Source organism: Cloacibacterium rupense (assembly GCF_014645495.1).
GTDB lineage: Bacteria > Bacteroidota > Bacteroidia > Flavobacteriales > Weeksellaceae > Cloacibacterium > Cloacibacterium rupense.
The window spans coordinates 115,191-172,861 of sequence record NZ_BMLV01000002.1; the positions used below are offsets into that span (position 1 = coordinate 115,191).

The 57,671-nt window shown below is 33.2% G+C and carries 62 protein-coding genes and 1 riboswitch (1 of these 63 only partly in view); of the genes, 14 read left to right on the forward strand and 48 right to left on the reverse strand.

Features of this window, described 5'->3' with window-relative positions; all coding sequences use genetic code 11:
* The 4 genes from IEW40_RS04450 to guaB form a co-directional block, all read left to right on the forward strand.
* The coding region (locus IEW40_RS04450) for a T9SS type B sorting domain-containing protein (RefSeq protein ID WP_188616890.1) at window positions 1-872 on the forward strand (872 nt) is incomplete at its 5' end.
* 44 nt (window positions 873-916) lie between these two features.
* Complete coding sequence (locus IEW40_RS04455) at window positions 917-5,071, forward strand: FIDD domain-containing protein (protein WP_188616891.1); 4,155 nt, start codon at window positions 917-919, stop codon at window positions 5,069-5,071.
* Window positions 5,072-5,089: 18 nt separating this feature from the next.
* Window positions 5,090-7,648 (forward strand): T9SS type B sorting domain-containing protein, encoded by a 2,559-nt coding sequence (locus IEW40_RS04460; RefSeq protein WP_229663378.1) that lies wholly within the window; start codon window positions 5,090-5,092, stop codon window positions 7,646-7,648.
* Window positions 7,649-7,718: 70 nt separating this feature from the next.
* Window positions 7,719-9,179, forward strand: a complete 1,461-nt coding sequence (gene guaB / locus IEW40_RS04465) for an IMP dehydrogenase (protein WP_188616893.1) — start codon at window positions 7,719-7,721, stop codon at window positions 9,177-9,179.
* A 91-nt stretch (window positions 9,180-9,270) separates the two neighbouring features.
* On the opposite strand, the gene IEW40_RS04470 is transcribed toward guaB, so the two are convergent.
* The 10 genes from IEW40_RS04470 to IEW40_RS04515 all read right to left on the reverse strand — a co-directional run bounded on the left by IEW40_RS04470 (window position 9,271) and on the right by IEW40_RS04515 (window position 21,429).
* Entirely contained in the window at window positions 9,271-10,494 is a 1,224-nt protein-coding gene (locus tag IEW40_RS04470; RefSeq protein ID WP_188616894.1) for an OFA family MFS transporter, read from the reverse strand.
* 104 nt (window positions 10,495-10,598) lie between these two features.
* Window positions 10,599-11,699, reverse strand: coding sequence for a DUF4407 domain-containing protein (locus IEW40_RS04475; protein WP_229663379.1), 1,101 nt, complete (start codon window positions 11,697-11,699; stop codon window positions 10,599-10,601).
* A gap of 500 nt (window positions 11,700-12,199) precedes the next feature.
* On the reverse strand, window positions 12,200-13,804 hold the full coding sequence (locus IEW40_RS04480) for an autotransporter assembly complex protein TamA (protein ID WP_188616895.1): 1,605 nt from the start codon (window positions 13,802-13,804) through the stop codon (window positions 12,200-12,202).
* A gap of 222 nt (window positions 13,805-14,026) precedes the next feature.
* Window positions 14,027-14,815, reverse strand: a complete 789-nt coding sequence (locus tag IEW40_RS04485; protein WP_188616896.1) for an SDR family oxidoreductase — start codon at window positions 14,813-14,815, stop codon at window positions 14,027-14,029.
* A gap of 132 nt (window positions 14,816-14,947) precedes the next feature.
* Window positions 14,948-16,204, reverse strand: a complete 1,257-nt coding sequence (locus IEW40_RS04490; RefSeq protein ID WP_188616897.1) for a 3-phosphoshikimate 1-carboxyvinyltransferase — start codon at window positions 16,202-16,204, stop codon at window positions 14,948-14,950.
* A gap of 226 nt (window positions 16,205-16,430) precedes the next feature.
* A complete protein-coding gene (locus IEW40_RS04495) occupies window positions 16,431-17,375 on the reverse strand; it encodes an AAA family ATPase (protein ID WP_373283778.1) in 945 nt (314 codons plus the stop codon).
* A gap of 189 nt (window positions 17,376-17,564) precedes the next feature.
* A complete protein-coding gene (locus tag IEW40_RS04500) occupies window positions 17,565-18,743 on the reverse strand; it encodes a DUF4350 domain-containing protein (protein ID WP_188616899.1) in 1,179 nt (392 codons plus the stop codon).
* A gap of 4 nt (window positions 18,744-18,747) precedes the next feature.
* Window positions 18,748-19,500: a DUF4129 domain-containing protein gene (locus tag IEW40_RS04505; protein ID WP_188616900.1), complete on the reverse strand. Its 753-nt coding sequence runs from the start codon at window positions 19,498-19,500 to the stop codon at window positions 18,748-18,750.
* A gap of 25 nt (window positions 19,501-19,525) precedes the next feature.
* A complete protein-coding gene (locus tag IEW40_RS04510) occupies window positions 19,526-20,470 on the reverse strand; it encodes a hypothetical protein (RefSeq protein WP_229663380.1) in 945 nt (314 codons plus the stop codon).
* The gene (locus IEW40_RS04515) at window positions 20,467-21,429 is read right to left on the reverse strand and encodes a stage II sporulation protein M (RefSeq protein ID WP_188616901.1); all 963 of its coding nucleotides are present in this window, start codon (window positions 21,427-21,429) and stop codon (window positions 20,467-20,469) included. Before IEW40_RS04515 ends, IEW40_RS04510 begins: the two co-directional genes overlap by 4 nt.
* Window positions 21,430-21,454: 25 nt before the next feature.
* On the opposite strand from IEW40_RS04515, the gene IEW40_RS04520 reads away from it, so the two are divergent.
* Together IEW40_RS04520 and IEW40_RS04525 are read left to right on the forward strand one after the other, a co-directional pair.
* Complete coding sequence (locus IEW40_RS04520; protein WP_188616902.1) at window positions 21,455-22,207, forward strand: RDD family protein; 753 nt, start codon at window positions 21,455-21,457, stop codon at window positions 22,205-22,207.
* Between the two features lie 136 nt (window positions 22,208-22,343).
* Complete coding sequence (locus IEW40_RS04525; protein ID WP_188616903.1) at window positions 22,344-22,637, forward strand: GNAT family N-acetyltransferase; 294 nt, start codon at window positions 22,344-22,346, stop codon at window positions 22,635-22,637.
* Between the two features lie 30 nt (window positions 22,638-22,667).
* On the opposite strand, the gene IEW40_RS04530 is transcribed toward IEW40_RS04525, so the two are convergent.
* From IEW40_RS04530 to smpB, 3 genes are all read right to left on the reverse strand, one after another.
* The gene (locus tag IEW40_RS04530; RefSeq protein WP_188616904.1) at window positions 22,668-23,408 is read right to left on the reverse strand and encodes a YebC/PmpR family DNA-binding transcriptional regulator; all 741 of its coding nucleotides are present in this window, start codon (window positions 23,406-23,408) and stop codon (window positions 22,668-22,670) included.
* A 91-nt stretch (window positions 23,409-23,499) separates the two neighbouring features.
* Entirely contained in the window at window positions 23,500-24,906 is a 1,407-nt protein-coding gene (locus IEW40_RS04535) for an OmpA family protein (protein ID WP_188616905.1), read from the reverse strand.
* Between the two features lie 67 nt (window positions 24,907-24,973).
* A complete protein-coding gene (smpB, locus tag IEW40_RS04540) occupies window positions 24,974-25,432 on the reverse strand; it encodes an SsrA-binding protein (RefSeq protein WP_188616906.1) in 459 nt (152 codons plus the stop codon).
* Between the two features lie 175 nt (window positions 25,433-25,607).
* Here smpB and IEW40_RS04545 point away from each other — a divergent pair, with 175 nt between their 5' ends.
* The gene (locus tag IEW40_RS04545) at window positions 25,608-27,233 is read left to right on the forward strand and encodes an ABC-F family ATP-binding cassette domain-containing protein (RefSeq protein ID WP_188616907.1); all 1,626 of its coding nucleotides are present in this window, start codon (window positions 25,608-25,610) and stop codon (window positions 27,231-27,233) included.
* Window positions 27,234-27,306: 73 nt separating this feature from the next.
* Here IEW40_RS04545 and IEW40_RS04550 read toward each other — a convergent pair whose 3' ends face one another.
* Entirely contained in the window at window positions 27,307-27,741 is a 435-nt protein-coding gene (locus IEW40_RS04550; RefSeq protein WP_188616908.1) for a DUF6759 domain-containing protein, read from the reverse strand.
* Window positions 27,742-27,829: 88 nt separating this feature from the next.
* On the opposite strand from IEW40_RS04550, the gene recJ reads away from it, so the two are divergent.
* The 6 genes from recJ (at window position 27,830) to IEW40_RS04580 (ending at window position 34,816) form a co-directional block, all read left to right on the forward strand.
* The gene (gene recJ / locus IEW40_RS04555; protein ID WP_188616909.1) at window positions 27,830-29,539 is read left to right on the forward strand and encodes a single-stranded-DNA-specific exonuclease RecJ; all 1,710 of its coding nucleotides are present in this window, start codon (window positions 27,830-27,832) and stop codon (window positions 29,537-29,539) included.
* Between the two features lie 59 nt (window positions 29,540-29,598).
* Window positions 29,599-30,183 carry a nicotinate (nicotinamide) nucleotide adenylyltransferase gene (gene nadD, locus IEW40_RS04560; protein WP_188616910.1) on the forward strand — a complete coding sequence of 195 codons (585 nt, stop codon included), beginning with the start codon at window positions 29,599-29,601 and terminating at the stop codon, window positions 30,181-30,183.
* A 127-nt stretch (window positions 30,184-30,310) separates the two neighbouring features.
* A complete protein-coding gene (locus tag IEW40_RS04565; protein ID WP_188616911.1) occupies window positions 30,311-30,649 on the forward strand; it encodes a DUF3817 domain-containing protein in 339 nt (112 codons plus the stop codon).
* Window positions 30,650-31,002: 353 nt separating this feature from the next.
* Window positions 31,003-33,231: an outer membrane beta-barrel family protein gene (locus tag IEW40_RS04570; RefSeq protein WP_188616912.1), complete on the forward strand. Its 2,229-nt coding sequence runs from the start codon at window positions 31,003-31,005 to the stop codon at window positions 33,229-33,231.
* Between the two features lie 16 nt (window positions 33,232-33,247).
* A complete protein-coding gene (locus tag IEW40_RS04575; RefSeq protein ID WP_188616913.1) occupies window positions 33,248-34,315 on the forward strand; it encodes a serine hydrolase domain-containing protein in 1,068 nt (355 codons plus the stop codon).
* A gap of 69 nt (window positions 34,316-34,384) precedes the next feature.
* Window positions 34,385-34,816 (forward strand): GNAT family N-acetyltransferase, encoded by a 432-nt coding sequence (locus IEW40_RS04580; protein ID WP_188616914.1) that lies wholly within the window; start codon window positions 34,385-34,387, stop codon window positions 34,814-34,816.
* 39 nt (window positions 34,817-34,855) lie between these two features.
* On the opposite strand, the gene ctlX is transcribed toward IEW40_RS04580, so the two are convergent.
* The 7 genes from ctlX to eno form a co-directional block, all read right to left on the reverse strand.
* The gene (gene ctlX, locus IEW40_RS04585; protein ID WP_188616915.1) at window positions 34,856-35,776 is read right to left on the reverse strand and encodes a citrulline utilization hydrolase CtlX; all 921 of its coding nucleotides are present in this window, start codon (window positions 35,774-35,776) and stop codon (window positions 34,856-34,858) included.
* A gap of 177 nt (window positions 35,777-35,953) precedes the next feature.
* Complete coding sequence (locus tag IEW40_RS04590) at window positions 35,954-37,147, reverse strand: homoserine dehydrogenase (RefSeq protein ID WP_188616916.1); 1,194 nt, start codon at window positions 37,145-37,147, stop codon at window positions 35,954-35,956.
* 208 nt (window positions 37,148-37,355) lie between these two features.
* Window positions 37,356-38,300, reverse strand: coding sequence for a homoserine O-acetyltransferase family protein (locus tag IEW40_RS04595; protein WP_188616917.1), 945 nt, complete (start codon window positions 38,298-38,300; stop codon window positions 37,356-37,358).
* A 115-nt stretch (window positions 38,301-38,415) separates the two neighbouring features.
* Window positions 38,416-39,711 carry an O-acetylhomoserine aminocarboxypropyltransferase/cysteine synthase family protein gene (locus IEW40_RS04600; RefSeq protein WP_188616918.1) on the reverse strand — a complete coding sequence of 432 codons (1,296 nt, stop codon included), beginning with the start codon at window positions 39,709-39,711 and terminating at the stop codon, window positions 38,416-38,418.
* 135 nt (window positions 39,712-39,846) lie between these two features.
* Window positions 39,847-39,957, reverse strand: a riboswitch (SAM riboswitch).
* A 232-nt stretch (window positions 39,958-40,189) separates the two neighbouring features.
* On the reverse strand, window positions 40,190-41,104 hold the full coding sequence (locus tag IEW40_RS04605) for a dimethylarginine dimethylaminohydrolase family protein (protein ID WP_188616919.1): 915 nt from the start codon (window positions 41,102-41,104) through the stop codon (window positions 40,190-40,192).
* Window positions 41,105-41,276: 172 nt separating this feature from the next.
* Entirely contained in the window at window positions 41,277-42,563 is a 1,287-nt protein-coding gene (locus IEW40_RS04610; RefSeq protein ID WP_188616920.1) for a citrate synthase, read from the reverse strand.
* Between the two features lie 211 nt (window positions 42,564-42,774).
* Window positions 42,775-44,067: a phosphopyruvate hydratase gene (eno, locus tag IEW40_RS04615; RefSeq protein ID WP_188616921.1), complete on the reverse strand. Its 1,293-nt coding sequence runs from the start codon at window positions 44,065-44,067 to the stop codon at window positions 42,775-42,777.
* Window positions 44,068-44,250: 183 nt separating this feature from the next.
* Between eno and IEW40_RS04620 the strand changes: the two genes are divergently transcribed.
* Window positions 44,251-44,691 (forward strand): hypothetical protein, encoded by a 441-nt coding sequence (locus tag IEW40_RS04620; RefSeq protein WP_188616922.1) that lies wholly within the window; start codon window positions 44,251-44,253, stop codon window positions 44,689-44,691.
* A 60-nt stretch (window positions 44,692-44,751) separates the two neighbouring features.
* Here IEW40_RS04620 and rplQ read toward each other — a convergent pair whose 3' ends face one another.
* The 27 genes from rplQ to rplD all read right to left on the reverse strand — a co-directional run.
* Window positions 44,752-45,270, reverse strand: a complete 519-nt coding sequence (rplQ, locus tag IEW40_RS04625; RefSeq protein WP_188616923.1) for a 50S ribosomal protein L17 — start codon at window positions 45,268-45,270, stop codon at window positions 44,752-44,754.
* An 11-nt stretch (window positions 45,271-45,281) separates the two neighbouring features.
* Window positions 45,282-46,277 (reverse strand): DNA-directed RNA polymerase subunit alpha, encoded by a 996-nt coding sequence (locus IEW40_RS04630; RefSeq protein WP_188616924.1) that lies wholly within the window; start codon window positions 46,275-46,277, stop codon window positions 45,282-45,284.
* Window positions 46,278-46,308: 31 nt separating this feature from the next.
* Complete coding sequence (gene rpsD, locus IEW40_RS04635) at window positions 46,309-46,917, reverse strand: 30S ribosomal protein S4 (RefSeq protein ID WP_188616925.1); 609 nt, start codon at window positions 46,915-46,917, stop codon at window positions 46,309-46,311.
* 18 nt (window positions 46,918-46,935) lie between these two features.
* Complete coding sequence (gene rpsK / locus IEW40_RS04640) at window positions 46,936-47,325, reverse strand: 30S ribosomal protein S11 (protein WP_188616926.1); 390 nt, start codon at window positions 47,323-47,325, stop codon at window positions 46,936-46,938.
* Window positions 47,326-47,341: 16 nt separating this feature from the next.
* On the reverse strand, window positions 47,342-47,719 hold the full coding sequence (gene rpsM, locus IEW40_RS04645; RefSeq protein WP_188616927.1) for a 30S ribosomal protein S13: 378 nt from the start codon (window positions 47,717-47,719) through the stop codon (window positions 47,342-47,344).
* A 9-nt stretch (window positions 47,720-47,728) separates the two neighbouring features.
* Window positions 47,729-47,845, reverse strand: a complete 117-nt coding sequence (ykgO, locus tag IEW40_RS04650; protein WP_004917354.1) for a type B 50S ribosomal protein L36 — start codon at window positions 47,843-47,845, stop codon at window positions 47,729-47,731.
* Between the two features lie 11 nt (window positions 47,846-47,856).
* Window positions 47,857-48,072 carry a translation initiation factor IF-1 gene (gene infA / locus IEW40_RS04655; protein WP_004917349.1) on the reverse strand — a complete coding sequence of 72 codons (216 nt, stop codon included), beginning with the start codon at window positions 48,070-48,072 and terminating at the stop codon, window positions 47,857-47,859.
* A 9-nt stretch (window positions 48,073-48,081) separates the two neighbouring features.
* Entirely contained in the window at window positions 48,082-49,461 is a 1,380-nt protein-coding gene (gene secY / locus IEW40_RS04660) for a preprotein translocase subunit SecY (protein ID WP_188616928.1), read from the reverse strand.
* Between the two features lie 9 nt (window positions 49,462-49,470).
* Entirely contained in the window at window positions 49,471-49,917 is a 447-nt protein-coding gene (rplO, locus tag IEW40_RS04665) for a 50S ribosomal protein L15 (RefSeq protein ID WP_188616929.1), read from the reverse strand.
* A 15-nt stretch (window positions 49,918-49,932) separates the two neighbouring features.
* Window positions 49,933-50,112 (reverse strand): 50S ribosomal protein L30, encoded by a 180-nt coding sequence (rpmD, locus tag IEW40_RS04670; protein WP_188616930.1) that lies wholly within the window; start codon window positions 50,110-50,112, stop codon window positions 49,933-49,935.
* Window positions 50,113-50,123: 11 nt separating this feature from the next.
* Window positions 50,124-50,645 carry a 30S ribosomal protein S5 gene (gene rpsE / locus IEW40_RS04675; RefSeq protein WP_188616931.1) on the reverse strand — a complete coding sequence of 174 codons (522 nt, stop codon included), beginning with the start codon at window positions 50,643-50,645 and terminating at the stop codon, window positions 50,124-50,126.
* A 13-nt stretch (window positions 50,646-50,658) separates the two neighbouring features.
* Entirely contained in the window at window positions 50,659-51,012 is a 354-nt protein-coding gene (rplR, locus tag IEW40_RS04680) for a 50S ribosomal protein L18 (protein ID WP_188616932.1), read from the reverse strand.
* A gap of 11 nt (window positions 51,013-51,023) precedes the next feature.
* Window positions 51,024-51,569: a 50S ribosomal protein L6 gene (gene rplF / locus IEW40_RS04685; protein ID WP_188616933.1), complete on the reverse strand. Its 546-nt coding sequence runs from the start codon at window positions 51,567-51,569 to the stop codon at window positions 51,024-51,026.
* Window positions 51,570-51,588: 19 nt separating this feature from the next.
* The gene (rpsH, locus tag IEW40_RS04690) at window positions 51,589-51,987 is read right to left on the reverse strand and encodes a 30S ribosomal protein S8 (RefSeq protein ID WP_188616934.1); all 399 of its coding nucleotides are present in this window, start codon (window positions 51,985-51,987) and stop codon (window positions 51,589-51,591) included.
* Window positions 51,988-52,095: 108 nt separating this feature from the next.
* On the reverse strand, window positions 52,096-52,365 hold the full coding sequence (rpsN, locus tag IEW40_RS04695; RefSeq protein ID WP_069800908.1) for a 30S ribosomal protein S14: 270 nt from the start codon (window positions 52,363-52,365) through the stop codon (window positions 52,096-52,098).
* A gap of 3 nt (window positions 52,366-52,368) precedes the next feature.
* Entirely contained in the window at window positions 52,369-52,920 is a 552-nt protein-coding gene (rplE, locus tag IEW40_RS04700; RefSeq protein ID WP_188616935.1) for a 50S ribosomal protein L5, read from the reverse strand.
* A gap of 2 nt (window positions 52,921-52,922) precedes the next feature.
* The gene (gene rplX / locus IEW40_RS04705) at window positions 52,923-53,243 is read right to left on the reverse strand and encodes a 50S ribosomal protein L24 (RefSeq protein WP_188616936.1); all 321 of its coding nucleotides are present in this window, start codon (window positions 53,241-53,243) and stop codon (window positions 52,923-52,925) included.
* 20 nt (window positions 53,244-53,263) lie between these two features.
* A complete protein-coding gene (gene rplN / locus IEW40_RS04710) occupies window positions 53,264-53,632 on the reverse strand; it encodes a 50S ribosomal protein L14 (protein WP_069800901.1) in 369 nt (122 codons plus the stop codon).
* Complete coding sequence (gene rpsQ / locus IEW40_RS04715) at window positions 53,632-53,889, reverse strand: 30S ribosomal protein S17 (protein WP_104793860.1); 258 nt, start codon at window positions 53,887-53,889, stop codon at window positions 53,632-53,634. The genes rplN and rpsQ overlap by 1 nt, the downstream gene beginning before the upstream one ends.
* Before the next feature lie 9 nt (window positions 53,890-53,898).
* Window positions 53,899-54,084, reverse strand: coding sequence for a 50S ribosomal protein L29 (rpmC, locus tag IEW40_RS04720; protein WP_188616937.1), 186 nt, complete (start codon window positions 54,082-54,084; stop codon window positions 53,899-53,901).
* A 10-nt stretch (window positions 54,085-54,094) separates the two neighbouring features.
* Entirely contained in the window at window positions 54,095-54,520 is a 426-nt protein-coding gene (rplP, locus tag IEW40_RS04725) for a 50S ribosomal protein L16 (RefSeq protein WP_188616938.1), read from the reverse strand.
* A 96-nt stretch (window positions 54,521-54,616) separates the two neighbouring features.
* Complete coding sequence (rpsC, locus tag IEW40_RS04730; protein ID WP_069800893.1) at window positions 54,617-55,312, reverse strand: 30S ribosomal protein S3; 696 nt, start codon at window positions 55,310-55,312, stop codon at window positions 54,617-54,619.
* Window positions 55,313-55,320: 8 nt separating this feature from the next.
* Entirely contained in the window at window positions 55,321-55,725 is a 405-nt protein-coding gene (gene rplV, locus IEW40_RS04735) for a 50S ribosomal protein L22 (protein ID WP_188616939.1), read from the reverse strand.
* A 2-nt stretch (window positions 55,726-55,727) separates the two neighbouring features.
* A complete protein-coding gene (gene rpsS / locus IEW40_RS04740) occupies window positions 55,728-56,006 on the reverse strand; it encodes a 30S ribosomal protein S19 (RefSeq protein ID WP_069800889.1) in 279 nt (92 codons plus the stop codon).
* Window positions 56,007-56,008: 2 nt separating this feature from the next.
* Complete coding sequence (gene rplB, locus IEW40_RS04745) at window positions 56,009-56,830, reverse strand: 50S ribosomal protein L2 (RefSeq protein ID WP_188616940.1); 822 nt, start codon at window positions 56,828-56,830, stop codon at window positions 56,009-56,011.
* Between the two features lie 22 nt (window positions 56,831-56,852).
* Window positions 56,853-57,143: a 50S ribosomal protein L23 gene (gene rplW / locus IEW40_RS04750; protein ID WP_069800885.1), complete on the reverse strand. Its 291-nt coding sequence runs from the start codon at window positions 57,141-57,143 to the stop codon at window positions 56,853-56,855.
* 3 nt (window positions 57,144-57,146) lie between these two features.
* On the reverse strand, window positions 57,147-57,671 hold the 3' portion of the coding sequence (rplD, locus tag IEW40_RS04755) for a 50S ribosomal protein L4 (protein ID WP_188616941.1). It continues 105 nt past the right edge of the window; only the last 525 of its 630 coding nucleotides appear in the window; the start codon falls outside the window, past its right edge; its stop codon occupies window positions 57,147-57,149.

Consider the following 57,671-nt stretch of genomic DNA (forward strand, 5'->3'; position numbering starts at 1 on the left):
TTGATTCGTTTTTTACCACTGATGCTTCGGTAATCATTAAATATTTCAACTCTGAAAGTGATGCTAAAAATAACAGAAATCCTATCAACAGTTCATTAACGGTGACCAATTCTGGAACTTATTTCTTAAGATTTGAGAAAACTAATTCTTGCGCCAATTGGGCTCAATTAACAATAAATGTAAAAATACCGAAAGCTTCATCTACTTTAAAAGATGTTCAAATTTGTAAAGATGCTACCACAATTTTAGATGCTGGAACTGGCTTCAGCGCTTATCTTTGGAGCAATGGTGACACTACGCAAACCACGTCTTTAGGCATCGGAAATCATTATGTAGATTTAACATTCAATGGTTGTACATACAGACAATTGGTTAATGTAACTGCGGCGGAAACTCCCAAAATTGATAATATAGAAGTTACCGGAACTACAGCTAACATTACCGTTTCAGGAGGTTCAGCTCCATACCAATATTCTTTGGATGGCATTAATTTTCAAAACTCTAATATTTTTAAAAATATTCCTAGAGGAACTCATACAGTCTACGTAAAAGACAAAAATGGCTGTGAATTATTAGAAACAAAATTTCTAATCATTAACCTTATCAATGCCATTACTCCGAATGGTGATGGCAAAAATGATTTCTTAGATTACTCTGATTTAAAAATTAAAGACCAAGTTTCAATTAAAATTTTTGACAGACAAGGTTCTCTAGTTTACCAATCAAACGGAAAAAACTACATTTGGGATGGAAAAGTATTCGGAAGAACAGCTACATCTGGCACCTATTGGTACATCATCAGTTGGACAGAACCATTGACCCAAACACCGGTTTCTTTTACTGGCTGGATTTTAGTAAAGAATAGAAATTAATTTTTTCTAAATTTTATATTACATTTGTAATAATTAAACAACAAATGAAAAAATTACTACTCGGCTTTTTATTAATTTTCATTAATTCTTTTTTATACAGTCAATTTGATACAGAACATTGGTTTGCGCCTTTTGCCAATCAAAACAATCAAAGTACTGAACAATATTTATATTTATCAACAAATACAAGCAGTCCATTTAATGTTGACATATATAATAACAATCAATTATTACAAAAAGTACAAATTAGTAAAGGAAATCCTGCTGTAATTCCAATTGACAGTGGCCTAATGTCCACATATCCAAATGATGATACTTTTTTAAACAAAGTAACTAAGAAAGGGCTACATTTGGTAGGCGAAAAAAAATTCTTTGCACATTATAGATTTTCTCTACCTAATCATGCAGAAATCATTACCTCTAAAGGAAAAGCAGGAGCTGGGAATCGTTTTTATGTAGTAACTCCCAAAAATCAAGTGCAAAACAATATTACCAATTCTACCTTTGGTATTATTGCCACAGAAAACCAAACAAACATAAAAATTTCCGGTTATGATCCTAATATTGTATTTTTCGGATTAGCTAGCACCCCAAGTGAAATTAATGTTACCTTAAATAAAGGCGAATCTTATATTGTAAGCCTAAAAAGTTCTGATGCTATTAAAAATAAAGATGGATTCTCAGGCACATATATTGAATCTGATAAGTCTATTAGCATAACAAATGGCAACATTAATGGAATGTACTCTCCCACTACTCCGAATAACAACTCTGATGCATTAATAGATCAAGCCATTCCGATTGATAGACTAGGCAAAGAATTTATTGTAATGAGTGGGTTTGGAAGCATATCTCCTAACAACAATATGATGGAAGAAGTTATAGTTCTGGCAACAGAGGATAACACAAATATTTACCTTAATGGCAGCTCAACTCCTTTTAATGCTGTTCCTCTAAAAAAAGGAGAATATGAAATAATTAATGATACCCCATCAGAAGGAGTTCACTATCAACAAAAAAATGGAGATGCTTACACAATGTACGTTAAGACAAATAACAACGCTTATGTATATCAATTATTAGCAGGTGTCCCTAACAGCTATGCAACAGGAGGCTACAATATTGTACCTCCTCTAATTTGTTTGCTTCCTAATAAAATAGAAGAATTTTCTCTAATTGATGAAATTGGATACAATAAATTTAATGTAAAAATGAACATCATTGCAGAAAAAGGAGCTAAAGTTTCTATGAATGGAACTCCAATTTCTTCTTCATTCGGTCCTTATACAGTAGATGGTACTAATCTTTGGGAAACCTACAGTGTTCCAAATGTCTCAGGTAATATTACTATTTCCGCTGATAAAGCAATTACAGCTGGTATTGCAGCAGGTAATGGAGCCGTAGGATATGGTGGTTATTTTGCAGGCTTTAATTCTAACCCTATCATTTCTAAAGGTGGAGATTGTGACAAAGGAAATATTACACTAGAAGTCGATGATACTTATGATTCATATCAATGGTATTTTAATGGAACTCCTTATACTGGAAGCGGCGCAAACACCTATATAATTTCACCTACTGAAAGTGGTGACTACTATGTTAAAATTGTGAAAACAAATTGTGGTACTCAAGATTCGCCTATATATAGCTACCAAAGATGTCCTTTTAAAACAACAAATTCCATTGAGATTAGTAATTGTAATCCGACTTTCATTACACCAATTCCAAAATTTTCCACTTTTACACAAAATGTAAACGTTTCATCTGTTAAAATCTGGACACAGCCATCCAACGGAACAGTTACCATAAATAATTTAACAGGTGAAATCACCTACACATTAACCAATTTTTCGGCAACAATAGATTCTTTTACTTATTACTTTTCAGGAACAGACCCTAAATTTCCAGACACAGAATATGTAACTGTAAATATAAAGATCAATCACCTCAAAACAATTACTGGTGAAGCTTTTGCCTGTATTAAACCTGATAAAACGGGTGACTTCGACCTTACACAAGCCAAAGTTTCTAATGATACAAACATTACTAATGTAGAATATTATGAAAATTATGACCCTACAACAAAGACCTTCTCTAATCTAATTTCAAATTTTAACAGTTATAATTCTATTCCCAAAACCATTTATGCGAAAGTAACCAATAGTTACGGATGTACTGATGTAGCAGAGATTAATCTTAAATTTTATCCAATACCAAATATAGACACTTTAAAATTTGATTCTATACTTTGTGACTCTGATTTTGATGGATTATATGAACCAGATTTTGATGAAATTTCTAAAACCATTGTAAGCAATTCTGCAGATTTTGACATTTACTTTTTTGACAATGCAGGGCTTAATTTCCCGGCGCTTCCTAAAGATTGGACTTATACTACTCTCACTAGAGTCTATGTATTAGTAGCCTCTAGAAACGGATGCACCAATGCTACAGGTTTTATTGATTTTAAAATCGGGAATAAAATTTCTATAAATCCTTATACAACTCAAGTTTGTGACGGCGATTTCAGCAATTCTGAAACCTTAAATCTAGCCAGTTATTTGCCTCAATTAACCTCGGAAACGGGTTATACTTATCAATTCTACGCCACTCAAAACGATGCTAATTTAGAACAAAATCCTATCCCTGATTCTCAAAATATTTCTGCTAACGCTACTTTCTTTGTCAGAATAAAAAAATCTGGAATTTGTGACAATATTGCTTCACTTACACTCAATTTCGGTCAGCCTTCCACATCTACTACTCTTCCTGCTGCAGTTACAGTCTGTGAAGGAAGCACTACCACTCTAGATGCAGGAACTGGTTTCACTTCTTACCTTTGGAGCAATGGCGCAACTACTCAAACCATTACGGTTGGTAAAGGTGATTATTCTGTGGTTTTAACTTCTAATAACACTTGTACTTATACCCAAAAAGTGAGCGTTGTAGAATCACCAAAAGCAATTGTAGATATTTCTAAATTTAATACGATTATTTGTGATGACAATCTAGATGGAACTATCGAAATTAATCTCAATAATGTAACCTCTGCCATTCTTATCAACCCTGGGATTTATCGTGTAAAATACTATTTAAACGCTACAGATGCTAATGCAGGCAATGCTAATTTCCTAAATTCTGATTGGTCTTTTTCTGCAGATACTACTATTTTTGCAAGAGTGGAATCTGATTTTTGTCCAGCTCAGATTTATCCTTTAGATTTTAAATTCGGAAATAAAGTTACCCTACTTGCAAGTTCTATTTCTCAAGAAGTTTGTGATGATAATTTAGATGGAACAAAAGCTGTAAACCTTAAAGATTCTGATTCGTTTTTTACCACTGATGCTTCGGTAATCATTAAATATTTCAACTCTGAAAGTGATGCTAAAAATAACAGAAATCCTATCAACAGTTCATTAACGGTGACCAATTCTGGAACTTATTTCTTAAGATTTGAGAAAGCTAATTCTTGCGCCAATTGGGCTCAATTAACAATAAATGTAAAAATACCGAAAGCTTCATCTACTTTAAAAGATGTTCAAATTTGTAAAAATGCCAATACTCTTTTAGATGCTGGAACTGGCTTCAGCGCTTATCTTTGGAGCAATGGAGACACCACGCAAACCACGTCTTTAGGCATCGGAAATCATTATGTAGATTTAACATTCAATGGTTGTACATACAGACAATTGGTTAATGTAACTGCGGCGGAAGACCCACTCATAGAAAGTATAACGGTAAACGAAAATACCATTACTATTAATGTAACTGGGGGAACTCTACCATACTCTTATTCTATAGATGGAATTAATTATCAATCATCTAATGTATTTACAAATCTTAGAAGAGGCTTACAAACTGCTTATGTGAAAGGAGCTGAACTTTGTACTCCTGTTGAGAAACAATTCTTAGTCCTTAATTTGATTAATGCAATCACCCCAAATGGAGATGGTATAAATGACGTTTTAGATTACTCGGATCTTAGAATTAAAAAAGATGTAAAAATTCTAGTTTTTGATCGTTATGGTAGCCAAATTTATTCTAGCCAAAACACCAATTCTTTTGTCTGGAACGGAAAATCTTCATACAATAGAGCAATCGCTACAGGTACATATTGGTATGTTTTAGAATGGATTGAGCCAGACACAAACATTAAAATGAACTACAAAGGTTGGATTCTTGTAAAAAATAGAAATTAATTTTTTTATATTTACAAGATGATTGTTAGAAAAATAATAATAATTTTTATCTTTTCCCTTTCAATAATTACAGTTAGGGCGCAATTAGATTTAGAGCATTGGTTTCCTCCTTTTTTCCAAAGCGTGAGTGGCACTGCTATTTCTGAAATTAAAATTTATCTCTCTACTGATAAAATTAAACCTTTCAAAATAAACATTTACAATCATAATGTTATAGTAGATACTGTAATTCTTAGTAATTCTAAACCTATAGAATATACTCTGAAAGATGACACCATGATTAGAACCAACCTAGAGAGAAAAACCATGACAAGACTAGGAATGGGATTTTATATCGCAGGTGAACAAAGTTTTTATGCTAGTCTTAGAATGCAAGATACCTATTCCGAAATCATTGCTTCTAAAGGCAAATCTGCTCTGGGAAAAGAATTTTACGTTGTAAATGATCAAGTCATTCTATATGAAGACCCTACTCTACCTCTCTCTTCACAGAATGCCGTTAAAATGAATTACCAAGCTTCTATTTTAGCAACTAAAGATAACACCCATATCAAAATATTCAATTACAATAAAAATTTAGTTTTTGCAGACGGAAGTACTGATGATATTTTAAGTATAACTCTTAATAGAGGAGAGTCCTATATTTTAGCAGCTTTAAAAATAGACAATAAGAGCCCTAACAGGCCTCACCCTGTATTGGATGACAATGATCCAAATCTTATAGGAGCTAAAATTGTTTCAGATGAGCCTATTGTAGTAAACAATGGAAATTTTTTAAGTCAAGACTTAGGAGAAGCAGCAGGAAATATCAATCTAGATCAATCTGTACCAACAACAAAACTTGGCAAAGAATATTTTGTTGTCAATGGAATGACGGTAGCAGAATCTGCAATGGAAAAAGTAATTATAGTTGCTACTAAGGACAATACAAAAGTCTATTTTAATGATGAAACAAACTCAACAGTTTCACTTAACGAAGGACAATATTTCATAGGTCCTTATCCCAACAAATTTAAAATTGGCAACGAACAAACGTTCGTAAATACTGAACCTAAACAAATTCCCACAAAAGGAATGTACATTAGAGCTTCTAACCCAATATATTTATATCAAATGATTGGCGGTTTTAATGACATGCCAAGAGGACCTGCACTACCTAAAATAGAGAGAACAAGTGGTATGACTTTCTCTTATCCTTTAGATATTGATTATTTACCTCATGAAAAACCAAATCTCATACAAGTTCCATTCATCAATAAAATCGGAAAATTCACAAATGATGTAAAACTCACAATAAAAAGCCCCGAAAATGCAAAAATATACCTTAATGGTTCTTTGCTTGGTAGTGGCTCGCCAATGATTGGCAAACCTGGGTGGAAATACCATACATACCCCTATCTGTCATCTAACCCAGAAATTCAATCTGATAAAAGTTTAAATATAGATGCTGTAGGAGGAACAGCTTACACAGGTTTCGCTAGCAGCTATACAGGATTTTCTCATGACCCTTATATTGCTAAAAACGGAACATGCATTCAAGAATCTGTAATCCTAAATGTTAGCAACAAAGATTTCGAAATTATTCAATGGCAATTGAATGGGGCTGATATACTTGGTGCTAATTCTCAGACCTACATTCCCACTACCCCAGGGAACTACAGATGTAAACTAACATACGCTTACGGCGATTTTAATTATTATACTAATGAAATATTCATAGACAACTGTCCATATCAAATTACCGAAAAAAACCTCGAAAACATTTGCGCTAATAAACAGTTTATTATCTCGCCTCAGTTTAGTCCTCCTTATGCTAAATATGATATTATTAAGACTGAAATCCTTACTCCTCCCTATCTTGGGAGTGCCCAACTTAACGACATTGATATAATTGTAAAAATAGACAAAGACTTCTCTGGCGAAAATAGAATTATATATAAAATAACTTCTAGCAATGGTTTTTACGAAATAGTAAATGCTAAATTCAGAATATATAGTCTCCCAAATCCTATTATAGTGTCCCCAATTGACCCAATAGGAATAGATAACAACAAATACATTTATAATCTAAATGATGCACTTGTTCTAACTAATAACCATGCAGTGACATACAAGTTTTTTAATTCAGAAAATGATGCTTTAAATAACTTAAACGAAATTAAAAAGCCGAATACTTATATTACAATCCAAAAACATCTATACGTGAAAGCAATTAATGCCAATAATTGTTTTTCAGTTTTCGAACTCAAACTTAATCAACCAGGTTTACCACCAACATCAGAGCCAGATTCTACAGTATTCCCTAACACATTTACTCCTAATGATGATGGCTATAATGATGTATGGAGCTTTGAACTTCTTGAAGATTATACCAATCTACAAGTCATTATTTTTGATAAACAAGGAAGCAAAGTTTACGAATATTCTAAGGGAAAACCATTCTATTGGGACGGAAGAAACTTTTCTGGAGCCAAACTTCCCACTGGTGTATATTGGGTCATCTTAAAAGGAATTAATCCTGATAAAAATGAAATTCTAAATAAATCTCAATGGCTTTACCTTAAAAATAGAAATTAATTTATTATTAAATTTTATCTAAAATTTTCATTATTAAAAATAATACTTTAATTTTGCAAAGAAAGTAAAGATGAGTATTCACAGTAAAATTGTAGAAACTGCCATCACTTTCGATGACGTTCTTCTTATCCCTTCTTATTCAGAAGTTTTACCTAATCAGGTTTCTCTTAAATCTAGAATTTCAAATAAAATCACGCTTAATGTACCGATCGTTTCTGCTGCTATGGACACAGTAACGGAAGCTGAATTGGCGATTGCATTAGCAAGAGTAGGTGGTCTTGGTTTCATTCATAAAAATATGCCAATCTCTGAACAAGCGGCACAAGTAAACCGTGTAAAACGTTCAGAAAACGGAATGATTTCAGACCCTGTAACCCTTACCAAAGACCATACTTTAGCAGAAGCTAAAGAATTAATGGCAAGATTTAAAATCTCTGGTCTTCCCGTTGTAGATGCTGAAAATAAATTAATTGGCATCATCACCAATCGTGATGTAAAATATCAGGAAAACCTGAACGCCAAAGTAGAAGAATTGATGACCAAAGAAAATCTCATCACTTCTGATAAATCTACCACGCTAGAACAAGCAAAAGAAATTCTTCTAAAAAATAGAATAGAAAAATTGCCAATCGTAGATGCAGAAAATCATTTGGTTGGTTTAATTACGATTAAAGATATAGACAATCAATTAGAATATCCTTATGCTAACAAAGACCAAAACGGAAGGTTAATTGTAGGTGCAGGTGTTGGCGTTGGTGAAGACACTATAGAACGTGTAACTGCTTTAGTAGAAGCTGGTGTAGATATTATCGCCGTAGATTCTGCTCACGGTCATTCAAAAGGGGTTTTAGATAAAATTTCAGAAATTAGAAATGCATTTCCAGAACTAGATATCGTAGGTGGAAACATTGTAACTGCAGATGCTGCCGAAGCATTGATAAAAGCAGGCGCAAATGTCTTGAAAGTAGGCGTTGGCCCCGGTTCTATCTGTACTACCAGAGTAGTAGCAGGAGTTGGCGTTCCTCAGTTATCTGCCATTTATAATGTTTACGAAAAAGCCAAAGAATACAACGTAGCGGTAATTGCAGATGGTGGTATCAAATTATCTGGAGACATTGTAAAAGCAATAGCTTCTGGTGCTGGCGCTGTAATGCTAGGTTCTCTTTTGGCAGGAACAGAAGAAGCTCCAGGTGACGAAATTATCTTTCAAGGTAGAAAATTCAAATCTTATCAAGGAATGGGAAGTTTAGCTGCAATGAAACGTGGCGGAAAAGAACGTTATTTTCAGTCTGAAGCTAAAAAATTTGTACCTGAAGGAATTGAAGGTAGAGTTCCTCATAAAGGAAAATTAGAAGATGTAATATTCCAATTAACTGGTGGTATAAGAGCGGGTATGGGATACTGTGGAACTAAAGACATAGAAACCTTACAAAAAGAAGGGAAAATGGTGATGATTACAGGTTCTGGACTTAAAGAATCTCATCCTCACGATGTAATTATTACTCAAGAAGCGCCTAATTATTCTTTGTAAAATACTTCTTTAAAAATATGAAACCTCAAAGTTTTGCTTTGAGGTTTTTTATTAATTTCTTGAATATCAATTTTTCAAATTATCTCCTTTATTAAACTACCTTCTTATCATTCTTCACAAAAAAAGTAAGCAAAATTCCAATTAAAATTAAAACCAAAGCCACCATGAAAGAATTGGTTCCAGCTTCAGCACCAAAATGGTCTTTCATATACGCTGTAATTTGTGGCCCTAAAATCCCTCCAACACCCCAAGCTGTTAACGCTACGCCGTACATTGTTGCCATTAATTTTGCGCCATAAGATTCTTTAACCAAAGAAGGAATCACCCCGAAAGCGCCACCATAGTTTAATAAAACAATACAAACGCCTACTGAAAATATCATCGGATTTTTTGTAAAAATTAATCCTGCAAAAACCAAAGCTTCTACTATTAATAGAATTCTAAATGTATTAATTCTTCCCAATTTATCTGATGCGCTTCCCCAAACAAATCTTCCCAACCCGTTGAATAATGCACTCAATGCAATGAGTGTAGCACCTTTATGCTCTAGAGTTAGTTGGTCTGTGAGTCCTCCTGCTTTTAATAAATCTTGTAAAAGAGGCGACTGAAAAGATATGAAAATCATTCCTGCAATTACTGCAAACGTGAACATTATCCAAATAAATATGAAATTTTTAGAAAATATTTCGGGTAAAGCATTTACTTTTTCATCTGTAACTTCTGCCGTTTTTTCCTGCACTGGCATCGACAAAAAATTTGCGAATAATGGTAAGAAAACCAACATGATTATTCCTATGGCTAAGAAAGTTTTGGGTAAACTATTTTCAAAATAATTCAAGAAAACAGGCGCTAATAATTTCGCCATTAGTAAAGCTCCTAAGCCAAAACCCATTACTACCATTCCTGTTACCAGACCTTGTTTATCTGGAAACCATTTAGAAGCTACTGCAACCGGTGTTACATATGCTAAACCTAATCCTATTCCGCCTACAATTCCGTATCCGAAATACAATAAAGGCAAACTCTCATTTTTTAAGGCAAAATAAGAAATAATGTAACCCAAAGAATACAAAACAGAACCAATAAGCGCTAATTTTCTAGAACCATATTTTGGTAAATTAATACCGCCCCAACTTGCCGTAATACCAAGCATAAAAATGGCGATACTAAAAGTCCAAGCTGTTTCAGAATTAGACCAACCGAAAGTTTCTGTTACCTTTCCTTGAAAAAAACTCCACGCATAAACCGTTCCTAGAAACAAATGTACCAAGGTTGCCATTACTGCGATAAACCATCTTTTCCCTGAATTTTGCATTGCTGTTTTATTTAAAATTAGACGCTGCAAAGCTACGATGATTTACATTTTCTATGAATTTTTAGAGCGTGAGTTATGGCAGGTTTTTAATAAAAAAAACGAACCTAAAGTTCGTTTTCTTTGTTATTTTTTTTCCCGAGGCTATTTTTAAAATCTTCAATCCTAAAATCTGTTGCAAAATTTCCTTTTTCTATCTTTTCTTTTGAGTACAATCTGTAATCGTTTTCTGTTTTATCAAGAAGGTAATCATAAGGTCCTACTGATGAAATTAGTTTTACCAAAACTGGAGAAATTTCTAGTGTAATAAACATCATCATAATGAAAAACGATGCCAATGCCATAATTTTATTGGTATCTCCTAACTCTGATAATGCTTGTAATCTGGCAGCAAAACCATCAAATTTATTCTCTGCTTTTTCAGAATTTTTTTGTTCGGTTTGTAGATTTTTATAAACTCCAGAAATTTGTTCGTCCAGATATTTCAATCTTGGCTGCATCTGTTTTTGGTAATCTTCTAAATCTTTTTTACGTTGTTCCTTCAGCTCTTGCTTTCTTTTAGCATTGCTCCCAAAACCTACTTTACCAGAAGTAAGACCTGTTTGTTTCCCTAGAATTTCTTTCTCTAATTCTACCGTTGCAGAATCTAAACTGGTTTGCTTTGCTGCAATTTGTTTTTGAATTTGAGATTTTTCTTCGGCAAAAGGCCCAGATTGTTGAAGAATTCTACCATTCATTGTTTTCTGTAGTTCTGTTTTATTTCTTTGGATAATGGTATTGAGTTGTTTATTTACTTCTTTCTCAAAGATTTTCAATTCCAAAGGTTTAGAAATCACAATTCCGAGGAAAGTTGCCAAAATTAAACGCGGAACTGCCATAAAAAATTGATTCCAAAAAGTTCCTGTTTTTTTAATGGAAGAAACAATATATCTGTCAAGATTAAAAATCATTAATCCCCAAAGAATTCCGAAACCTACGGCTGTAAACTCATTCTCAAAAACAGTGTACATTGCATAACTTGCCGAAAGCGTAGCAAAAACTGCGGTAAAAAGTACAATTCCTCCAATTCCTGCATACTTGTTCCATTCGCTGGGAGATTTTCTAAGGATATGAAGATTAGCTCCTGAACAAACCATCAAAAACTGCTGAAACCAGTTCATCTGATGTTGTTGAGCATTTTTATGCGGAGTATGATTTTTATTTTCCATAAAATATTTTGTTGATTGGTCGTATTATAACGTTACAATGTTACGAATAGTATTAGGTTTTACACAGTAAAATAATTGTAAAATGATTTTACAATTTTATTCTGTTGGTTTTCTGATGATTAAACATTTATTCATCTTTTAATTCTGTTTTACTTTATCAACAACCTTGCCAAAATTTAACATAATTTTAAGAAATGAATAATAACATGCTTTTATGGAGTGAAAATTTTAGTGTTTTTGACGCTCGCTTCGCTCGCGTCGATTATTTTCAAAGTGGGGAACGTAAAGAATTCCCCTTCTTTGAAGGGGTGGCAAAATTTTCTACGAAAATTTTGACGGGGTAGTCTAGAAAAGTGAAAAGAAAAACTGCCCGAAATCTTTAGCCCTGATTGAGTGGCCTGCTTGAGCACATCCCGATTTATCGGGATTGCGAGTAGCGAAAGCAGGACAGAACGTCAAAAAAAAACAAAACCGTCTTGCTTCTAAATTTAAAAAAATTTCTAGAACTTACTGATGATTCCCCAATGAATTTTGGTGTCTTGAAATTGAAAAGGATTGCCAAATTCTTGTCCGTTGGAAATCTGAAAAGTCATTAAACCAATCGGTAAAATAAAGTTGAAACCTAGCCCAAAACTGTACAATTTACTGGTGGTTTTTAGGGTAGAATTTCGCACGTTTGCCAGTTGTCCGAAAACATCAAAAAACGCTTGATTGCTCACCAAATAACGATATTCTACGCCACCAAAAGCATAAAAATCGGTAAAAAGTGACTGCTCATTAAAACCACGCAATGAGTTATACCCGCCAATTCTAAAAAGTTCGTTGGTGGTAATTTCTCCGTCTGAATCTAGCATTGCAGACTCTGCTTTTGCGTTGAAATAATGATTTCCTTTGAGATGAAAATTGCGCTCTGCGAACAAAAAATAACGATTTTGCTTGAAGGTTTTTTCTAAATTTTGGTAGTAAGAACTCAACAAATCTGCTTCGGCGATGATTTTGGTTTTGTAAATAAAAAGTGGCTCTTCCGAAGTTTCTGTAAATTCATAAAAAACACCAATTCCTTTTTTGCTAAAGTCTTGTCCAGAAGTATAAGTATCATCTAACACCGATGAAATCTCAAAATTTCCTCTTGCTCCAATTTTTTGCTTTGGTGAAAGATGATAATACAATGCTGGACGAAATTTCACATTAGCAAAAGTGGAATCTTGGCGGTAAATATTGAGATTGAGATTGGTACCGATGTTAGAACCAAAAAGATACGGAATATCGGTTTGCAAATCGAAGTTTTGTCCGCTCTGTTGGTTTCTTTGCCAGTACAACGAGATGCTTTCGAAACTATTGAAAACGTTTTTCAGATTAAGATTAATGCTTCCTGTAAAGCTAAATTTCTTCTTATCATTATTTCCGAAACCGATAATTCCATCAAAATTATTGGCTTTTTTCTTCTGAAATGTAAGATAAATCTGCGTAGAATCTTTGGTAAAAAGTGTTTGCGGAGTTTTTTCTAAAATCAAAAAAGGATGGTTTTCTAACCTTGAATTGATTTTGAGAATATTTTCGTCATCATATTTTTTGCCTACAAATTCTTTTTCTAAATTCTTGACGAAACGTTTCGGAACTTTGGTAAAACCTTGCAAAACAAAACCATTAATCTGCCTTTTATCTCCTTTAAAAACCGAGATTTCAACTTCTGGAACCTCATTTTCTAATCCTATAAATTTGGTTTTTACTCTGTTAAAAGCAAAACCTTCATTAGTGTATTTTTGATTGATTTTTTGTTTGAGAGAATCTAGATTTTTAGTGAATATTTCTGGTTTTGATTTTAAAAATTCTGCGGTTTCAGGCGAGAATTTTACTTTGGCTTCATTGAAATTTTTTCCTTTATCAAATACAATTTTGGTGATTTTCTCTACTTTTTCAACGTTTAAAATTTTAGTAAAATAGTAATTATTTTCCGCCAAAGAATCTAGAAATTTCACTGCAGAAAGTGAATCCTTTTTGATGATTTCTTTTTTGGTTTGAGCATCAATTAAGACGTATTGCTTCTGTTGGGATTTCAGAAAAAAAGGAAGAAAAAATAGAAATATGTATAGATTTTTTTTCACGCAAAGTCGCAAAGATGATTACGCAAAGAACGCAAATTTTTATTGAATTAGTATTTGGTAATTGCCACCAATGCACAAATAAACATTATAAAAATAAACTTTAACAGCTTTTTAAAATTAAACTCTCGCTGATTTAACAAATTTTGCAGATTGAAACTGTTAATAAATCAGCACAATAAGCGAGAAACCATCTATAAAATCATTCGTGTATTCGTGGCAACCTTAATCCATTTTATTATATTTCTTCATCAGATTTTCATAGACTTTCTGTGGAAGAATCCATTTCAAAGGAACGCCAATTTTTTGCCCGAACTTCCCGAAATAATAATGTGCTTTCCAAGATTTTTTTTCTAAAAGTTTTTCGATGTAAAGCGCTACTTCTAAAGGTTCTGTTCCTTCATCAACGTGAGCATTCATCACAGAATATACTTTTTCGTATATTTTTTTATACGGTTCAGAAATTTGAGTTTTCACTCTATTTTCCGCAATTTTGGTTTTAATATCGCCCAAATGCAAACTACAAACTTCAACATTCCATTGATAGACTTCGTATCGCATTGCTTCTGTCACTTTATCTAAAGCCGCTTTGGAAGCCGAATAAAATCCTCGAAACGGAAGTCCCATTTCACTACCAATACTCGAAATATTGATGATTTTTCCAGATTTTTGTTCACGCATTTTTGGCATTACTGTACTCATCATTTGCACAGCTCCTACTAAATTCAAGTTGAATAATTTCAGAATATCTTCTTTTGTAGAATCTTCAACAGCTCCAACCATTCCCATTCCTGCGTTGTTAATGAGAACATCTATTTTGCTTTCAGTTTCTAAAATTTTAGAAATCGCAGCTTGAACTTGTGCATTATCAGTAACATCGGTTGGAATGGTAGTAAAATATTGACTTTCAACATTTTTTCTGCTTAAGCCAAAAACTTTATGTCCTTTTTTACCGAAATATTCAGCGAGAGAAAAGCCAATTCCTGTGGAAGTTCCTGTTATTATTATTGTCATAAATTCTGTTCGTTTTTTATATCACAAAGTTCTCAAAGCACTTCACAAAGTTCACTAATTTAAGATTATTGAGGCGCTTTGCTTTTTTTAAAAACTCTGTGCCCTCCGTGTAAAAACTCCGTGAACTCTGTGCTAAAACCCCTCTGTAATTTCAAAAAAATCCTTCCAAAAATCTGGATAAGATTTTTCTACCACATCTTCGTTTTGTATGTCTAATTCTTTAACCAAACAAAAAGGCGCAAAACTCATCGCCATTCTGTGATCATTGTAAGTGGCAATAGAAATATCATTTTTCAGTTCAAAAAATTCTAAAGATTTAATAGAATTTTCGGTAATTTCAGTTTTGCAACCTATTTTTTCCAATTCGTTTTGTAGCGCAACCAATCTATCTGTTTCCTTCACTTTCAAAGTTCCTAAACCTGAAATTTCAAAAGGTAATTTCAGCGCGACACACGTTACACAAACGGTTTGCGCAATGTCTGGACAATCATTCATATCCAAAATAAATTTTTCTGGATATTTAAAACTTACATCAGGAACCAACGTAATGAGATGTTCCGCAGCGTCTGAAATGGTATTGACTCCGAAAAACTTCAAATATATATTCTTTAATGCTGAATCTCCTTGTAAAGAAAAAGCGTAGAAACTTTTTAGATGAATTCTCTTTTTCCCAATTGCTGCCAAAGAATAGAAATAAGACGCTGAACTCCAATCACTTTCTACGGTGTAATGCTTGATTTTAGACGAATGGAAATGCACATCTAATTGTTGGTTCAACAGAGATGAATCTGAACTTAAAATTTTAATTAAATTCCCTTCAAAACGAGTTTCAATGCCGATATCTTTTAAGATTTTCAGCGTCATTTTGATGTAAGAACGAGACGTAATTTCGCCTTGTAATTCTATCTCTAAACCGTTTTCTAGATTTGCGCCAATCAATAAAAGAGAAGTGATAAACTGCGAAGAAATATTGGCAGGAATTTTCACAAAATTCTTTTCAATTTTCTTTCCGAAAATTTCTAATGGCGGAAAACCTTCATTTTCGAGATAATTAATTTCTGCTCCTAACTCTCTCAAAGCATCAACTAAAGGTTTTATTGGCCTTTGTTTCATTCTTTCAGAACCTGTAAGAATGGTTTTTCTACCTTCTTGAATGGCATAAAAAGACGTTAAAAAACGCATTGCAGTTCCTGCGTGGTGAATGTCAACCGTTTCAGAATCTTCATTCAGTGCTTTTTGCAACAATTGAGTATCTTGGCTGTTTGATAGATTTTCTATTTTTAAATCTCCGAACAATTTACCCAAAATCAAAAGTCGGTTCGAAATACTTTTCGAGCCTGTGATGGCAACGGTTTTTCCGTCTAATAATTTTACTTTTTCTATCTTCATTTTTCGTTATCATTTATGAAAAAATAGCAGATGCAATCTTTTAAATCATATTTTATATTTTTTAAACCACAAAAGAGACAAAAGATTTGAATATGTCTGAGCCTTGCAAAAGTAAAAAAAGCGCAATACATTACTTTTTATTCTTTTGATAAACTTAATATCAATATTTTCTTTTGTTGCTTTTGCGGTTTAATATATTTTCAATAAAAACCACTTTTTTAATTTTCTATCTTGGGATTTCTATACTTTCTAAAATTTGTTTGATGATTTCATCAGCAGTCAAACCTTCCATTTCACGTTCTGGAGAAACCATTACTCTGTGTCTTAGAACGCTCACTGCAGCTTCTTTTATATCTTCTGGCGTTACAAAATCTCTGCCTCTAATCGCTGCAAAAGCTTTACTTGCGGTAAGAAGCGCCAAACTAGCTCTTGGCGAAGCTCCTAAATATAAAAACTGATTTTCTCTAGTATTCACCGTGATTTTCGCAATGTATTCTAATAAATGAGGTTCTACAATGATTTCTTTTACCAAATCTTGATAATTCTTCAACTGATGCCCTGAAATTACGGCTTGAATTTGAGAAATTTTATCATCTAATCTGTTTTCGTGGTGATTTTTCACGATTTCCATTTCTTGAGAAAGATTAGGATAATCTACATTAATTTTAAACAAAAATCTATCTAATTGCGCTTCTGGAAGTCTATACGTTCCTTCGTGTTCTATAGGATTTTGAGTAGCAACTACTAAAAATGGTTGTTCCATTTTGTAAAGCGTTCCGTCCATTGTAATTTGGCGTTCTTCCATCACTTCGAAAAGTGCGGCTTGCGTTTTTGCAGGAGAACGGTTAATCTCATCAATCAGAATAAAATTAGAAAAAATAGGCCCTTTTTTGAATTCAAATTCGGTGTTTTTAACATTAAAAACGGAAGTTCCCAAAATATCTGAAGGCATTAAATCTGGTGTAAATTGTATTCTGCTGAAACCTACAGAAATGGTTCTCGCCAATAATTTTGCAGTGATGGTTTTGGCAACACCAGGTACACCTTCTATAATCACGTGTCCGTTAGAAAGCAGTGCTACCAAAAGATGCTCAATCATAGATTCTTGTCCTACAATTACTTTGGCGATTTCAGATTTTACTTTGGCAAGACTTTCGCTCAATTCAGTCATATCAATTCTTGAGTGAAATTCTGGTGTACTCATCTGTTCTACAGATGGTTGCTCTACGTTTTGTAACTCCAAATTTTGGTTATCTAAGTTTTCCATTTTCTAAATATTATTTTTTCGCAATGTCGCAAAGGCTTTCGCATTGCAAGGTCAGTACTTTCTAAATTTCTAAAAATTAGTTTTATTACAAATTTATTTTAAAATTTCATTTAAAACTTTATTTAATTTAATCAAATCTTCATTAATAACATGTGCAGAAGGATTTAATGATTTTTTGATTAAAACTACTGCTTCTTTTATTTTTTCGGGAGATTTTCCTGTTTTTAAATGAAGTTTTTTCTCAAATTCTTCGTCTAAATTATGAGTATCTATCAAAAGCTCAGTTCTTACTCTGCTCAGAAAATAATGTGATTTTTTAGCCATCATATCGTGAAAATCACCTTCTTGCATATATAAATTCCCTATGCTTCTAATAAATTCTACCGATTTATTTTTAAGAGGCTCTATTATCGGAACGATTCTTTGTCTTCGTTTTGCATTAAATAAAATAAATATAAAAACTGAAAACAAAAAAATCAACCAAGCATTTCTAAGTGGCGGATTGGCCCAAATAAATCGAAGTGGAGATTGTGATGATTCTGTTTCTGATTCTTGAAACCAATACGTTTCTCGGTTGGGCAAATAAGAAAAAACACCTTGAATATACTTTTGATTTTCTTTTTTGAGAAGATAATAATTAGTCAGAATTAATGGTTCTGCGTGTAGATAAACATGACCTTTTCCGTAATTTACTTTTAAAAAATTGGCTGCAGATTCATAATCATTATCGTATTCTTTTTCGTAGTATTCCGTTCCTAAAATTTCAGAATTTTTAAAATCAAAATTGGTAAAAATCCCCCATGCCTGAACTTTATCCACAACAATACTATCTTCGGCAATCTTGTCATCAGTGAAATATAAGTAACTGGTTTCGTCATAATTGTAATCACTCAATTTGAAATTAAGCTTTTTTTCTAATTCATCTGGGAAATCTTCTGAGAGAATCATAACATCTGAACCTTTTTTTACTTCTTGTAGTATTTTTTCCCAAGAAACTTTATCTAGATTTTTTTCTATTAAAAGAATGTTGTGTGCCTTTTTCGGATGATTTTGATTGTAAAAACTATAAGGCGATTGATTAATCTTGATGAGTTTTTGGTTCAATAAATCTCTACCCTCTTCATTAAAAACGAACAAACCAAAAGGAGACTTTTCAGTAGTAGAAAAGTTTTTACTCCAATCTATCACCTCTTTTTTATTGAGTTGTACAATGGTCATTAAAATAACAACCACCAAGAGGATTATACCATATGTTTTATAGGTTTTGTTCATTTTTTTAGAAACCTTTCAAAAATTTGTTTTTTAGAATAAGATAATTTTCTTCGTTTATTTCAAATTCGCCATACCAAACGTGTTCAAAAATATAAACCAACTCTGCAAATAATTCTTTTTGGTTTTTAGATTTCAGTTCTTTTTGATAGTCATGATTGGTTTTTTCTGTATTCCAATCTATTAATTTTTTGTCTGATAATTTTTTCAAAACATATAAAAATTGATATCTAATGGCATACCTGAATTCCTTTTTGTTTTCAAATTGAAGAATTTTTTCAGGGAAATTTATTTCATGAATATCTTCAGTAATTTCTTCTGCATTGATGTTAATTTTCTTAGATTTTTTGCTAAAGAAAAAGTTTCCATCTTTTGAAATAAAATAGCTGATGATGATGTAAAGTAAAAAACCTACTAATAAAAAGGCTAAAATTTTCAAAAACATACCTGTATAGTCTAAAGTCTTAGTACCATCTACCTCACCAAAGACACTTCTCAACCATTCTTGAATTTTTGCCAAAAGTTTTTGCCAAAGAGAAATTCTTGGTTTTGTAGTATTATAATTGAATTCTTCTGTTTGGTATTTTTTTCTGAAATTTTCTTTGAATTTTTTAGGATACAATGCATTGTCTGTAGTATAACCAGACATAATCATAGAATCTATTTTTCGAGAGGAATTGGAATTAGATTTTATTTCTACCGTATCTACCGCTATTTCTTCTACATAGTTATCTTGAGCTTTAAAAAAATTAAAACTCAACAAAAAAATTAAAAATAAAAAACTATTAGACTGCACTGCTTCCTATGGTGTCAATTTCTAGCATATCTACACTTCTATGAAGGTCTGTTCTGCTGTCATAATACATCAATCCAGCATTGATGTAGATAATATTAGAAAGCAACAAACTCATTATTATAGATACTAAATAAACAATGAATAAAAGAATCATTAGAATAGGATTAGAACCATTTTCAGCTCCTTGGTCTATTGGTGCTGCAAAGGCTGTTCCTGCAATGATAGACATGGGAAGCATGGTAAATACGTAAGAAATGACATTCATAATTATATAAATGATAACAACTGACCCAAAATAATTCCAAAATTTAGAAAATTGAATTCTAAAACCTTCGCTTAAAGAATCAATAAAACCTTTGTTGGTGGTGAAGTAATCAAAAAAAGTAAAATTAGAAATATTGGCAAAAACAGGCAGTATAAACAAAAAAAGAAAAATACCTATTACAATAAACATTAGCGCTACAGATATCAAAGATGCAATAACAATTATAGGTAATAAAGTGATTAATGACCATAAGAAGAACTTAAAAAACTTACCTACATTTTTCTTAATATCACTCACCATTTCATCTGTTGTTATGTCTTTATTCCCTGTTTCTGCAAGCCTTTTTAGATAAAGTACAGGGAATGTATAATTCACTAATGAAAGCATCAAAATGATTAAAAACATTAATACACCTAAAACGATAAGCGAACCCATATTTTCTGTAAAATATTGCTCAAATAGATACGAACTGCTTCCTTGCATATTAGAATTGAATAGCATTGGGAAAACATCTTTGAAAGCAAAAACTATCACTACAACCAATAAAATGATAATTAAACCATTAATCATCAAATAGTTTTTGAAGTAATTTTTGCCATGTTCTTTGAAGAAGTTGAAGGTGTCACTTATTAATTCTCCGAACTGTCTTTTCTTGTAAATTTGCATCATGGTTTTAATTTTTTTTGTAAAATAAATGGATATATCAAATAATAATAACCAATAACGGAGAGTGTACCGAAAATGATAATTAAATTCAATAGTAAATTCATTGAAAGAGCATATCTCGTTACAAAAGCTTCTAAAATACCAGCAACAAACGTAAATGGTACTGTGCTAAGAAAAATTTTGAAACTATCTTTAAACCCTATTTTAAAAGAATTAATTCTAGAAAATGTTTTAGGAAAAAGCACCGAAGCACCAAGAATTAGACCTGCAGTAGCCTCTATCACCATACTGAAAATCTCAAAAACACCATGCACCCAAATTCCTCTAGCACTTTGCCCTAATTCTCCCTGCGTTTGAAAAAAATATTGAAAAGAACCCAGCATTACAGAGTTTTGGGCTAGAGCATATACTGTACCCAACCCTATAAAAACTCCATAAATATAAAGCTTTGCCCCTACATACAAATTATTGTAAATTATCGCAATGGCCGATCCCCAATTAGAACCACTTTCGTAAATTGCTATAGGATTACCTTTCTTGATATTCTCTAAAGTTACATTTACATATTCTTCACCAAGAATTAGTTTTACAAAATCCGCATCATAATGTGCAGAAATAACTCCTATTAAAGTAAATAACGTAAATAAGCCAAACGCATAAAACAAATATCTCTTATACTTATAAATTAATTCAGGAACTTCTCTTTTGTAAAAATAGATTAGTTTATTTTCCTCAACTCTTTTGGTTTTGTAAATTTTCTGGAAAATTAGTGTAGAAAGGTGATTAAGATATACCGTAGTTTTACTTTTAGGATAGTAAGTTTGTGCAAAAGATAAATCATTGATAAGATTAATGTATAGAGATGACAACTCGTCAGGATTTTTTTTCACTTTTCCTGAAATTACATGCTCTATTCCCAACCATTTTTCTTTATTTTGCTTAATAAAAGCTACCTCTCTCATAATCTATTGCTAAAATAAAAAAAAAATGGCTCAAATAGAAATTAATACTTCACAAAATGTAAATTTAACTTTCAATGTGGCAAGCATAGGAGAAAGAATCCTTGCTTTTTTTATTGATTTACTCATAAAAATAGCAGGAATGTTCGTCATCTTTTATTCCCTTTTCGAGATTTTCAATTTTGAAACTTACACCAGAGAATGGGATGACTTCTCTATGTACGCTGTATTTATCTTGATTTCATTACCTTTTGATTTCTATACTTTAGCAATGGAAAGTCTAATGGAAGGACAAACCTTAGGTAAAAAAATTCTTAAAATTAAAGTCGTAAAAGTAGATGGTTACCAAGCCAATTTCGGTGATTATCTCATTAGGTGGACTTTTAGAATAATAGACGTTTATATCAGTTCAGGCATGGTAGGCCTCATTACAATGATTGTCAACAAGCACAACCTTAGATTAGGAGACATAGCTTCCGGTACTGCCGTTATTTCTCTCAAAAACAACATCAATATTTCGCACACCATTTTAGAAAAAATCAGCACAGATTACGTGCCCACTTTCCCTCAAGTTATCGCTCTTTCTGATAATGACGTCAGAATCATCAAAGAAAATTTCATCAAAGCAAAAAACGGACAAGACCGCATTATCATAAGTAGACTTACCAATAAAATCCTAGAAACCTTAAAACTCAATAGAGACGACATACCTCTCACCGAAAGCAAATTCATAGACACCGTCATTAAAGATTATAATTTCTACACAGGCAAAGACTTTTAATTTTTTTGGGCAGCTTTTCCGTCCTCCGTTCCCGCTTTTTTGTAAATTAGCCTTAGCTAATTCCATCAAAATTTACAAAAAGAGCTCCACTCAGGCCGGGCTGCACCATTCAACCAATCACAAAAAACCTAAAAAAATGAATACAACCTTTGAAAATCACAAAAACGGAAACGGCGGTTTTATCTCCCTAAAAAACGAAACCGAAGAAATTGGCAGAGCTACTTATACCATTTCCCCCGAAAATAATTTATTAATCATTTCTTACGTAATGGTATATCCCAAATTTGGCGGACAAGGTTTCGGAAAAAAATTAGTAGAAGAATCTATACAATTTGCCAGAGAAAACAAGTGGCAAGTAAACCCGCATTGTTCTTACGCACGTTCTGTAATGACAAGAATGCAAGGCATAGAAGATGTTTTCACCAAATAAAAAAGTCGCAAAATTTGCGACTTTTTAGTTTTATAGAGAATCCATCAATTCATCTGTAATTTCCATATTGTGGTAAACGTTTTGCACATCATCATCCTCTTCGAAACGATCTAGCATCTTCATATTCGCTTTAAATTGATCTTCGTTTACTTCTTTTGTATTGTTGGCAATTCTTTGCAATTCTGCACTTTTAGCTTCAATTCCTAGCTCATCTAATTTATGAGACATAGAACCAAAATCTTCAAAAGCTGTAGTAATCATCACTTCTTCTTCATCACTATCTATTTCTTCTGCACCACCATCAATCATTTCCATCTCAAAATCATCCCAATCCATTTTGATTAAAGATTTATCAATAGTAAAAATTCCTTTTCTGTCAAAGATAAAAGCTAGTTCACCATTCTTACCAAGATTTCCATCAAATTTATTGAAAATAGCTCTTACATTAGCCACAGTTCTGGTAGGATTATTGGTAGTACACTCTACGAAAAACGCAACGCCACCTTGTCCGTAACCTTCATAAGTAACCTCATCATAATGTTCAGCGTCTGCACCGGAAGCTTTTTTTATTGCCCTTTCTACATTATCTTTAGGCATATTAGCTCCTTTAGCATTTTGAATGCATCTTCTAAGAGCAGGGTTAGATTCGGGATCAGGACCGCCAGCTTTTACAGCGATAGCGATATCTTTCCCAATTTTTGAAAAAGTTTTGGCCATTTTATCCCAACGGGCCATTTTTGAAGCTTTTCTATATTCGAATGCGCGTCCCATAATTATAAATTTACGAATGCAAAAATACAAAATTTAGCACAAAAAAACACCCTCAAAAATGAGGGTGCTTATTATTTTGAAAAATAATTAATTATTTTTTCTTTTTAGCTGGAGCTTTTTTAGCTGGAGCAGGAATATCATGTTTAGGTAATGATTCCCAAAGAGAAGTAATTTCTTCAACTACTACTTTTCTGTCTTTTAATCTAGCTTCATCAGATGCAGTTGCTGGCTCTGTAGCTTGAGCAGATCCAACTCCTCTAGATTTTAATTGATCAGCAGATACACCTCTAGCTTCTAGAGCTTTAACTACAGCAGCAGCTCTTTCTCTTGAAAGTTTTAAGTTGTAAGCATCAGATCCTTTTTTATCAGTATGACCGATTACTAAATATTTACCGTTACCATATTGTTTAAGATATGCAGCAGCAGCATCTAATTTAGGTTCAGCCTCTGGTCTTAATGTAGCTTTGTTAAAGTTGAATAAGATGTCTTTAAGTTGTCCTGTTACATCTTCAGCTACTTTTCTTGGGCAACCTTTAAGCTCAACTAATCCAGGAACTGTAGGACACTCATCATCTTTGTCTAATACACCGTCTCCGTCTGTATCTGGCCAAGGACAACCTTTGTTTTCTACTGGACCTGCTACGTTAGGACAAGCATCATCTTTATCTAATACACCGTCGCCATCAGTATCTGGCCAAGGGCAACCATTGTTTTCTACTGGACCTGCAACTTCAGGACAGTTATCATCTTTATCAGCGATACCATCACCATCAGTATCTGGACATCCTTGGAATTGAGCTAAACCAAATACATCTGGACAAGCATCATCTTTGTCTTTAATACCATCTTTATCTCTATCGTTGTTTCCAAATCTGAATAAGATAGAAGCTCCAGCTTGCCAGAAGTTGATATCACCTCCTTTGTTAGTTGGAGAAGAAACATAATCACCTTGTAAATTTAAACCAAAGTTTTTAGTTAACCAGAAATTAGAACCGATACCTCCTGCTGCAGTGAAGTGATTAGCTTTTACTAAATCACCATCTTTGTTAACAAGACCTGTACCTTCATAATCATGTCTTAAATAATTAGCTCCTACTCTTAAGTATGGATCAAACCAAGATTCTTCATTCCAGAAACCAGCTAATTTAAATTGTAAACCAAGACCAGTTTGTAAGAAGAATTCTTTACCCATTCCAACTTTCTTATTATCAACATTACCAACTGTAGTAAGCCAATCTAAAACAAAAAACTTGTTTAAGTTTCTAGCAACAGTTAATCTTGATAATGGTGGAGTAATTGTAAAATTATTGATTTTATAAAGTTCTCCTCCGTTACCACCGAATGCAGTAGAGAAAACATCTCCAAATTTACCAGTAGCAACGTGATTCTCACCATGTGCACCTACTCCAATAACCCACGGGTTAGAAGTAGTTTGAGCGAAAGCAGTAGAGGCAAATGATAATGCCAATGCTGTAATTCCTAATTTTAGATTTTTCATAGAATTAAATGATTAAATAATTGATAATGCAAAATAAACACAAATTCTCGTTATAAACAAAGTTTTTTTAAACTTTCTTGAGAATTCTTTCTAAATTTCTTTTATTTTCTCTGTTTTTAATAGTTTCTCTTTTATCAAATAGCTTTTTCCCTCTACCTAAGGCTATTAACAACTTTGCTTTTCCCCTGTCGTTTATATAAAGTTTCAACGGAACTATGGTATTACCAACATCCTTAAGTTTTCTTTCCCATTTTTGCAATTCCCTTTTGTGCAATAGGAGTTTACGCTCTCTTTTAATCTTGTGATTATAGAAAGTCCCTAATTTGTATTCATCTATACTCATATTAACCACAAAAAGCTCACCTTCAATAAATTGGCAAAAACTTTCTGTAATGGAAGCTTTTGAAGAACGTAAAGCCTTTATCTCTGTGCCAGTAAGCACAATCCCAGACTCTAACTGTTCGATTATTTCATACTCGAATTTAGCTCTTTTATTAAGAATATTTATTGTTTTTTCAATCTTCATAAACACTGCGTTTTGTAGCAATTATTATTCCAAATATACTAATTTTATTGACAAAAACCTGTTTTTAAACTTATTAAAATGATAATCAGAAAATTAAAAATTAGCATTCATCTTCGCATTGGGAACTCATATCCCAAAATCTTTTCTTAATTTTGCACCAAATTTACAAAACTTTATGTTAACAGTATCTAATTTATCATTACAATTCGGGAAAAGAGTACTATTTGACGAGGTAAACATCATGTTTACAAAAGGTAATTGCTATGGCATTATTGGTGCAAATGGTGCTGGAAAATCTACTTTTCTCAAAATTTTAACCGGAAAACAAGAGCCTACCACAGGAAATGTGTCTTTAGAACCTGGCAAAAGAATGTCTGTTCTAGAGCAAGACCACTTCGCATACGACAATTATACCGTATTAGAAACCGTTTTAAGAGGTAACAAAAAATTATTTGAAATCAAAGAAGAAATGGATGCGCTCTATGCAAAACCAGATTTTTCTGATGAAGACGGTATAAAAGCTGGCGAACTAGGCGTTATCTATGATGAAATGGGCGGCTGGAATTCTGAATCAGATGCACAGACTATGCTTTCAAACGTAGGTATTAAAGATGAAATGCATTGGCAAATGATGGGTGAATTAGAGAATAAAGATAAAGTAAAGGTTTTATTGGCTCAAGCTTTATTTGGAAATCCAGACGTTTTAATTCTAGATGAACCTACCAATGACCTCGATATAGATACTATTGCTTGGCTTGAAGATTTTTTAGCGGATTATGAAAATACCGTAATTGTAGTATCTCACGACCGTCACTTTTTAGATAGTGTATGTACACACATTGGTGATTTAGATTACTCTAAGTTGAACCTTTACACAGGTAATTACTCTTTCTGGTACCAAGCTTCTCAATTAGCAACTAGACAACGTCAACAAGCTAACAAAAAGGCAGAAGAAAAGAAAAAAGAATTACAAGATTTCATCGCAAGGTTTAGTTCTAACGTTGCTAAAGCTAAACAAGCAACTGCTAGAAAGAAAATGATTGATAAACTTAATATAGATGATATAAAGCCTACTTCTAGAAGATATCCTGCAATTATTTTTGAAATGGAAAGAGAAGCAGGTGACCAAATCTTAGAAGTAAAAGATTTAGAAAAAACTAAAGATGGCGAATTGCTTTTCTCTGATGTAGATTTTAAACTAAAGAAGGGTGATAAAGTGGCTATTATTTCTAAAAACTCATTGGCTATTTCAGAATTTTTCCAAATAATCTCTGGTAATTCTGCCGCTGATAAAGGGGAGTTCAACTGGGGAGTTACCACCAATCAATCTTACATGCCATTAGATAATACAGACTTTTTCCAAGACAAAAGTTTGAATTTAGTAGATTGGTTAAGACAATTTACAAAAAATGACGAAGAAAGACACGAGGAATTTATGCGTGGTTTCTTAGGAAGAATGTTATTCTCTGGTGACGAAGCTTTGAAGTCTTGTACTGTACTTTCGGGAGGTGAAAAAATGAGATGCATGTTCTCTAGAATGATGCTTCAAAAAGCAAACGTTTTACTTTTAGATGAGCCAACCAACCACTTAGACCTAGAAAGTATTACTACACTGAACAACTCGTTGTCAAACTTCAAAGGAAACATTTTATTGGCCTCTCATGACCACGAAATGCTACAAACCGTTTGTAACAGAATCATAGAACTTACACCAAAAGGTGTTATCGATAGAGACATGACTTACGATGAATATCTTGAAGATAAAAAAATAAAAGAACTTCAACAACAGATGTATTCATAAAAAAGTAAATTATTTTACATTGAAATTTACACTTATAAATGGTAAAACCGCTCAAAAACGAGCGGTTTTGTTATTAATTTCTTAGTTTGATTGTAACTGATGTATCGGCATTTTTCACCTGATCATATCTAGCATTACAAACCTGACCGCTCAGTCTATAAACTCCTTTTTTAACTACTACACCTCTTATTTTACCTGCAGCAATTGGCACTTTTTTATAATAGCCATTTCCGCTTACCGTAATTACAATATTGCATGCAGAAGCATTTTCTATTACAATTGCAGCATTACTACTAGCTGCGTCATCACTTAAAAGTTCAGACAAAACAGACGCAGAATCTTCTTGATAATTTGCTGCAACTTCCTGATATTCTCGTTCAGCTTGCGCAGAAGACGATGAACCATAGCCACCTCCTTGGTAAATCCCTGGCGAGCTCAAAATTGTTCCTAAAGAATCACAACTTATCAATAAAAATGACAAGAAGGAAATGTAAAATAGTTTTTTCATTTTTAAATAGTTTATAAAGTAAAGTTAATTTTTTTATAGAATTAATCTATAAACTTTTGTAAAATATTTTCTGTATTTTTGTGAGATTATGAGTTTAAAATGGATTTATAAACCTGAACCTGACGAAGAAATTGTAGACCGTATAAGTTCTTCAATTGGCTTTGGCACACTTGAATCTAAAATATTGGTTTTAAGAGATATAGACAATTATCAAAAAGCTAGAGAATTCTTCAAACCAAAATTAGAAGACATCCATAGTCCGTTTTTAATGGCTGATATGCAAAAAGCTGTAGAACGTATAGCCTCTGCAATAGAAAACGGTGAAAAAATTCTAGTTTACGGTGATTATGACGTAGATGGCACCACAGCGGTAGCTCTTATGTACCTTTATCTTTCAAAAATTGTTGGCAAAAAATACCTTGATTTTTATATTCCTGATAGAAATTTAGAAGGCTACGGCGTATCAGATGAAGGAATAAATTATGCTAAAGAAAATAATTTCAGTTTAATAATAGCGCTAGACTGCGGTATAAAAGCCATTGACAAGGTAGATTACGCCAATTCTCTAGGTATAGATTTCATTATCTGCGACCACCATTTACCAGGAGATGAGCTACCAAAAGCAGTTGCTGTTTTAGACCCAAAAAGAAACGATTGCAGATATCCTTACAAAGAACTTTCTGGCTGTGGAGTTGGCTTTAAGCTTTGTCAAGGTCTCAATACCATTTATAAAATTCCTGAAAGCGAACTTTATGATTTAACAGACTTGCTTGCCATTTCTATTGCTGCAGACATTGTAGCAATGACAGGCGAGAACAGAGTTTTGGCGAAACTTGGCCTTAAAACTTTAAGAAAAACCAGAAATCTTGGCTTGAGACTTCTAATTCCACAAGAAAAAATTTCAACGTTTGACATCTCTAATATCGTTTTCGAGATTGCTCCGAAAATTAATGCCGCTGGTAGAATTTCTCATGGTAAAGCTGCTGTAAAATTGATGATTTCTGAAAATTTAAAACAAGCTCACGAAATTGTGAGTGACATTTTAGATTTAAATGATTCTAGAAGAGAATTAGATGCCAACATCACCATTTCGGCAACCAATCAAGTAGTTGAAACCAATCAAGAAAATAATTTTTCTACCATAGTTTATCATCCAGAATGGAATAAGGGTGTAATTGGCATTGTAGCTTCCAGACTTACAGAAGTCTATTACAAACCTACTCTAGTTTTTACTGATGGTAATAATGGTGAAATGGTAGCTTCTGCCAGAAGTGTTTCTGATTTTGATGTACACGAAGCTCTAGACCTCTGCAGTGAGTATTTCTTAAAATTTGGTGGTCATCAAGCTGCTGCCGGACTTTCTATGGAAAAAGACAAGTTCGAAGCTTTTAAAATCAAATTTGAAAAAGTAGTTGCTGAAAGAATAAAAGAACATCAAAAAGAACCTTCTATTAGCATAGATACGACCATTGAAATAGAAGACCTCAACCGTGAGTTTTTTAATTTTCATAGAAAATTAGCACCTTTTGGGCCGCATAATATGAAACCCGTTTTAGAATTAAAAAATCAAAAAGTCTCTGGTTATGTAAAAACAATGGGTAAAGATGGCGGTCATTTAAAATTCTACATTCACCAACCGGTTTCGGGTAGAAATATAGAGTGTATCGGTTTCAAACTAGGTGATTATATGGAAGATTTCAAAACCAAATCTTTCGACCTAGCCTTTACGGTAGAAGAAAACCACTGGAAAGGAAATGTAACATATTATTTGAATATTCGTGATGTGAAATTTCATTAGAGATACGAGATACTTGTTACGAGGTAATAACTTGGAATTCAAAACTCGAACCTAAATATATGAAAAAAATCGGACTCTTTTTTGGCTCATTTAATCCCATACATATTGGCCATTTGATTTTGGCAAACTACATTTTAGAAAATTCTGATATGGAAGAACTTTGGTTTGTAGTTTCACCTCAAAATCCCTTTAAAGACAAAAAATCTCTTTTGAGCGACCACAATAGACTAGACATGGTGCAATTGGCGGTGAAAAATTACCCAAAAATGCGTGCATCTAACATAGAATTTTCTTTACCAAAGCCAAGTTATACCATAGATACACTTACCTATCTCAAAGAAAAGTATCCTGATTATTCTTTCGCATTAATTATGGGAGAAGACAACCTGGATTCTTTACCCAAATGGAAAAATTCTGAAAAATTGGTTTCAGACTATCAAATTATTGTTTATCCGAGAACTTTCGAAGGAGAAAAAAAAGACAGTGAATATCTAAAGCATCAAAATATTCATCAAATAAATGCTCCAATTATAGAACTTTCTGCCACAGAAATCCGAAATATGATTAAGGAAGGCAAAAATGTGAGACCAATGCTTCCGCCAGAAGTCTTTGAATATTTAGATGGGAGCAGTTTTTATAAATAAGTTGGGCGATGGAAGCTGGAAGTTTTTGTAGATTATTTTAAAATGTTGTTTCCAAGATATTTATTCAGCAATGGAATAAATCTTTATTTTTGCAACTCCTAATCCGAACCACGTAACTCATAACTCTATGAACTTCATCGAAAATTTTTTCTCAAAATATCCTCAAGAAAAACTTACAAAATGGTTTCACCAAGTTTGTATTGCAGAAGCAATCTCTTGGTTGCTGCTATTCTCTGCAATGGTCTGGATTCGAGAGGATAAAGATGGGATTTTACCTATTATTTACATCAGCGTAATGGGAAGCATTCACGGTTTGTTTTTTACATTGTATCTACTTTTGGCTGTGCCTGCAAGAAAAATCTACCATTGGGATGACGAAGATTCTGTTTTTGCACTTTTAGCCGCATTTTTTCCTTTGGCTACCATTTGGATTGAAAAAAAATTAGCGAGATTTGATAGAGATTAATAAAATGATAGTTTTTTCTAATAGTTAAGTGGAATTTTTCCACTTTTTTTATTTCTAAATGTAACACTTCCATTATTTTAATTGTCTTTTCATTTAAGGATAAAACTTTCAGTTAAAATTTTTACCATTGAAAATCAAGCAATTAAACCAAATTTTAAAATTTAACACTACTTTGTATTGCATAATACTAAAATATTAACATATCTTTGCAATGTAAATTATTAAACAAAACAAATATCTATTTAAAACTTTCAACTAAACACCACAAAAAAGCCGCAGAACAAAAACCTATAAAACACCAAATCACAAAATAGTAACCAAACTGCGGCTTTTTACATTGAAAACAAATTATTATGAAAAGAATCACCATCACTGTAGCATTATTTACTTTGATTTTCACCAATGCTCAACAAGTAAAAAAAGACTCCACAAATACTAAAGAAATACAAGGAGTAACCATGACCAAAAAGGTTTTTCAGAAAAAAGCTGATAGAATGGTCTTTGACGTAGCTGCATCACCAATCGCAAAAGGCACTACAGGTTTTGATCTCTTGAAAGAAACCCCTATGGTTTCTTCTACGGACAATTCTACGCTTAAAATTTTAGGAAAAAATGAATCTATTATTTTCATAAATGGCAGAAAATCTAACATGGAACCTGAAGCTGTGATAGAAATGCTAAAAAATATGCCTTCCGAAAACATTTCTAAAATTGAAGTCATTACAATGCCATCAAGCGAATTTCAGGTAGAAGGAAACCAAGGAATCATCAACATTATTCTTAAGAAAAAACCAACAGATGGAACCAATGGAAACATAAGGTTCGAGGATAACCAAGGATATTACAATAATCCCTCTGGCTCTGTAACAATTAATTACAGAAAAGATAAATTAGGAATAAGTGGTAGCATAAATGGAGGTAAATACACCCAACAACAATACTATATCCTGAGCAATGGAAATAAAGACTTTAAACAAACTTCTGAAGGAAACGTTACCGGACCTAGAACTTATTTAGGAGGATATATCAATCTAGACTACCAAGTAAATGAAAGACAAAATTTAAGTTTTTCTTATAACCACAGAAACAGATGGGGAAATAATTTCCGCTCTAATCTTTACAATGAATTAACAACTTATACTGGTGGAACTGCCAACATTCTAGAAAGAACCAGAACTGAAAACTTAACAGAAGATAACAGCACTAATGACTCTTTTAATCTCAATTACGAATTAAAAACTGATGATAAAGGAAGTAAACTTAGTTTAAGCTCTTCTTATCTTCATTATAATAAAACTGAAGACAATGTTAATAACACCTATGAATTAGACGCTAACAAAAATATTATAAATACCAAGTTAAAATTCTTACAAAAAACCCCTTTGGTGATTGATAATTTAGGATTTCTTGCAGACTATGTTCAAAAACTTAAAAATGAATACACACTAAGTTTTGGAGCAAGCTATAATACCACCAAAACGGACAGTGACACTTATTACGAAAACCTAATTCCTCCCACCGGAAAAGACCCAAATCAATCTAATCACTTCATATATAGAGAAAAAATAACAGGAGTTTATCTAACTTTAGAAAAAAACTTTGGAGAAAAACTATCCGGAAAAATAGGCACCCGTTTTGAAAACACGAATGCTGATGGAAATGTAATTGATAAGAACATCAATATTGAAAGAAATAATAATAATTTCTTACCATATCTAAGCGTAAATTATAACCCAACTCAGAACCACAACATCTCTTATAGCTTTGGCAGTAGAGTAAGCAGACCTGCTTTTTGGGCGCTAAATCCCGCTAGAATTTACCTTACTGCTACCAACTATGTACAAAATAACCCTTTCACAAAACCTGAAATCTATTATAATAATGAATTGATGTATATGTACAAAAATTCTTATTTCATAACTGCTTCATACAATTACACCTCTAATGCATCAGAGCAAATCCCATTACATGGAGTAAATCAAAACGGCGACAATGTCTTAGCATATATAAGAAGTAATTATGGTAACAAACAAGAATTTGGGCTTACGTTTGGACTTCAAAAACAATTTTTCAAAGGAATCTGGAGTGCTAATCACACGCTTACTTTAGGTCATAATACTTATAAAGGCTCTGTAGATGGTGATCCTACTGATACACAAAATTTAGTAACTTTTGAAAAAAACGTCATTGATAAGTCAGCAAATTATTATCAATTACAAGTGATTAATAATATAAGATTAAGTTCTAAAAAAGATTGGTTCTTGGGTGCAAATTACTTCTACTTATCACCTCTTGAAATAGAAATTGGAAGATTAAAACCCATTCATGGTGCAGAAATTTCTTTGAAGAAAATAATGGATAACTGGACTTTCAATTTACAATTAAGAGACGTTTTCGGTACTAATAGAAACAGAATTTACGGAGAAGATGGTAGTGGAAACTATAACACAGTAGACCAAAATCCTTATAACAGACAGTTGGTTTTTACAGCTACATATAATTTCGGCAATCAAAAACTTCAAAAAGTAAGAAAAGCTGAAGGTGCAAATGAAGAAATCAAACAAAGAACCGGCGGAAATTAATTTTAACTAAAAAACAATGAAAAAAATATTTCTATTTCTCCTCATAAGTTTGGCATTTTACAATTTGCCAGCTCAAAAATTCGAAAAAAAATTAGATAGCCTAATTTCTGTAGAATTTAAAGAAAAAGATGGTCCTGGTCTTGTTTTTCTGGTATCAAAAAACGGAAAAGCAATCTATGAAAAGGCTATAGGAAAAGCCAATCTAGAATTAAATGTAGATTTAAAAAATGAAAATGTTTTCCAGATTGCTTCTATGACCAAACAATTTACCGCTGTTGCTATTTTGATTTTAGAAGAACAAGGCAAATTAAATGTGAATGAAACTGTATCTAAGTACATACCTGATTACCCGAATGGAGACAAAATCACGATTCATCATCTTTTAACACATACCTCAGGGATTAAAGATTTTACTAAAATAAAAGCCTTAAAGGATATTTCTCAAAAAGAAATGACTCCAGAGATGATGGTAGATTTTTTTAAAAATGAAAAAGTAGATTTCTTACCTGGCGAAAAATTTGAATACAATAATTCTGGTTATGTTCTTCTTGGATATATCATAGAATTAGTATCAAAAGAATCTTACGAAAATTTCCTTAAAAAAAATATTTTCGATAAAGCTGGAATGAAAAACACTTTTTATGCTACCGATAGACAAATCGTTAAAAATAGAGCTTATGGATATCACAAAAAAGAATCTGGTTATGTAAACAAAACAGTAATCAGCTATAGCATTCCTTTTTCTTCGGGTGCATTAATGTCGACATCAGCAGATTTATTGAAATGGCAAAACGCCTTAACTCAAAATAAATTATTAAAAAAAGAAAACTTAGAAAAAGCTTTTAGAAAAAACCATCTTAACAACGGAGAAGAATTTTCTTACGGCTATGGTTGGCATTTAAAAGATATAAAAGGAATCCCAACCAGAGAACATGGCGGTCATCTTTTCGGGTTCAAATCAATGGCAGTTTATATTCCATCTAAAGATATTTATGCAGTTACGCTCAGCAATTGTGATTGTAATTCACCAACAGAAATTACAAAGAAAATAGCAGAAATTATGCTTAAGAATTATTCAAACTAAATTATTTCTCATATTAAATTTTTCTCACCAACTCACTGTATATTACAGTGGGTTTTCTATTTTTGTAAGATGATATATAGACCAGCAAACACACAAGACATTCCACAGATACAATTTGTAAGAAATTCAGTTAAGGAAAACCAACTATCTAATCCGGCTTTAATTCCTGATGAAATGGTAGAAGAATTTATTACCAAACGTGGAAAAGGTTTCGTCTGTGAATTAGACAACAAAATTGTAGGATTTTCGATTGTAGATTTCGTAGAAAATAATGTTTGGGCGCTATTTATCTTACCAAATTCTGAAGGAAAAGGCATTGGTAAAAAACTCCATCAACTAATGCTAGATGAATATTTCAACAAAACCAAAGAAACCATTTGGCTTTCTACAGAGGCTAATTCTAGAGCAGAAACCTTTTACAAAAAACAAGGCTGGAAAAACGCTGGCTTTCACGGAAACGAAGTGAAATTTGAAATGAGTTTTGAAGATTGGGGAAAATAAAAGCACCGAAAACTTCAGTGCTTTATTCCATAACATTATTTATTTCTTCTCCAAAAAAACCTCAGCCAACATACATCTTGCACTTCCACCTCCATTGGTTTCTATAGTCTCTAAATCTGAATAAATAATTTCAGAATATTTCTCAATGTTCGAAATTTGTTCTGTTGTTAAAGATTGATATGCCGATTGAGACATCACCAAAAATTTCTTGCCTTCAGAATTCTGTACTTGAAGCATATTTCCTGCGAATTGTTGCATTTGGTTTTCAGAAATTTCTATGATTTCTTTCCCTGAATTTACTATAGTATTCACCACTTTTACTCTTTCCATTTCGTCATCAATACAATCTAAACAAATCACTACGAATTGATCTGCAACGCACATCATTACATTGGTGTGATAAATTGGTAATCTTTCATTGTTAGCTGTTTGATAAGAATGAAAAACCACAGGATTAAAACCAAATTTTTCACAAAAATCACGGAATAATTGTTCATCAAGTCTTAAAGAAACTGAACCATAAGCCAATTTATTCTCGTGATCGAAAATCATACTTCCTGTTCCTTCCAGAAATTTTCCTTCGTTTTCAGGAGCAGATAAGTCTATAATTTCCTTCACTTTGAAATCGTTTTGTAGCATTTCTAAAATATTATTTCTGCGTTCCCAACGCCTGTTTACGGCACACATTGGGTAGAGAACTACCGTTCCGTCTTGATGCATAGAAATCCAATTATTTGGGAAAATAGAATCTGGTGTGTGAGGTTCTAAAGTATCTTTCACCGTAATAACATTAATACCTTTGCTTCTTAGTTTTTCTACAAAATTGTTGAATTCTTGCAACGCCTTCGTTTGCGTTTCAGCATTCTCTGAATTGATTTGAAAGTAATTATTTTGTGCAGTTTCGGCATTGAAACCAAAAGCTGCTGGTTCAATCATAAGAACAGTATCTGTAGTTTGCATTTTCATAAATTTTGGTGCTCAAAAATACAAAAACAAAACGTCGTTTCACTAAAAGTAAAACGACGTTCAAAAAAACAGTTAAAAATTATTAAATATCAATTTTAAAGCGATAATCCATCTAAAACTTAGATTCATTTGATGAAAATCATCGCTAAAAATGGCTTTTAAATTTACTTTTTAATGCAAAACTTCTATCAAAACAAAAGAAACTTCTTCGGAATTCTGAGAAAAAATCTCCTTTAAATTTTTAAAACTAATGTCTCCCACAAAATAACCTTGCTCTTTGTTTCCGTAATATTCTTCAATATTTTCAAAATACGGTTGAAATTTATCTGCATCTTTTGAAGGATGTCTGAAAAGAACTTTCAAGTTAAAATCCTCTGTTAATTTCAGATTTTCTGAGTTCTCAATTTTTTTGTATTCATATTTGTAATCATAAGCCAAAGCAGAAATATCAGACAATACCGCACTTGCAGTAGGCAGAGAACCTGCGCCTCTTCCGTAGAAAAACTGTTTGTCTGCAAAAGCAGTTTGCACTTTCACTCCATTGAAAACATCATTCACAGTAGAAAAAGTATCGGTAGATTTTACAAATTTCGGAATCACCAATGCCGCAACTTCTTCCTCATTTCTTTTTTGGGCATACGCCAACAATTTAATTTGAAGATTCTTTTCTTTGGCATATTTAATTTCTAAATCTCCCAAATTCTGAATTCCTACATTGAAAACATCTTCAGGAACGGTTTTAATTCCAAAAGAATGTGCCAGCAAAATCTGTAATTTAGAACGCGCATCAAAACCACCTGTGTCTAGAATCGGGTTGCTTTCTGCATACCCTTTTTCTTGTGCTTCTTTCAAAGCTTCATCAAAACTGAGATTATCTTGAAAAGTTTTGGTCAAAATATAATTGGTAGAACCATTTACAATTCCTTGTATAGATTGCAGAAAATCGTTGTTATAATATTCTTCCAGATTTCTGATGATAGGAATACTTCCGCAAACCGCCGCTTCGTACAAAAACGGAACATTATATTTCTTTTGCAATTCATACAATTCCTCGAAATGTTCTGCAATCAATTTTTTGTTGGCCGAAACCACTGCTTTTCCTTTTTTCAAAGCAGTTGTTACAATTTCGTAGGCCGCATCTGCATCGTCTATCAACTCTACCACTACATTTATCTCATCATCATTTAGGATTTCATTTTTATCATAATGAAAATGTTCTGGTGAAATATTTCTTTTTTTATCTTTATTTTTTACCACAATTTTTTTAATGGTTGCATCCACTGTTTTGCTTTTGTGTAGCACATCATAAAGTCCGGTTCCTACCACACCATAACCAAACAATCCTATTGTTAATTTTTTACTCATTTTTTTTAATTTTTATTTTGGCGCCTATTTCCTCGTTCCGCTCCCGCTTCCCAAAAACAGATTTTTAAATTCTTTAAAAAATCTGTTTTCGGGAGAGCTCCGCTCAACTCGGGGCGCAGTTACCCTATTTTTTTAACTTTTCTGAAAAAACTTAGAAGATGTTAGCTTTTTCAGAACCATTCATTTGATTTCTATTGAATCTAGAATCCTACAAAAAATCAAAATGTTTTTTTAACAAAGTTTTTATCTTATCCGTTTCCAAAAGAAAACCATCGTGTCCATATTTAGACTTAATTTGTTCATAAACAGCGTTTTCCATATTTTTTGCAATATACTGTTGTTCATTCACAGGGAAAAGAATATCACTATCAATCCCAATCACCAAAGTTTTAGCAGTAATTTTTGACAAAGCTTTTTCTAGAGAGCCTCTATTTCTGCCTACATTATTAGAATCCATCGATTTTGAAAGAGAGTAATAGGCACTAGGTGTAAATCTTTTTCTCAACTTTTCACCCTGATATCTTTGGTAAGAAGCAGCTGAAAAATCATCCGCCGCATTAATATCGTCTACCTGACTGTATTCGTAGGTTTTATAATTTCTGTAAGAAAGCATTGCTATTGCTCTGGCTGCATCTAGACCTTTTTCTCCTAATTCTAGCGCCATTCTTTGCGCTTCGTTGAAGGCAATTCCCCAAGAAGAATGTTTGCAATTGGTAGCAATTACAAATAAATTTTTGATAAAATCAGGATTAATGATGCTCCATTCTAGACATTGCATTCCGCCAAGAGAACCTCCTAAAAGAAAATCTATAGAAGAAATTTTAAGAGAATCTGCCAATTTTTGATGCGCCGAAACCATATCTCTCACCGTAATCAGTGGTTTTTCTTCCTCGCATTCAAAAGTAGTTCCATAGCAAGAGCCCAAAACATTAGCACAAATAATGGCGTGTTTATCGGTATTGAAGATTTCGTCTTTACCAATCATTTCTGGCCACCAAGTTTCTGCATCAGAATTGGCTGTAAGTGCGTGACAAATCCAAATAATTTTTTCGGCGTTATCTATATTTCCATAGACATTGTACGCAATTCTCACATTGCGAATTAACGTTCCATTTTCGAGAACTAAGTCTCCTATTTCTAGATATTCTAACATTTTTTTAAGTTCAGATTTCAAGGGTTTTATAAATTTTAAACCGTAAATCGAAGATTCGACGAAGTCAAAAGCATCAAGTTTATATCGTAAATCAAAAATCGTAATTCGTAAATTCTTAGATTTTAGAAAAAGATTGCTCTAAATCTGCGATAATATCATCAATATGCTCAATTCCTACACTTAGTCTCACCTGACCTGGAGTAATTCCTGCACTTAATCTTTCTTCGTCAGAAAGTTGTTCGTGCGTGGTAGAAGCAGGATTAATGATTAAAGTTTTGGCATCACCTACATTGGCTAAATGTGAGATGAGTTCTAAATTATCGATGAATTTCACAGCTGCATCTTTTCCGCCTTTTACTTCGAAATTAAGAACACCTCCGAAACCATTTTTCAAATATTTTTTTGCGTTTTCATAATCTGGGAAACTTTCTAATCCTGGGTATAACACTTTTTCTACTTTCGGGTGATTTTCTAAATATTTTGCCACTTTCAAAGCATTTTCTACCGTTCTTTCTACTCTCAGAGACAATGTTTCTACACCTTGAAGCAATAAAAACGAATTAAATGGAGAAATAGCAGGCCCGAAATCTCTAAGACCTTCTACTCTAGCTTTGATGATGAAAGCAATATTTCCGAAAGGCCCATTTACTCCGAAAACATCAGTAAATTTCAAACCGTGATAACCATCAGAAGGTTCTGAAAGAAGTGGAAACTTCCCGTTACTCCAATCAAAATTACCTGCGTCTATGATAATTCCACCAATCGAAGTTCCGTGTCCGCCAATCCATTTTGTAGCAGATTCTATTACAACATTTGCTCCGTGTTCAATAGGACGGAAAAGATAACCTCCAGCTCCGAAAGTATTGTCAACAATCAAAGGAATGTTATGTTTTTTTGCAACGGCAGAAATAGCATCGAAATCTGCAACATTAAGCGTAGGATTTCCGATGGTTTCTAAATACAAAGCTTTGGTATTTTCATCTATTAGTGCTTCGAAATCTTCTGGATTGTCATCTTTTGCAAATCTGGCTTCGATACCAAATTTTTTGAAAGAAACTTTGAATTGGTTGTGACTTCCTCCGTACAAATAAGGAGAAGTAACGAAATTATCTCCATTTTGTAGAATATTGGTGATGGCGATAAACTGCGCTGCGTGACCAGAAGCTACAGCTAAAGCAGCAACTCCACCGTGCAAAGCGGCAATTCTTTTCTCAAAAACATCTGTGGTAGGATTCATCAATCTGGTATAGATGTTCCCGAATTCTTTCAGTCCGAAAAGATTGGCAGCATGTTCTGCACTGTTGAATGTATAAGAACTGGTTTGGTAGAGTGGAACTGCTCTAGAATTGGTGTCTGTGTCAACTTGTTGACCTGCGTGTAACTGTAAAGTTTCAAATTTTAAATTGCTCATTTTTTAAATTTTTTTAAAATTAATATTAGAGCAACCTATTTTTAGAAAATTCTTGACGAAAGAGCATAAAAAAACTCTTCCGACAAGTCGAAAGAGTTTGTATATAATTGATTATATAATCCAAAACTGATTTCTGACTTATCTTTCCCGAATATTTCGGGGTTGAATTTGGCACCTTACTATTATTTCTAATGCAGGTTGCCAAGGTTTCTCAGGGTCAATTCCCTCCACCTTTCTTAATAAGTTGCGTGTTTAATGATCTTTTTCTGAGTGCAAAGATAAAGACAAGTTTTCTAATTAAGCAAATTTTATAGATTTTTTTTGAAAATTTTTATAAAAAAATGTCTAGGAAAAAAATAAATAGATTAAATTTTCTTGCGTAACTAGCCCCGATTGCAACGGAAATCCTTTTATTTTTCTTTGATATAAGGAAAAATAAAAGATTGTAGTGGAAAGCGGGAAAAGCTTCTAAAAAATTTTATTCTCTTACCAATGGCATGGTAGAGCATCTGAGTAAACCACCCATTTTGGAGACTTCTCTGTACGGGATTTCTTCTACGGTGAAGCCCCAAACCTCTCTAAGGTGATTGTTCATTCTGGTAAAAGTATGGTCTGAAACTACTACTTCTGGTGAAATTGAGAAGATATTAGGATTCATTTCGAACATTTCTTCGTCTGTAATATTGAAGCAGTTTTCTTCTCCGAAAATGTCTACAATAAGCTCATAATCACTCTCGTCTACGAAGCCGTTTTTGTAAATAATGCATTTGTCTTTGCCAATTGGGTTGAACGTGCAATCTAAATGCAAAATGCCTTCGTAAGGAATTTTATCATTTTTTTTGAGGTCTAAATCTATGATTCTTTTTTTGGGGAAATATTCTTTTAGAATTTCTATGGCATATTCATTGGTTCTGGCGGTTTTGAAACTTCTGTAGTCTTCGCTGTAGCAAGTTCCTATGAAAAGATAATCGTTCCAAACGATTACGTCTCCGCCTTCTACGTGAGCGGTTTCTGGGAGATTGATAATTTTTCTCCATTCTACTTTTTCGAAAATTTTTCGGTAGGCTTCTTGCTCGTCTGCACGGTCTTTGATAACGTTTGAGATAATCATTTTATCTTCGATAACGAAGGCTACATCTCTTGCGAAAACTTGGTTGTAATCTTTAATAATTGCAGGGCGAAGGACTTCTACATCATATTTTTTAAGAACCGCCTCGAAAGCACTAACCTCCGAAATGATGTCTTCTTCTTTTGGATAAATATTATGTTCAATAGAATGATATGATTTTGCATCATAACTTTCTTCTAGAGTGGGAATAGCACCCATAGATTTTGGCTGCCCTAGAACTACTGATTTTAATTTTCCTGTTTCGTTTTTGATGTTAAGTTTCATCTGCAATAATTGAATTTTCGACGATAAAATTTTTGGTAATAATATCTAATTTTCACAAATTTATATAAAGGAATTGAGGTGAAAAAATTTTGCTGATAAAAACGAAAAACTCCCTATAAAAAGGGAGTTTTACAAAATTTTATTTAAATATTTAAGTTAATAGTCCTAAAAATTATCTGCTCTCCATAGGCACATAATCTCTTTGTTGTGCACCTTGGTAAACTTGTCTAGGTCTTCCGATTGGGTCTCCGTGAAGTCTCATTTCTTTCCACTGAGAAATCCATCCTGGTAATCTTCCTAATGCAAACATTACAGTAAACATTTCAGTAGGAATACCTAATGCTCTATAGATGATACCTGAATAGAAATCTACGTTTGGATACAATTGTCTTTCTACGAAGTAATCATCTTCTAAAGCTACTTTTTCTAGTTGCATAGCGATATCTAAAGCTTTGTCTTGAATTCCTAATTTGTTTAGTACATCATAAGTAGCTTTTTTAATGATTCTAGCTCTTGGGTCAAAATTTTTGTAAACTCTATGACCGAAGCCCATTAAACGGAAACTATCATTCTTATCTTTAGCTTTTGCTACATATTTTGCTACATCACCACTATCTTGTTCTATATGCTCTAGCATTTCTATTACTGCTTGATTAGCGCCACCATGTAATGGTCCCCAAAGTGCAGAAACACCTGCTGAGATAGAAGCAAACAAACCTGTCTGTGCAGAGCCTACCATTCTAACGGTAGAAGTAGAACAATTTTGCTCATGGTCTGCATGCAAAATTAATATTTTGTCTAAAGCATCTACTACTACAGGATCTAATTCAAAATCTTGATTAGGCATTCTGAATGTCATTTTGTAGAAATTCTCTACATAATTTAGATTATTATCACCATGGTTAAGAGGAAGACCTAATGTTTTTCTATAAGTCCAAGCGCAAAGGTGTGAAAATTTAGCCAATAGCATTTCTGCAGCGTGGTCTAAATCTTCTTTGTTTTTCACATTTACTGCTTTTGGGTTAAAAGCTGTAAGTGCAGAAGTAAGGGTAGATAAAACTCCCATAGGGTGAGCAGAACGAGGAAAAGCGTCTAAAATTTTCTTCATCTCCTCTGCAACATAATTATACTTATTTATATTCTTTTGAAATTGTAGAAATTGTTCCTGATTAGGCAATTCTCCGTGAAGTAATAGATACATTACTTCAGTAAAATTTGACTTTTCTGCAATTTGCTCAATAGGATAGCCTCTATAAAAAAGTTCTCCTTTGTCTCCGTCTAAATAAGTGATATCACTTAAGGTTGCTCCAGTATTTTTATATCCTAAATCTAAAGTAATAAGACCGGTTTGATCTCTCAGTTTTGAGATATCAATACCTCTATCACCAATTGTGCTTTCTACGATTGGATATTCATAGGAATTACCATCGTAATTTAATATAACTTTATTATCAGACATTTTTATATAATTTTTGATAAAAATACAAAAAAATGCCGTGTTTACACAAACTTATTACTATGCAATGCGATATATTTTCTCAATTTAATTGATAAATTTGCTAAATAGGTATAGTTTTATTATAATTTTAATAACTTTTAAGAAAACATTATGAAAAACCCTTCCTACAAAATGCAGAAAGGGCTATTTAAATTTTTAATATAAGATATTTCTATCTTTTTACTTTGAAAGCATCTAATCCTGGGAAAACTGCAGTTTCTCCTAGAGCTTCTTCAATTCTTAACAATTGGTTGTATTTTGCCATTCTATCTGAACGAGATGCTGAACCAGTTTTAATCTGACCACAGTTGCAAGCAACCGCTAAATCTGCGATGGTAGCATCTTCAGTTTCACCAGATCTGTGTGACATTACAGAAGTGTACTTATTGTGCTGAGCCATTTGTACTGCTGCTAAAGTTTCAGAAAGAGAACCAATTTGGTTTACTTTAACTAAGATTGAGTTTGCGATATTTTCTTTAACCCCTCTTGAAAGTCTTTCTACGTTGGTTACAAATAAATCATCACCTACTAATTGTACTCTATCACCAATTTTATCAGTAAGCATTTTCCAACCTTCCCAGTCGTTTTCTTGCATACCATCTTCAATTGAGATAATTGGGTATTTATTTACCAATTCTGCTAAGTAAGAAACTTGTTCGCTGCTTGTAAACTGAGCTGAATCTGGAGTTTGGAATTTTCTATAGTCATAAATTCCATCTTTGTAGAATTCAGAAGAAGCACAGTCTAATGCAATCATTACATCATCACCTGGTTTATAACCTGCTTTTTCAATTGCTTGTAATAAAGTATCTAAAGCATCTTCAGTTCCTTTGAAAGTTGGTGCAAAACCACCTTCGTCACCTACAGCAGTAGATAAACCTCTACCGTGAAGGATAGATTTAAGATTATGGAAAATTTCAGTTCCTTTTCTAAGAGCATGAGAGAAAGAATCTGCCTTTACTGGCATAATCATAAACTCTTGGAAAGCGATAGGCGCATCAGAGTGAGAACCACCATTGATTACGTTCATCATCGGTACAGGAAGTGTATTAGCATTTACTCCACCTACATATTTGTAAAGCGGCATTCTAAGTTCTGCAGCAGCAGCTTTAGCAGCAGCTAGAGAAACTCCAAGAATAGCGTTTGCTCCTAATTTTCCTTTATTATTGGTACCATCAAGGTCAATCATAATTTGGTCAATCAAATTTTGCTCAAATACAGGAAGACCTACCAATTCAGGTGCAATAACTTCTTTTACATTTTCTACAGCTTTTAATACTCCCTTACCTAAAAACTCAGAACTACCATCACGCAATTCTACAGCTTCGTGCTCACCAGTAGATGCACCAGAAGGTACAGCCGCACGTCCCATTGCTCCACTTTCTGTGAAAACATCAACTTCTACAGTAGGATTTCCTCTTGAATCCAAAATTTGTCTAGCTTCAATAAATGAAATGTAACTCATTTTATTCGAATTTTAAATTAATAATTTGTTTAATGAGATTGAATATTAAGTTTTTACATATAAAATATGCAAAACATAATAGGCTTTTAAAAAACCATACAAATTTAGTCAATTTCTATGGATTAATTTACTAAATTAGACTGATATTTATCTTAAATTTAATTAATACAAAACAGCATTTATATGAAAATTTTTATTAAAAGCTCAATTTTACTAGCTTTAGCCACAATTATTTCTTGCAAAAAAGAGACAAAAAAGGACGTTATTACCAATGAGGTAAAAGTAGTGACCACAATAGATTCTAATGGTGTTAAAAAACAAGATTCTACAGTAATTTTTAACAGAAATATAGATGGAAAGAGTATAGTTACCAAAGAAGAGATTAAAAAATATGTGTATCAATACGAAGCATTTGATGGTACAAAAGCCGAGGTGACCTTTACACATTATCCTGAGAAAAGCTATATTCTAATTGAAAGAAACAAACTAAAAATAGAACTACCTCAAACAAAAGCAGATGAAAAAAGTGCAACTTTCGAAAAAGACGGAATAAAGGCAGTTACTGAAGGACAAAAACTAACGATTACCCAGAATGGAGAAACATTTGAATTGGTGAAGAATTAGATGCAAAAAAGACCTTCCAAAAATTTCGGAAGGTCTTTTTATATTTAAAACTTTAAAATATTATTCTTCAGTTTTTTCTTCTGTAGCTTCAGCTATTGGCTCTTCTACAGCAGGAGTTTCTTCTACTACAGGAGCAGCAACTACAGCAGCAGCCTCTTTTTTAGTAGTTCTTCTACTTCTTCTAGTCGCTTTTTTCTCTTCTGCATTTGGATTGTAAAGTTCATTGAAATCTACAAGCTCAATAAGAGCAGTATCAGCAGCATCACCAGGTCTGAAACCAGTTTTGATGATTCTGGTGTACCCACCATTTCTATTAGCGATTTTAGGAGCTACATTTCTGAAAAGCTCAGTAACAGCTTCCTTACTTTGAAGATAAGAAAAAGCTATTCTTCTGTTGTGAGTAGAATCTTCTTTAGCTTTAGTTAAGATAGGTTCTACAAATACTCTTAAAGCTTTAGCTTTAGCAACAGTAGTATTTATTCTTTTATGTTCAATTAGTGAACAAGCCATATTAGAAAGCATAGCGCTTCTGTGAGAGGCAGTTCTACCTAAGTGATTGAATTTTTTTCCGTGTCTCATTTTATTAATGATTATTTATCAGCGTCTAACTTATATTTTGCCACATCAAACCCGAAGTTAAGTCCTTTAGAATGAACTAATTCTTCAAGTTCTGTCAATGATTTCTTACCGAAATTTCTGAATTTCATCAAATCAGACTTACTATAAGAAACTAATTCACCAAGAGTTTCAACTTCAGCAGCTTTCAGACAGTTAAGGGCTCTTACAGAAAGATCCATATCTGCTAATTTAGACTTAAGAAGTTGTCTTGTATGAAGAGTTTCTTCATCGTATTGGATAGATGCTTTCACCGCTTCAGTCTCTAGAGTAATTCTCTCATCAGAGAATAACATAAAGTGATAAATTAATATCTTAGAAGCTTCAGTTAAAGCATTTTGAGGAGTGATAGAACCATCAGTCTCGATATCTAATACTAGCTTTTCATAGTCTGTTTTTTGCTCTACACGATAATTTTCGATACTGTATTGAACTTTCTTAATTGGAGTAAAGATAGAGTCAATAGCAATAGTTCCTATAGGTGCGTTGTTAGATTTGTTTTGCTCAGAAGGAACATAACCTCTACCTTTATCAACGTGGAAACTCATTTCGAAAGTTACATCTTTTGTCAAGTTACAAATAACTAATTCAGGATTCAACACCTCAAAATTGTTGATAGAACTAGCAAAATCACCAGCAGTGATAACTTCATTTCCAGAAATTTTCACAGATACTTGTTCTGCAGATGCATTTTCTACTTTAGACTTAAGTCTTAATTGCTTAAGATTTAAGATAATTTCTGTAACGTCTTCGATTACACCCGGAATTGTCGAAAATTCGTGCTCTACGCCTTCTATTTTGATAGATGTAATAGCATATCCTTCAAGAGAAGAAAGCAAAACTCTTCTCAAAGCATTACCGATTGTAAGTCCAAATCCTGGTTCTAGTGGTCTGAATTCGAATTGACCTTTGAAATCCGTAGAATTAAGTAGAATTACTTTGTCGGGTTTTATGAATTGTAAAATTGCCATAGTATTGGGTTGAGCAAAAATTTGATTAAAATTATTTAGAGTATAATTCGACGATTAATTGTTCTTTGATATCTTCAGGGATCTGAATTCTTTCAGGAGCTGAGATAAAAGTACCTTCTTTTTTCTCGTCATTGAATTGTAACCATTCGTAAGATGATTTAGAAGCTAGAGCATCAGCTACCACTTCTAGAGATTTTGATTTTTCTCTAACAGCGATTACATCACCAGCTTTTAATAAATATGAAGGAATGTTTACGATTTCACCATTTACAGTAATATGTCTGTGAGATACTAATTGTCTAGCACCTGCTCTAGTTTTAGAGAAACCTAGTCTGTAAACTACGTTATCTAATCTAGATTCACATAATTGTAAAAGAACTTCACCGGTTACGCCTTTGCTTCTGTGAGCTTTATCAAAAAGGTTAGCAAATTGTCTTTCTAAGATACCGTAAGTATATTTAGCTTTTTGTTTTTCAGCTAACTGTACAGCATATTCAGATTTTTTAGCACCTCTTCTTTTGTTAGGCCCGTGTTGTCCTGGTGGTTGGTTTTTTCTTCTTTCGAAGCTTTTATCGTCTCCGTAAATAGCAGCGCCAAATTTACGTGCAATTTTAGTTTTTGGTCCAATATATCTTGCCATAGGTTAAATTTCTAAAAATTAAACTCTTCTTCTTTTAGGTGGTCTACATCCGTTATGTGGCATAGGAGTCACATCTACGATTTCTGAAACTTCAATTCCTGAATTGTGAATAGATCTGATAGCAGATTCTCTACCTGCACCTGGACCTTTCACAAACACCTTTACTCTTCTTAAACCTGCTTCGTAAGCAACTGAAGAGCAATTTTCAGCAGCCATTTGAGCTGCGAATGGAGTATTCTTTTTAGAACCTCTGAATCCCATTTTACCGGCAGAAGACCAAGAAATTACTTCTCCGTTTTTGTTTGTCAAAGAAATAATAATATTATTGAAAGAAGCTTGGATATGTGCTTCACCAATAGCTTCTACTTTTACTTTTCTTTTTTTAACTACTTTTGTTTGTTTTGCCATAATTCTAATCTAAAGATTATTTACTTGCTTTTTTCTTGTTAGCAACAGTTTTTCTCTTTCCTTTACGGGTTCTAGAATTGTTTTTCGTTCTTTGGCCTCTTAAAGGTAATCCCAGTCTGTGACGTATTCCTCGTTGGCATCCTATGTCCATCAATCTCTTGATGTTCAATTGCACTTCAGATCTAAGTTCTCCTTCTACTTTAATGTTTTCAGAGATATAAGTTCTGATGGCAGCCAATTCATCGTCATTCCATTCGTTGACTTTCTTGTCTTCGCTGATTCCAGCGTTTTTCAAAATTTCTGAAGATGTGCTCTTACCGATACCATAAATGTATGTAAGACCGATCACTCCTCTTTTGTTTTTTGGTAAATCAATACCTGCAATTCTCGCCATAATTTAATGTTAGCCTTGTCTTTGTTTAAATTTTGGGTTCTTCTTGTTAATGATGTACAATCTGCCTTTTCTTCTTACGATTTTGCAATCTGCACTTCTTTTCTTAATTGATGCTCTAACTTTCATTAGTATTTAATTTAATATCTAAATGTTATTCTCCCTTTTGATAAATCATAAGGAGATAGTTCTAATTTTACCTTGTCTCCAGGTAAAAGCTTAATGTAATGCATTCTCATTTTCCCAGAAATATGGGCAATTAGTACATGCCCATTTTCTAGCTCCACTCTGAACATAGCATTAGATAGTGCTTCCACTATCACGCCATCCTGTTCTATGTGTTTCTGTTTTGCCATTTATCTACTTTATAAGTTTGATGTTCTAGATAATTTAGATTGCATCAATCCGTCATAGTGATGGTTCAACAAATACGTATTGATTTGCTGAACTGTATCTAATATTACACCTACCATAATCAATAACGAAGTTCCTCCGAAAAAATGGGAGAATCCTTCAGTCTGAACAAAGGTACCGTGCACTAATGCCGGAAGGACTGCAAAGATAGACAAAAATATTGCACCAGGCAAAGTTATTTTTGATAAAATATCATCTAAATAGTTTGCAGTGTCTTGCCCTGGTCTTACTTTTGGTATTAAACCACCATTTCTCTTTAAATCATCTGCCATCTGATTCACTGGAATTGTGATAGCAGTATAAAAATAAGAAAAGATGATAATTAATAAAACTAACAATACATTATACTGCCAGCTGAATGGGTTTTTGAACCCAGCAAGGAAGGTATTGGTATCATCAAATTTTGTTAAGAGACCTGGTACAAACATTAATGCTTGTGCAAAAATTAGAGGCATAACTCCTGAAGCATTTACTTTTAAAGGAATCCATTGTCTAGCTCCTTGAAGTAAATTTCTATTAAGACCACCTGTTGCGTGCGCTCTACTTACATACTGAATAGGGATTTTTCTTACCGCTACAGAAATTACGATAGCTAATAAGATAACCAACAGCCAGAAAAGGACTTCAATAAGAATCATAATGCTTCCTAATCCACCATTACTAGTTTGTGTAGTATATTCTTGGATAAAAGAAGAAGGAAGTCTAGATAGAATTCCGACCATAATTAAAATTGAAATACCATTTCCTATACCTTTGTCGGTAATTTTTTCACCTAACCACATTGCAAATACAGAACCTGCTACCAATATAATTATACTTGGCACATAAAATGCAATAGACTGTGGATCTATATAATATGCAGATCTAAATTGTTCGTACGGTAAAAAAGCTTGTGTAATAGTCCCAAGATAGAATGGTGCTTGTACTAGACAAACAACAATAGTTAACCATCTTGTAATTTGATTAATAGTTTTTCTACCACTTTCGCCATCTTTTTGTAGTTTTTGCAAATAAGGAATTGCCAATCCCATCAATTGAACTATGATGGAAGCAGAAATATAAGGCATAATCCCTAATGCCATAATAGAAGCGTGACTAAAAGCACCTCCTGTAAAAGATGACAATAAACCTAGAAGACCTGCAGCTTGTTTATTACCTCCTTGTTTTTGAAAATGATCTAATAAATCACCCACCTCTGCCATATTAATGGCAGGGAGTGAAATATATGATGCAAATCTATAAACTAGAATCAAAGAAAGAGTGACAAGTATCTTGTCCCTCAATTCTTGTAAGCTCCAAATGTTTTTAAGTGTTTGAATAAAACCTTTCATTTGTTTTTATTAAAGAGTGATTGCTTTGCCTCCTGCTTTAGAAATAGCCTCTTCAGCAGATTTAGTGAACTTATGTGCAGAGATAGAAACCGCAGATTTCACTTCTCCTCTTCCTAAGATTTTCACTAAGTCATTTTTAGATGCTAAACCATTTTCTACCAATACTTCTTTAGTAACTTCAGTAAGATTTTTAGCATCTACTAATGCTTGGATAGTATCAAGGTTAATTCCTCTATACTCTTTTCTGCTGATGTTATTAAATCCGAATTTTGGTAATCTTCTTTGCAAAGGCATTTGTCCACCTTCAAAACCGATTTTTTGTGAATAACCAGCTCTAGCTTTTTGCCCTTTGTGACCTTTTGTAGAAGTGCCACCTTTTCCGCTACCTTGCCCTCTACCTATTCTTTTAGAATTATGAGTAGCACCAGATGCTGGTTGAATATTATTTAAATTCATCTTTTTAAAAATTTATTAGTTTTCCTGAACTTCTACTAAATGTCTTACAGCTGCTACCATACCTAGTACAGATGGTGTAGCTTCGTGCTCTACTACTTGGTGTAGTTTCTTTAAACCTAAAGCTTCAAGAGTTCTCTTTTGGGTCTTAGTTCTACCAATAGCACTTCTTACTTGTTTTACTTTAATTGTTGCCATTTTTCAAAAAATTAACCGTTAAATACTTTAGATAATGATACACCTCTCATTCTAGCAATCTCTTCTGGTCTTCTGATGTCTAACAATGCTTTGAAAGTCGCCTTTACTACATTGTGAGGGTTAGAAGAACCTTTAGATTTTGAAAGTACATCATGCACACCTGCAGATTCTAGTACCGCTCTTACCGCACCCCCTGCAATTAGTCCTGTACCGTGAGAAGCTGGTCTCAAGAAGATATCAGCACCACCGTATTTTGCAGAAGTTTGGTGAGGGATTGTATGATTCATTACAGGAACTTTTACTAAATTTTTCTTAGCATCTTCTACAGCTTTCGCGATTGCAGATGCTACTTCTTTAGATTTTCCTAAACCGAAACCGATTACTCCGTCTTCATTACCTACTACTACGATTGCAGAAAATCCGAAAGCTCTACCTCCTTTGGTTACTTTAGTTACTCTATTTACAGCAACTAGACGATCTTTAAGTTCTAGACCACCTGGTTTTACTCTTTCTATATTATCAAATCCTAACATAATTTCTTAATTTTTAAAATTTCAAACCACCTTCTCTAGCACCGTCTGCAAGAGCTTTTACTCTACCGTGATATACGAAACCGTTTCTATCAAAAACTACTTTTTCAAATCCTGCAGCTTTTGCTTTTTCAGCAATTAGTTTACCTACAGCAGTTGCAACCTCAGTTTTAGTACCATTAGCATCTACTCCTTTTTCTCTAGAAGAAGCAGCTACTAAGGTTTTACCTTCTTTATCGTCAATTAATTGAGCGTAGATTTCTTTGTTACTTTTGTAAACAGAAAGTCTTGGCGCTGAAGAAGTTCCAGAGATTTTCCCTCTTACTCTTCTTTTAATTCTATCTCTTTTTTGTACTTTTGTTAATGCCATTGTCTTAATTTTTAAGCAGATTTACCAGCTTTACGTCTGATTATTTCACCAACGAATTTCACACCTTTACCTTTGTATGGTTCAGGTTTTCTGAATGAGCGAATTTTAGCAGCTACCATACCCAAAAGTTGTTTGTCATAAGAAGACAAAGTGATAATTGGGTTTTTACCTTTTTCTGTTAGAGTATCTATAGTAATTTCTTTTGGAAGTTCTAATACGATACCGTGAGAGAAACCTAGAGCTAATTCTAGTTTTTGACCAGAGTGAGATGCTCTATAACCTACCCCTACTAATTCTAATTTTTTGGTGAAACCTTCAGAGGTTCCTACCACCATATTATTGATTAACGCTCTGTATAGACCGTGTAATGCTTTATGATTTTTAGCTTCAGATGGTCTACTTACAGTGATTTTACCATCCTCTTGCTCAAGAGTAATTCCGCCTGTAATTTCCTGAGAAAGCTCACCTTTAGGGCCTTTCACAGTCACTACATTATCGTTTACAGTAACTGTAACACCTGCAGGAATTTCTATAATTGATTTACCAATTCTTGACATTTCTTCCTAATTTATACAATTAATAAACATAGCAGATTACTTCACCGCCTACTTTTTCTTCTCTGGCTTTCTTATCAGTCATTACTCCTCTTGAGGTAGAAATGATAGCTATACCTAAACCATTTAATACTCTTGGCAATTCTTCACTACCAGCGTATTTTCTCAAACCTGGTCTAGAAGCTCTTTGGATAGACTTAATAGCCGGTTTGTTTGTTTGCTTATCATATTTCAAAGCGATTTTGATAGTCCCTTGAACTGCGCTATCTTCAAACTTATAGTTTAGAATATAACCTTGGTCAAATAAGATTTTCGTAATCTCCTTTTTGATTTTTGATGCAGGAATTTCCACCACTTTGTGGCCTGCGCTTTGTGCGTTCCTTACTCTAGTTAGGAAATCTGAAATTGGATCTGTTACCATTTTTCTTTTTTAAATTATTATTGGTGAATGATAAACAGTTTTTATTTGGCTGGAAGCTGGAAAGAATCCAACCAAACAAACTTATTTATCTCGATTAAAAACTAATTGTTACCAACTTGCTTTTTTAACTCCCGGGATAAGACCATTGTTAGCCATTTCTCTGAAGGTAACTCTCGAAATACCGAAAGTTCTCATATAGCCTCTTGGTCTTCCTGTTAATTTACATCTGTTGTGTAATCTTACAGGAGAAGCGTTTTTAGGTAATTTTTGAAGTGCTTCATAATCACCTGCTTCTTTTAGGGCAGCTCTTTTAGCAGCATATTTAGCAACTAGTGCTTCTCTTTTGCGCTCACGCGCTTTCATTGATTCTTTTGCCATTTCTTAGTTCTTTTTAAACGGTAAACCGAAATGAGTTAATAATGCTTTTGCTTCTTTGTCAGTTTTAGCAGTAGTAACGAAAGTGATGTCCATCCCTTGGATTTTTTTCACTTTGTCGATCACGATTTCTGGGAAGATAATTTGCTCAGTAATCCCTAAGTTGTAATTACCTCTACCATCGAAACCATCGGCTTTGATACCGTTAAAATCTCTAATTCTTGGTAAAGCAGAAGAAGTAAGTCTATCTAAAAATTCGTACATTTTGTCAGCTCTAAGCGTAACTCTAGCACCTACAGGCATTCCTTTTCTTAATTTGAAAGCTGCCTCATCTTTTTTAGATAATGTACCTACTGCTTTTTGACCAGTGATAGCTGTAAGTTCTTCTACTGCATAGTCTACGATTTTTTTGTCTGCAGTTGCAGCACCTAAACCTTGAGACACAACAATTTTTTCTAATTTAGGTACTTGCATAATAGATTTGTACCCAAATTCTTCCATCATAGCTGGAACAATTTTTTCTTTGTATAATTTTTTGGGTCTTGCTACGTATTCCATAATTAGATTTCTTTACCTGTTGTTTTAGCAATTCTTACTTTTTTATCACCTTCAACTTTATAACCTACTTTAGTAGCTTTGCCATTAGCATCTACTAAAGATACGTTAGAAATATTGATTGATGCTTCTTTTTCTACGATTCCACCTTGTGGGTTAGCTGCAGATGGTTTTACGTGTTTTTTAACAACGTTTACACCAGCTACGATAACTCTTGGGTCAGCGTTTTCTTTTTTAATCACTTCTAGCACTTCACCTTTACTACCTTTGTTTTTACCAGTAGTAACGATTACGTTATCTCCTCTTTTTATTTTAACTTTTGCCATTTTTTTTAAAATTTTTAAAATTATAATACTTCAGGAGCTAATGAAATGATTTTCATATATTCTTTGTCTCTCAATTCACGAGCAACTGGTCCGAAAACACGAGTTCCTCTCATTTCTCCAGCAGCATTTAGAAGAACGCAAGCATTGTCGTCGAATTTGATGTATGAACCATCTTTTCTTCTTACTGCTTTTTTAGTTCTTACGATAACTGCTTTAGATACTTGTCCTTTTTTTGCATTTCCTGATGGAGTAGAATCTTTGATAGTAACTACGATTTTATCACCTACAGAAGCATATCTTCTTCTAGTTCCACCTAGAACTCTGATTACTAGTACCTCTTTTGCACCAGTGTTATCAGCAACTTTTAATCTTGATTCGGTTTGTAACATTACTTAGCTCTTTCAATTATACTTACTAATCTCCATCTTTTATTTTTGCTCAAAGGTCTTGTTTCTTGAATTAGAACTTTGTCCCCTTCGTTGCACTCATTGTTTTCATCGTGAGCGGTATATTTTTTCGTTTTCAATACGAATTTACCGTACATTGGATGTTTCATTCTCATAGTTTCACTAACTACAATGGTTTTTTCCATTTTATTGCTAGAAACTATTCCGATTCTTTCTTTTCTTAAATTTCTTTCCATGATAAAATGAAATTATTGTTTGTTAGTTAACTCAGTTTCAAGTCTTGCGATTGTTCTTCTTAAATCTCTGATACTGATAGGATTTTCAATCGGGCTAATTCTGTGCGCTAATTTCATTTTAGTGTAATCAGCTTTAAGAGCAGCTAATTGATTTTTAATATCTCCTGCGCTTAGATTTTTGATGTCAGCTTTTTTCATTTTTCAAAGATTATTGAGGTTGAACAAAATCGTTAGCTACTACAAATTTGGTAACTACAGGAAGTTTTTGAGCTGCCAATCTTAAAGCTTCTTTAGCAACTTCGTAAGGTACACCTCCTACTTCAAACATAATTTTACCAGGTTTCACTACAGCTACCCAATATTCTACAGCACCTTTACCTTTACCCATCCTTACTTCGGCTGGTTTTTTGGTGATAGGTTTATCTGGGAATATTTTGATCCATAGTTGACCTTCTCTTTTCATATATCTTGTAGCAGCGATACGCGCAGCTTCAATTTGTCTTGCAGTGATCCAAGCACCGTCTATCGCTTTAATTCCGAAAGTTCCATACGCAAGTTGAGATCCTCTTTGCGCATTTCCCTTCATTTTCATTTTATGAACACGACGGAATTTCGTTCTTTTTGGTTGTAACATGTTTTCTAATTTAGATTTTAGATTTCAGATTTTAGATTTTAGATTTTAAAAAAGTAACGGTAATTTAAAATTCAAAATTTCGATCTAAAATTTTAATTATTTTCTGTCTCTTTTTTTACCAGCTGGTGCTTTTTTCTGTTGACCAACAAGTGGAGATAATTCTCTCTTGCCGTACACTTCGCCTTTCATAATCCAAACTTTCACTCCTAGTTTACCGTACTGAGTAAGTGCTTCACCGATGTGATAATCGATATCTGCTCTGAAAGTAGACAATGGGATTCTTCCTTCTTTGAAAGATTCTGATCTTGCCATTTCAGCTCCGTTCAATCTACCAGAGATTTGAACTTTGATACCTTCTGCGCCCATTCTCATGGTGCTAGTCATTGCCATTTTAACAGCTCTTCTGTAAGAAATTCTGTTTTCTATTTGCTTAGCAATACTTTCTGCTACTAGAATTGCATCTAGTTCTGGTCTTTTGATTTCGAAGATATTGATTTGGATATCTTTATCAGTTATCTTTTTCAATTCTTCTTTTAGTTTATCAACTTCTTGACCACCTTTACCGATGATAAGACCTGGTCTAGCAGTAGTGATTGTTACTGTTACTAATTTTAGGGTTCTCTCGATGTAGATTCTAGAGATACCACCTTTAGATAATCTAGCTTCAAGGTATCTTCTGATTTTGTAGTCTTCTGCGATTCTGTCTCCATAATCGTTACCACCAAACCAGTTAGAATCCCATCCTCTGATGATTCCTAATCTATTACCAATTGGATTTGTCTTCTGTCCCATACCTTTGATTATTGATTATCTTGTTTGTTACCTAATATTAATGTTACGTGATTAGATCTTTTTCTAATTCTGTAACCTCTACCTTGTGGTGCAGGTCTTAATCTCTTAAGTTGTCTTGCACTATCTACAAATATTTCTTTCACAAAAAGATTAGCCGCTTCTATATCAGCACCTTCGTTTTTTGCTTGCCAGTTTGCAATGGCAGAAAGAAGAAGTTTTTCTAATTTATTAGAAGCCTCTTTTTTAGAATATTTAAGGATGTATAGAGCTTTATCTACACTTTCTCCACGAATGATATCAGCAACGAGTCTCATTTTTCTTGGAGAAGAAGGGCAATCGTTAAGAGCTGCTTTCACAACATCTTGATTGGCTATTTTACGTGCTAATGCACTTTCTCTTTTTCTTGATCCCATGATTATCTGCTACCTTTATTTTTGTTACCACTGTGTCCTCTGAAAGATCTCGTTGGAGAAAATTCGCCTAACTTGTGTCCTACCATGTTTTCAGTTACATATACTGGGATAAAAGATTTCCCATTGTGTACTGCTATAGTTTGACCAACCATGTCTGGAGAGATCATAGATGCTCTAGACCATGTTTTGATAACTGTTTTTTTATTTTGTTCTATGTTTGCCTGAACCTTCTTTTCTAAATGATGAGCGATGAAAGGTCCTTTTTTAAGTGATCTTGCCATAATTATTTTCTTTTAGATACGATGTAACGGTTAGACACTTTGTTTTTCTTTCTAGTCTTGTAACCTTTAGCTGGTTTACCGTTTCTAGATCTTGGGTGACCACCAGATGATCTACCTTCACCACCTCCCATTGGGTGATCTACAGGGTTCATAGCTACAGCTCTAGTTCTTGGTCTTTTACCTAACCATCTGCTTCTACCTGCTTTACCAGAAACGGTAAGTTGGTGATCAGAGTTAGATACAGAACCAATCATAGCCATACATTCTACTAAAATCATTCTAGATTCTCCTGAAGGTAATTTAATGATTGCGTATTTACCATCTCTAGAAGTTAATTGTGCAGAAGAACCTGCGCTTCTAGCAAGGATAGCTCCTTGACCTGGTCTTAGCTCGATGCAAGAGATAACAGTACCTAATGGTATGTTTTTCAATTTCATTGCATTTCCTACTTCAGGTTCTACATTTTCTCCAGAAACTACAGTTTGACCTACTTTGATACCGTTTGGAGCGATGATATATCTCTTTTCTCCATCTGTGTATTCTACTAGGGCGATAAATGCAGTTCTGTTTGGATCGTACTCCACAGATACAACAGTAGCAGTAGCATCAAATTTATTTCTTTTGAAATCGATGATTCTGTACTTCTTTTTGTGTCCACCTCCGGTATAACGCATGGTCATCTTACCCGTGTTATTTCTACCACCAGATTTCATAAGACCTACTGTAAGGCTTTTCTCTGGCTTGTTGGTAGTAATTTCTTCAAAATTGTTTACAATTCTGAATCTCTGTCCTGGGGTGATAGGTTTTAATTTTCTAACAGACATTACTATTAATTATATAAAATTATTAATTCGTTGCAAAAATATCGATGGTTTCACCTTCAACAAGCTGAACCAAAGCTTTTTTCAATTTATTGGTTTTACCTACTTGTAAACCTTTTTTAGTGTATTTCGAAGAAACTTTAGGCGCATAAATCATGGTTCTTACGTCTTCTACCTTTACACTATAAGCAGCTTCTACAGCTTGTTTGATTTGGATTTTATTAGCTTTAGTATCTACTAAAAACGTATAAACTCCGCTCAATTCTGACTGGCTGTTTGCTTTTTCTGAAATGATTGGTTTAATAATAACTGACATGATTTATTTTCTTAAATTTTCTTGAAATTTTTCTACAGCACCTTCGAAGAATACTACTTCACCAGCATTTACGATATCATAAGAAGAGATTTCGTTGTAAGTTAAAACTTTAACTTTTGGTAAGTTTCTTGAAGATAAATATACGTTCTTGTTTGTATCAGCAAGCACGAATAATGCTTTTTTGCCTTCCAAACCTAATGCATTAAATACATTGATGAAATCTTTAGTCTTAGGAGCAGCAAATGTTACTTCTTCTAATACTTTAATAGAATTATCTCTCATTTTTTGAGAAAGAACAGATTTCTTAGCCAATCTTTTTAATGCTTTATTTAATTTGAATCTGTAGTCTCTAGGTTTTGGCCCGAATACTCTACCCCCACCTTTGAAAGTTGGAGATTTAATATCACCATATCTAGCAGAACCAGATCCTTTTTGTTTTTTAAGCTTTCTAGTAGAAGCAGTAATTTCGCTTCTTTCTTTAGACTTATGAGTCCCTTGTCTTTGTGCAGCAAGGTATTGTTTCACTTC

Excerpts from the sequence above, each read along its gene's own strand:
- IEW40_RS04455 (WP_188616891.1), top strand. The coding sequence starts at position 917 with ATGAAAAAATTACTACTCGGCTTTTTATTAATTTTCATTAATTCTTTT.
- IEW40_RS04460 (WP_229663378.1), top strand. The coding sequence starts at position 5,090 with ATGATTGTTAGAAAAATAATAATAATTTTTATCTTTTCCCTTTCAATA.
- guaB (WP_188616893.1), top strand. The coding sequence starts at position 7,719 with ATGAGTATTCACAGTAAAATTGTAGAAACTGCCATCACTTTCGATGAC.
- IEW40_RS04470 (WP_188616894.1), bottom strand. The coding sequence starts at position 10,494 with ATGCAAAATTCAGGGAAAAGATGGTTTATCGCAGTAATGGCAACCTTG.
- IEW40_RS04475 (WP_229663379.1), bottom strand. The coding sequence starts at position 11,699 with ATGGAAAATAAAAATCATACTCCGCATAAAAATGCTCAACAACATCAG.
- IEW40_RS04485 (WP_188616896.1), bottom strand. The coding sequence starts at position 14,815 with ATGACAATAATAATAACAGGAACTTCCACAGGAATTGGCTTTTCTCTC.
- IEW40_RS04490 (WP_188616897.1), bottom strand. The coding sequence starts at position 16,204 with ATGAAGATAGAAAAAGTAAAATTATTAGACGGAAAAACCGTTGCCATC.
- IEW40_RS04495 (WP_373283778.1), bottom strand. The coding sequence starts at position 17,375 with ATGACTGAATTGAGCGAAAGTCTTGCCAAAGTAAAATCTGAAATCGCC.
- IEW40_RS04500 (WP_188616899.1), bottom strand. The coding sequence starts at position 18,743 with ATGAACAAAACCTATAAAACATATGGTATAATCCTCTTGGTGGTTGTT.
- IEW40_RS04510 (WP_229663380.1), bottom strand. The coding sequence starts at position 20,470 with ATGATGCAAATTTACAAGAAAAGACAGTTCGGAGAATTAATAAGTGAC.
- IEW40_RS04515 (WP_188616901.1), bottom strand. The coding sequence starts at position 21,429 with ATGAGAGAGGTAGCTTTTATTAAGCAAAATAAAGAAAAATGGTTGGGA.
- IEW40_RS04520 (WP_188616902.1), top strand. The coding sequence starts at position 21,455 with ATGGCTCAAATAGAAATTAATACTTCACAAAATGTAAATTTAACTTTC.
- IEW40_RS04525 (WP_188616903.1), top strand. The coding sequence starts at position 22,344 with ATGAATACAACCTTTGAAAATCACAAAAACGGAAACGGCGGTTTTATC.
- IEW40_RS04530 (WP_188616904.1), bottom strand. The coding sequence starts at position 23,408 with ATGGGACGCGCATTCGAATATAGAAAAGCTTCAAAAATGGCCCGTTGG.
- IEW40_RS04535 (WP_188616905.1), bottom strand. The coding sequence starts at position 24,906 with ATGAAAAATCTAAAATTAGGAATTACAGCATTGGCATTATCATTTGCC.
- smpB (WP_188616906.1), bottom strand. The coding sequence starts at position 25,432 with ATGAAGATTGAAAAAACAATAAATATTCTTAATAAAAGAGCTAAATTC.
- IEW40_RS04545 (WP_188616907.1), top strand. The coding sequence starts at position 25,608 with ATGTTAACAGTATCTAATTTATCATTACAATTCGGGAAAAGAGTACTA.
- IEW40_RS04550 (WP_188616908.1), bottom strand. The coding sequence starts at position 27,741 with ATGAAAAAACTATTTTACATTTCCTTCTTGTCATTTTTATTGATAAGT.
- recJ (WP_188616909.1), top strand. The coding sequence starts at position 27,830 with ATGAGTTTAAAATGGATTTATAAACCTGAACCTGACGAAGAAATTGTA.
- nadD (WP_188616910.1), top strand. The coding sequence starts at position 29,599 with ATGAAAAAAATCGGACTCTTTTTTGGCTCATTTAATCCCATACATATT.
- IEW40_RS04565 (WP_188616911.1), top strand. The coding sequence starts at position 30,311 with ATGAACTTCATCGAAAATTTTTTCTCAAAATATCCTCAAGAAAAACTT.
- IEW40_RS04570 (WP_188616912.1), top strand. The coding sequence starts at position 31,003 with ATGAAAAGAATCACCATCACTGTAGCATTATTTACTTTGATTTTCACC.
- IEW40_RS04575 (WP_188616913.1), top strand. The coding sequence starts at position 33,248 with ATGAAAAAAATATTTCTATTTCTCCTCATAAGTTTGGCATTTTACAAT.
- IEW40_RS04580 (WP_188616914.1), top strand. The coding sequence starts at position 34,385 with ATGATATATAGACCAGCAAACACACAAGACATTCCACAGATACAATTT.
- ctlX (WP_188616915.1), bottom strand. The coding sequence starts at position 35,776 with ATGCAAACTACAGATACTGTTCTTATGATTGAACCAGCAGCTTTTGGT.
- IEW40_RS04590 (WP_188616916.1), bottom strand. The coding sequence starts at position 37,147 with ATGAGTAAAAAATTAACAATAGGATTGTTTGGTTATGGTGTGGTAGGA.
- IEW40_RS04595 (WP_188616917.1), bottom strand. The coding sequence starts at position 38,300 with ATGTTAGAATATCTAGAAATAGGAGACTTAGTTCTCGAAAATGGAACG.
- IEW40_RS04600 (WP_188616918.1), bottom strand. The coding sequence starts at position 39,711 with ATGAGCAATTTAAAATTTGAAACTTTACAGTTACACGCAGGTCAACAA.
- IEW40_RS04605 (WP_188616919.1), bottom strand. The coding sequence starts at position 41,104 with ATGAAACTTAACATCAAAAACGAAACAGGAAAATTAAAATCAGTAGTT.
- IEW40_RS04610 (WP_188616920.1), bottom strand. The coding sequence starts at position 42,563 with ATGTCTGATAATAAAGTTATATTAAATTACGATGGTAATTCCTATGAA.
- eno (WP_188616921.1), bottom strand. The coding sequence starts at position 44,067 with ATGAGTTACATTTCATTTATTGAAGCTAGACAAATTTTGGATTCAAGA.
- IEW40_RS04620 (WP_188616922.1), top strand. The coding sequence starts at position 44,251 with ATGAAAATTTTTATTAAAAGCTCAATTTTACTAGCTTTAGCCACAATT.
- rplQ (WP_188616923.1), bottom strand. The coding sequence starts at position 45,270 with ATGAGACACGGAAAAAAATTCAATCACTTAGGTAGAACTGCCTCTCAC.
- IEW40_RS04630 (WP_188616924.1), bottom strand. The coding sequence starts at position 46,277 with ATGGCAATTTTACAATTCATAAAACCCGACAAAGTAATTCTACTTAAT.
- rpsD (WP_188616925.1), bottom strand. The coding sequence starts at position 46,917 with ATGGCAAGATATATTGGACCAAAAACTAAAATTGCACGTAAATTTGGC.
- rpsK (WP_188616926.1), bottom strand. The coding sequence starts at position 47,325 with ATGGCAAAACAAACAAAAGTAGTTAAAAAAAGAAAAGTAAAAGTAGAA.
- rpsM (WP_188616927.1), bottom strand. The coding sequence starts at position 47,719 with ATGGCGAGAATTGCAGGTATTGATTTACCAAAAAACAAAAGAGGAGTG.
- ykgO (WP_004917354.1), bottom strand. The coding sequence starts at position 47,845 with ATGAAAGTTAGAGCATCAATTAAGAAAAGAAGTGCAGATTGCAAAATC.
- infA (WP_004917349.1), bottom strand. The coding sequence starts at position 48,072 with ATGGCAAAACAGAAACACATAGAACAGGATGGCGTGATAGTGGAAGCA.
- secY (WP_188616928.1), bottom strand. The coding sequence starts at position 49,461 with ATGAAAGGTTTTATTCAAACACTTAAAAACATTTGGAGCTTACAAGAA.
- rplO (WP_188616929.1), bottom strand. The coding sequence starts at position 49,917 with ATGAATTTAAATAATATTCAACCAGCATCTGGTGCTACTCATAATTCT.
- rpmD (WP_188616930.1), bottom strand. The coding sequence starts at position 50,112 with ATGGCAACAATTAAAGTAAAACAAGTAAGAAGTGCTATTGGTAGAACT.
- rpsE (WP_188616931.1), bottom strand. The coding sequence starts at position 50,645 with ATGTTAGGATTTGATAATATAGAAAGAGTAAAACCAGGTGGTCTAGAA.
- rplR (WP_188616932.1), bottom strand. The coding sequence starts at position 51,012 with ATGGCATTAACAAAAGTACAAAAAAGAGATAGAATTAAAAGAAGAGTA.
- rplF (WP_188616933.1), bottom strand. The coding sequence starts at position 51,569 with ATGTCAAGAATTGGTAAATCAATTATAGAAATTCCTGCAGGTGTTACA.
- rpsH (WP_188616934.1), bottom strand. The coding sequence starts at position 51,987 with ATGGTAACAGATCCAATTTCAGATTTCCTAACTAGAGTAAGGAACGCA.
- rpsN (WP_069800908.1), bottom strand. The coding sequence starts at position 52,365 with ATGGCAAAAGAATCAATGAAAGCGCGTGAGCGCAAAAGAGAAGCACTA.
- rplE (WP_188616935.1), bottom strand. The coding sequence starts at position 52,920 with ATGGAATACGTAGCAAGACCCAAAAAATTATACAAAGAAAAAATTGTT.
- rplX (WP_188616936.1), bottom strand. The coding sequence starts at position 53,243 with ATGGCAAAAGTTAAAATAAAAAGAGGAGATAACGTAATCGTTACTACT.
- rplN (WP_069800901.1), bottom strand. The coding sequence starts at position 53,632 with ATGTTACAAACCGAATCAAGATTAAAAGTTGCTGATAACACTGGTGCA.
- rpmC (WP_188616937.1), bottom strand. The coding sequence starts at position 54,084 with ATGAAAAAAGCTGACATCAAAAATCTAAGCGCAGGAGATATTAAAAAT.
- rplP (WP_188616938.1), bottom strand. The coding sequence starts at position 54,520 with ATGTTACAACCAAAAAGAACGAAATTCCGTCGTGTTCATAAAATGAAA.
- rpsC (WP_069800893.1), bottom strand. The coding sequence starts at position 55,312 with ATGGGACAGAAGACAAATCCAATTGGTAATAGATTAGGAATCATCAGA.
- rplV (WP_188616939.1), bottom strand. The coding sequence starts at position 55,725 with ATGGGATCAAGAAAAAGAGAAAGTGCATTAGCACGTAAAATAGCCAAT.
- rpsS (WP_069800889.1), bottom strand. The coding sequence starts at position 56,006 with ATGGCAAGATCACTTAAAAAAGGACCTTTCATCGCTCATCATTTAGAA.
- rplB (WP_188616940.1), bottom strand. The coding sequence starts at position 56,830 with ATGTCTGTTAGAAAATTAAAACCTATCACCCCAGGACAGAGATTCAGA.
- rplW (WP_069800885.1), bottom strand. The coding sequence starts at position 57,143 with ATGTCAGTTATTATTAAACCAATCATTTCAGAAAAAGCAAACAGCCAG.